Annotated in this window: 53 protein-coding genes and 1 pseudogene (1 of these 54 only partly in view); 29 read left to right on the top strand and 25 right to left on the bottom strand. The window is 73.4% G+C overall.

Annotated elements, in window-relative coordinates; all coding sequences use genetic code 11:
- Positions 1-3 precede the first annotated feature (3 nt).
- From AB0M79_RS27335 to AB0M79_RS27325, 3 genes are all read left to right on the top strand, one after another.
- Positions 4-1,782 carry an ABC transporter ATP-binding protein gene (locus AB0M79_RS27335; protein ID WP_364218702.1) on the top strand — a complete coding sequence of 593 codons (1,779 nt, stop codon included), beginning with the start codon at positions 4-6 and terminating at the stop codon, positions 1,780-1,782.
- Between the two features lie 64 nt (positions 1,783-1,846).
- Positions 1,847-4,141, top strand: coding sequence for an accessory Sec system translocase SecA2 (gene secA2, locus AB0M79_RS27330; protein ID WP_364218700.1), 2,295 nt, complete (start codon positions 1,847-1,849; stop codon positions 4,139-4,141).
- Positions 4,142-4,325: 184 nt separating this feature from the next.
- Positions 4,326-4,832, top strand: coding sequence for a DUF2231 domain-containing protein (locus tag AB0M79_RS27325; RefSeq protein WP_357543895.1), 507 nt, complete (start codon positions 4,326-4,328; stop codon positions 4,830-4,832).
- Positions 4,833-4,897: 65 nt separating this feature from the next.
- Here the strand turns inward: AB0M79_RS27325 and AB0M79_RS27320 are convergent, their stop codons facing one another.
- The 3 genes from AB0M79_RS27320 to AB0M79_RS27310 form a co-directional block, all read right to left on the bottom strand.
- Positions 4,898-5,575, bottom strand: coding sequence for a nucleotidyl transferase AbiEii/AbiGii toxin family protein (locus tag AB0M79_RS27320; RefSeq protein WP_364218698.1), 678 nt, complete (start codon positions 5,573-5,575; stop codon positions 4,898-4,900).
- Positions 5,572-5,910, bottom strand: a complete 339-nt coding sequence (locus AB0M79_RS27315; RefSeq protein ID WP_357543923.1) for a hypothetical protein — start codon at positions 5,908-5,910, stop codon at positions 5,572-5,574. Before AB0M79_RS27315 ends, AB0M79_RS27320 begins: the two co-directional genes overlap by 4 nt.
- A gap of 282 nt (positions 5,911-6,192) precedes the next feature.
- The gene (locus AB0M79_RS27310) at positions 6,193-6,888 is read right to left on the bottom strand and encodes a DUF305 domain-containing protein (protein ID WP_364218696.1); all 696 of its coding nucleotides are present in this window, start codon (positions 6,886-6,888) and stop codon (positions 6,193-6,195) included.
- A 145-nt stretch (positions 6,889-7,033) separates the two neighbouring features.
- On the opposite strand from AB0M79_RS27310, the gene AB0M79_RS27305 reads away from it, so the two are divergent.
- Positions 7,034-8,548, top strand: a complete 1,515-nt coding sequence (locus AB0M79_RS27305) for a hypothetical protein (protein WP_364218694.1) — start codon at positions 7,034-7,036, stop codon at positions 8,546-8,548.
- A gap of 177 nt (positions 8,549-8,725) precedes the next feature.
- Here AB0M79_RS27305 and AB0M79_RS27300 read toward each other — a convergent pair whose 3' ends face one another.
- Positions 8,726-9,874, bottom strand: coding sequence for a cellulose binding domain-containing protein (locus AB0M79_RS27300; RefSeq protein WP_364218692.1), 1,149 nt, complete (start codon positions 9,872-9,874; stop codon positions 8,726-8,728).
- A gap of 204 nt (positions 9,875-10,078) precedes the next feature.
- Between AB0M79_RS27300 and AB0M79_RS27295 the strand changes: the two genes are divergently transcribed.
- From AB0M79_RS27295 to AB0M79_RS27280, 4 genes are all read left to right on the top strand, one after another.
- Complete coding sequence (locus tag AB0M79_RS27295) at positions 10,079-10,783, top strand: MBL fold metallo-hydrolase (RefSeq protein WP_364218690.1); 705 nt, start codon at positions 10,079-10,081, stop codon at positions 10,781-10,783.
- A gap of 120 nt (positions 10,784-10,903) precedes the next feature.
- Positions 10,904-12,448 carry a ricin-type beta-trefoil lectin domain protein gene (locus AB0M79_RS27290; protein ID WP_364218688.1) on the top strand — a complete coding sequence of 515 codons (1,545 nt, stop codon included), beginning with the start codon at positions 10,904-10,906 and terminating at the stop codon, positions 12,446-12,448.
- Between the two features lie 68 nt (positions 12,449-12,516).
- Entirely contained in the window at positions 12,517-13,203 is a 687-nt protein-coding gene (locus AB0M79_RS27285; RefSeq protein WP_364218686.1) for a TetR/AcrR family transcriptional regulator, read from the top strand.
- Positions 13,196-13,870: a hypothetical protein gene (locus AB0M79_RS27280; protein ID WP_364218684.1), complete on the top strand. Its 675-nt coding sequence runs from the start codon at positions 13,196-13,198 to the stop codon at positions 13,868-13,870. Before AB0M79_RS27285 ends, AB0M79_RS27280 begins: the two co-directional genes overlap by 8 nt.
- Here the strand turns inward: AB0M79_RS27280 and AB0M79_RS27275 are convergent.
- Positions 13,807-14,484 carry an isochorismatase family cysteine hydrolase gene (locus AB0M79_RS27275; protein ID WP_364218682.1) on the bottom strand — a complete coding sequence of 226 codons (678 nt, stop codon included), beginning with the start codon at positions 14,482-14,484 and terminating at the stop codon, positions 13,807-13,809. The genes AB0M79_RS27280 and AB0M79_RS27275 overlap by 64 nt on opposite strands.
- Before the next feature lie 11 nt (positions 14,485-14,495).
- Entirely contained in the window at positions 14,496-15,869 is a 1,374-nt protein-coding gene (locus AB0M79_RS27270) for an aminotransferase class I/II-fold pyridoxal phosphate-dependent enzyme (RefSeq protein ID WP_364218680.1), read from the bottom strand.
- Positions 15,870-16,025: 156 nt separating this feature from the next.
- Here AB0M79_RS27270 and AB0M79_RS27265 point away from each other — a divergent pair, with 156 nt between their 5' ends.
- The 10 genes from AB0M79_RS27265 to AB0M79_RS27220 all read left to right on the top strand — a co-directional run bounded on the left by AB0M79_RS27265 (position 16,026) and on the right by AB0M79_RS27220 (position 25,074).
- On the top strand, positions 16,026-16,865 hold the full coding sequence (locus AB0M79_RS27265; protein WP_357543906.1) for a nitrilase-related carbon-nitrogen hydrolase: 840 nt from the start codon (positions 16,026-16,028) through the stop codon (positions 16,863-16,865).
- Positions 16,866-16,879: 14 nt separating this feature from the next.
- Positions 16,880-18,280 (top strand): dihydropyrimidinase, encoded by a 1,401-nt coding sequence (hydA, locus tag AB0M79_RS27260; protein ID WP_364218677.1) that lies wholly within the window; start codon positions 16,880-16,882, stop codon positions 18,278-18,280.
- Positions 18,281-18,300: 20 nt separating this feature from the next.
- The gene (locus tag AB0M79_RS27255) at positions 18,301-19,329 is read left to right on the top strand and encodes a TIGR03842 family LLM class F420-dependent oxidoreductase (RefSeq protein ID WP_364218675.1); all 1,029 of its coding nucleotides are present in this window, start codon (positions 18,301-18,303) and stop codon (positions 19,327-19,329) included.
- 70 nt (positions 19,330-19,399) lie between these two features.
- Positions 19,400-20,278: an ABC transporter permease subunit gene (locus AB0M79_RS27250; protein WP_364218672.1), complete on the top strand. Its 879-nt coding sequence runs from the start codon at positions 19,400-19,402 to the stop codon at positions 20,276-20,278.
- A gap of 70 nt (positions 20,279-20,348) precedes the next feature.
- Entirely contained in the window at positions 20,349-21,173 is an 825-nt protein-coding gene (locus AB0M79_RS27245; protein ID WP_364218670.1) for an ABC transporter ATP-binding protein, read from the top strand.
- Positions 21,170-22,012: an ABC transporter permease gene (locus tag AB0M79_RS27240; protein ID WP_364218668.1), complete on the top strand. Its 843-nt coding sequence runs from the start codon at positions 21,170-21,172 to the stop codon at positions 22,010-22,012. The genes AB0M79_RS27245 and AB0M79_RS27240 overlap by 4 nt, the downstream gene beginning before the upstream one ends.
- Before the next feature lie 79 nt (positions 22,013-22,091).
- Entirely contained in the window at positions 22,092-23,228 is a 1,137-nt protein-coding gene (locus AB0M79_RS27235) for an ABC transporter substrate-binding protein (RefSeq protein WP_364218666.1), read from the top strand.
- Positions 23,229-23,380: 152 nt separating this feature from the next.
- Positions 23,381-23,842 carry a cysteine dioxygenase family protein gene (locus AB0M79_RS27230; protein ID WP_364218664.1) on the top strand — a complete coding sequence of 154 codons (462 nt, stop codon included), beginning with the start codon at positions 23,381-23,383 and terminating at the stop codon, positions 23,840-23,842.
- 28 nt (positions 23,843-23,870) lie between these two features.
- Positions 23,871-24,368 (top strand): rhodanese-like domain-containing protein, encoded by a 498-nt coding sequence (locus AB0M79_RS27225; protein WP_364218662.1) that lies wholly within the window; start codon positions 23,871-23,873, stop codon positions 24,366-24,368.
- Between the two features lie 46 nt (positions 24,369-24,414).
- Positions 24,415-25,074, top strand: coding sequence for a winged helix-turn-helix domain-containing protein (locus AB0M79_RS27220; protein WP_364218660.1), 660 nt, complete (start codon positions 24,415-24,417; stop codon positions 25,072-25,074).
- Positions 25,075-25,096: 22 nt separating this feature from the next.
- Here the strand turns inward: AB0M79_RS27220 and AB0M79_RS27215 are convergent, their stop codons facing one another.
- The gene (locus AB0M79_RS27215) at positions 25,097-26,020 is read right to left on the bottom strand and encodes an AEC family transporter (protein WP_364218658.1); all 924 of its coding nucleotides are present in this window, start codon (positions 26,018-26,020) and stop codon (positions 25,097-25,099) included.
- Between the two features lie 199 nt (positions 26,021-26,219).
- Here AB0M79_RS27215 and AB0M79_RS27210 point away from each other — a divergent pair, with 199 nt between their 5' ends.
- From AB0M79_RS27210 to AB0M79_RS27185, 6 genes are all read left to right on the top strand, one after another.
- Positions 26,220-26,891, top strand: coding sequence for a winged helix-turn-helix domain-containing protein (locus tag AB0M79_RS27210; protein ID WP_364218656.1), 672 nt, complete (start codon positions 26,220-26,222; stop codon positions 26,889-26,891).
- Between the two features lie 5 nt (positions 26,892-26,896).
- Complete coding sequence (locus tag AB0M79_RS27205; RefSeq protein WP_364218728.1) at positions 26,897-27,526, top strand: uridine kinase; 630 nt, start codon at positions 26,897-26,899, stop codon at positions 27,524-27,526.
- A gap of 126 nt (positions 27,527-27,652) precedes the next feature.
- A complete protein-coding gene (locus AB0M79_RS27200; RefSeq protein ID WP_364218654.1) occupies positions 27,653-28,045 on the top strand; it encodes a TraR/DksA C4-type zinc finger protein in 393 nt (130 codons plus the stop codon).
- A 15-nt stretch (positions 28,046-28,060) separates the two neighbouring features.
- Entirely contained in the window at positions 28,061-28,930 is an 870-nt protein-coding gene (locus tag AB0M79_RS27195; protein ID WP_364218652.1) for a DUF72 domain-containing protein, read from the top strand.
- Positions 28,931-29,043: 113 nt separating this feature from the next.
- Entirely contained in the window at positions 29,044-29,472 is a 429-nt protein-coding gene (locus AB0M79_RS27190) for a DUF2267 domain-containing protein (RefSeq protein WP_357543920.1), read from the top strand.
- Between the two features lie 302 nt (positions 29,473-29,774).
- Positions 29,775-30,656, top strand: coding sequence for a tetrahydrofolate dehydrogenase/cyclohydrolase catalytic domain-containing protein (locus tag AB0M79_RS27185; RefSeq protein WP_364218649.1), 882 nt, complete (start codon positions 29,775-29,777; stop codon positions 30,654-30,656).
- Between the two features lie 609 nt (positions 30,657-31,265).
- Here AB0M79_RS27185 and AB0M79_RS27180 read toward each other — a convergent pair.
- The gene (locus AB0M79_RS27180; protein ID WP_364218647.1) at positions 31,266-31,460 is read right to left on the bottom strand and encodes a hypothetical protein; all 195 of its coding nucleotides are present in this window, start codon (positions 31,458-31,460) and stop codon (positions 31,266-31,268) included.
- 162 nt (positions 31,461-31,622) lie between these two features.
- Entirely contained in the window at positions 31,623-31,811 is a 189-nt protein-coding gene (locus AB0M79_RS27175) for a DUF2795 domain-containing protein (RefSeq protein ID WP_364218645.1), read from the bottom strand.
- A gap of 339 nt (positions 31,812-32,150) precedes the next feature.
- Between AB0M79_RS27175 and AB0M79_RS27170 the strand changes: the two genes are divergently transcribed.
- A complete protein-coding gene (locus tag AB0M79_RS27170; RefSeq protein WP_364218643.1) occupies positions 32,151-33,011 on the top strand; it encodes a class III extradiol ring-cleavage dioxygenase in 861 nt (286 codons plus the stop codon).
- Positions 33,012-33,063: 52 nt separating this feature from the next.
- Positions 33,064-33,846 carry a hypothetical protein gene (locus AB0M79_RS27165; protein WP_364218641.1) on the top strand — a complete coding sequence of 261 codons (783 nt, stop codon included), beginning with the start codon at positions 33,064-33,066 and terminating at the stop codon, positions 33,844-33,846.
- A 226-nt stretch (positions 33,847-34,072) separates the two neighbouring features.
- On the opposite strand, the gene AB0M79_RS27160 is transcribed toward AB0M79_RS27165, so the two are convergent.
- The 11 genes from AB0M79_RS27160 to nhaA form a co-directional block, all read right to left on the bottom strand.
- The gene (locus AB0M79_RS27160) at positions 34,073-34,768 is read right to left on the bottom strand and encodes a hypothetical protein (protein WP_364218639.1); all 696 of its coding nucleotides are present in this window, start codon (positions 34,766-34,768) and stop codon (positions 34,073-34,075) included.
- Positions 34,765-35,733 (bottom strand): NAD-dependent epimerase/dehydratase family protein, encoded by a 969-nt coding sequence (locus AB0M79_RS27155; RefSeq protein WP_364218637.1) that lies wholly within the window; start codon positions 35,731-35,733, stop codon positions 34,765-34,767. The genes AB0M79_RS27160 and AB0M79_RS27155 overlap by 4 nt, the downstream gene beginning before the upstream one ends.
- Positions 35,730-37,031 (bottom strand): nucleotide sugar dehydrogenase, encoded by a 1,302-nt coding sequence (locus AB0M79_RS27150; RefSeq protein ID WP_364218635.1) that lies wholly within the window; start codon positions 37,029-37,031, stop codon positions 35,730-35,732. The genes AB0M79_RS27155 and AB0M79_RS27150 overlap by 4 nt, the downstream gene beginning before the upstream one ends.
- 40 nt (positions 37,032-37,071) lie before the next feature.
- Positions 37,072-37,992, bottom strand: a complete 921-nt coding sequence (locus tag AB0M79_RS27145; RefSeq protein ID WP_364218633.1) for an endo alpha-1,4 polygalactosaminidase — start codon at positions 37,990-37,992, stop codon at positions 37,072-37,074.
- Positions 37,989-38,888 (bottom strand): NAD-dependent epimerase/dehydratase family protein, encoded by a 900-nt coding sequence (locus tag AB0M79_RS27140; protein ID WP_364218631.1) that lies wholly within the window; start codon positions 38,886-38,888, stop codon positions 37,989-37,991. The genes AB0M79_RS27145 and AB0M79_RS27140 overlap by 4 nt, the downstream gene beginning before the upstream one ends.
- A complete protein-coding gene (locus AB0M79_RS27135; protein WP_364218629.1) occupies positions 38,885-39,613 on the bottom strand; it encodes a nucleotidyltransferase family protein in 729 nt (242 codons plus the stop codon). The genes AB0M79_RS27140 and AB0M79_RS27135 overlap by 4 nt, the downstream gene beginning before the upstream one ends.
- A 21-nt stretch (positions 39,614-39,634) precedes the next feature.
- Positions 39,635-41,041 carry a hypothetical protein gene (locus AB0M79_RS27130; protein WP_364218627.1) on the bottom strand — a complete coding sequence of 469 codons (1,407 nt, stop codon included), beginning with the start codon at positions 41,039-41,041 and terminating at the stop codon, positions 39,635-39,637.
- Positions 41,038-42,474: a GT4 family glycosyltransferase PelF gene (gene pelF, locus AB0M79_RS27125; protein WP_364218625.1), complete on the bottom strand. Its 1,437-nt coding sequence runs from the start codon at positions 42,472-42,474 to the stop codon at positions 41,038-41,040. Before pelF ends, AB0M79_RS27130 begins: the two co-directional genes overlap by 4 nt.
- Positions 42,471-44,663 (bottom strand): hypothetical protein, encoded by a 2,193-nt coding sequence (locus AB0M79_RS27120; protein WP_364218620.1) that lies wholly within the window; start codon positions 44,661-44,663, stop codon positions 42,471-42,473. Before AB0M79_RS27120 ends, pelF begins: the two co-directional genes overlap by 4 nt.
- A gap of 238 nt (positions 44,664-44,901) precedes the next feature.
- Entirely contained in the window at positions 44,902-45,849 is a 948-nt protein-coding gene (locus AB0M79_RS27115) for a spherulation-specific family 4 protein (RefSeq protein WP_364218618.1), read from the bottom strand.
- A gap of 142 nt (positions 45,850-45,991) precedes the next feature.
- The gene (gene nhaA / locus AB0M79_RS27110; protein WP_364218616.1) at positions 45,992-47,305 is read right to left on the bottom strand and encodes a Na+/H+ antiporter NhaA; all 1,314 of its coding nucleotides are present in this window, start codon (positions 47,303-47,305) and stop codon (positions 45,992-45,994) included.
- Positions 47,306-47,520: 215 nt separating this feature from the next.
- Here nhaA and AB0M79_RS27105 point away from each other — a divergent pair, with 215 nt between their 5' ends.
- Together AB0M79_RS27105 and AB0M79_RS27100 are read left to right on the top strand one after the other, a co-directional pair.
- Positions 47,521-47,766 carry a hypothetical protein gene (locus AB0M79_RS27105; protein WP_357543585.1) on the top strand — a complete coding sequence of 82 codons (246 nt, stop codon included), beginning with the start codon at positions 47,521-47,523 and terminating at the stop codon, positions 47,764-47,766.
- Entirely contained in the window at positions 47,763-49,097 is a 1,335-nt protein-coding gene (locus AB0M79_RS27100) for a cupin domain-containing protein (protein WP_364218726.1), read from the top strand. Before AB0M79_RS27105 ends, AB0M79_RS27100 begins: the two co-directional genes overlap by 4 nt.
- Here the strand turns inward: AB0M79_RS27100 and AB0M79_RS27095 are convergent.
- From AB0M79_RS27095 to AB0M79_RS27075, 5 genes and pseudogenes are all read right to left on the bottom strand, one after another.
- Positions 49,063-49,716 carry a hypothetical protein gene (locus tag AB0M79_RS27095; RefSeq protein WP_364218724.1) on the bottom strand — a complete coding sequence of 218 codons (654 nt, stop codon included), beginning with the start codon at positions 49,714-49,716 and terminating at the stop codon, positions 49,063-49,065. The two genes, AB0M79_RS27100 and AB0M79_RS27095, sit on opposite strands and share 35 nt — an antisense overlap.
- 171 nt (positions 49,717-49,887) lie before the next feature.
- Positions 49,888-52,587, bottom strand: a complete 2,700-nt coding sequence (locus AB0M79_RS27090) for an FtsK/SpoIIIE domain-containing protein (RefSeq protein WP_364218614.1) — start codon at positions 52,585-52,587, stop codon at positions 49,888-49,890.
- A complete protein-coding gene (locus AB0M79_RS27085; protein ID WP_364218612.1) occupies positions 52,580-53,617 on the bottom strand; it encodes a hypothetical protein in 1,038 nt (345 codons plus the stop codon). Before AB0M79_RS27085 ends, AB0M79_RS27090 begins: the two co-directional genes overlap by 8 nt.
- Positions 53,618-53,623: 6 nt before the next feature.
- Positions 53,624-53,884 (bottom strand): hypothetical protein, encoded by a 261-nt coding sequence (locus AB0M79_RS27080; RefSeq protein WP_364218610.1) that lies wholly within the window; start codon positions 53,882-53,884, stop codon positions 53,624-53,626.
- A gap of 223 nt (positions 53,885-54,107) precedes the next feature.
- A pseudogene (locus AB0M79_RS27075) lies at positions 54,108-54,470 on the bottom strand (hypothetical protein); the annotation flags it as partial.
- 150 nt (positions 54,471-54,620) lie between these two features.
- On the opposite strand from AB0M79_RS27075, the gene AB0M79_RS27070 reads away from it, so the two are divergent.
- On the top strand, positions 54,621-57,164 hold the 5' portion of the coding sequence (locus tag AB0M79_RS27070; RefSeq protein ID WP_364218608.1) for an ATP-dependent Clp protease ATP-binding subunit. It continues 6 nt past the right edge of the window; 2,544 of the gene's 2,550 nt are visible here — the first part of the coding sequence; the start codon lies at positions 54,621-54,623; its stop codon lies off the right edge, out of view.

Genomic DNA, 57,164 nt, shown 5'->3' with positions numbered 1-57,164 from the left:
AGGGTGCGTCGGACGGCCGGCGGGCGCGGTGCCGGCGGGGGCCGGCGGGTCGGGCTGTCGGCCCTGTTGCCGTACCTGCGTGACCACCGCGGCACCCTCGCGGTCGTCGCCGTGCTCTCCCTGGTCGGCGCCGGGGCGTCGTTGGCCCAGCCGCTGCTGACCCGGGCCGTGCTCGACGGCATCGGTGCCGCCCGGCCGGTCGCCGGCGTCGTCGCCCTGCTCGTCGTCCTGCTGGTGGTCGGCGCCGCCCTGTCCGGGCTGCGCGACTACCTGCTGCAACGCACCGCCGAAGGGGTCGTCCTGCACACCCGGCGGCGGCTCGCCGGCCACCTGCTCCGGCTGCCGATCACCGAGTACGACCAGCGCCGCACCGGCGACCTGCTCTCCCGGGTCGGCGCCGACACCACCCTGCTGCGCGCGGTCGTGACCTCGGGCATGTTCGAGCTGGTCACCGGCTCGATCATGGTGGTCGGCGCGACCGTCGCGATGCTGCTGCTCGACCCGCTGCTCTTCGGGGTCACCGCGGTCGGGGTGGCCGCCGGGCTGACCATCGGCCTCGTCTTCGCCCGCCGGATCCGTGGCCTGTCCCGCGAGGCACAGGCCCGGATCGGCGAGATGACCTCCACGATCGAGCGCGCGATCACCGCCGCCCGCACCATCCGCGCCTCCCGCGCCGAGGACCGGGAGACGGCCGGGGTCACCGGCAGCGCCACCGAGGCGTACGACGCGGGCCTGCGGGTGGCCCGGTTGCAGGCCCTGATCGGCCCGGCCAGCACCACCGCCATCCAGGGCTCGTTCCTGCTCGTGCTCGGCGTCGGCGGCGCCCGGGTCGCCAACGGCGCGATCAGCGTCGGCGACCTGGTCGCGTTCATCATGTTCCTGTTCTTCCTGGTCCTGCCGCTCGGGCAGGCCCTGCGCGCCTACACGCAGTTGCAGAGCGGCCTCGGCGCGCTGGAGCGCATCGAGGAGATGTTCGAGCTGCCGGTCGAGGGCGCGACCGACCGGCCCGGCGCCGTCCCGACCGGCACCGCTGCCGCCGCCGCGCCGGCCGGGGCCGCCCTCGAGTTCGACCGGGTCGGATTCGGGTACGCCGGCGGGCCGCCGATCCTGCACGACGTCAGCTTCGCCGTGGCCCCCGGCACCCGTACCGCGCTCGTCGGCCCCTCTGGCGCCGGCAAGTCGACGCTGCTCAGCCTCGTCGAGCGGTTCTACGAGGTGGACAGCGGGACGGTACGGCTGGCCGGCCGCGACATCCGGGACCTGCCCCGCGCCGCGCTGCGCGCCCAACTCGGCTACGTCGAGCAGGAGGCGCCGGTGCTCGCCGGCACGCTGCGCGAGAACCTGCGGCTGACCGCGCCCGAGGCGACCGACGCCCAGATGTACGCCGTACTCGACGAGGTCAACCTGCGCGGTATCGCCGACCGCGCCCCGGAAGGGCTCGACGTCCAGGTCGGCGAGGGCGGCGTGCTGCTGTCCGGCGGCGAGCGGCAACGGCTGGCCATCGCCCGTACCCTGCTCGCCGGCCCGCCGATCCTGCTGCTCGACGAGCCGACCAGCAACCTCGACGCGCGCAACGAGGCGGCGCTGCGCCGGGCGATCGACGCGGTGGCCGTACGCCGGACGCTCCTGATCGTCGCCCACCGGCTGTCGACCGTGGTCGACGCCGACCAGATCGTGGTGCTCGACCACGGCCGGGTCGTCGCCACCGGCACCCACCGCGAACTGACCGAATCCAGCGACCTCTACCGCGAACTGGCCACCCACCAACTCCTCGTTCCCTGATCCACGCCGATCCGGCGGAGGTGGGGACTGGAAGCCGGCGAAGTTTCGCGTACCGTTTCCGCTCATGGGTGTGTCGCAACGGTTGAAGAACAGGGTCCGGCGTTTCCTCCAGCGCCCGGGGACCACGGTCGATCTGGCCCCGCTGGAGAAGCTCCTGCCGGCGATCGAGAAGCGCGAGGACGAGCTGGCCGCGCTCGACGACGCCGAGCTGACCGAGGCGGCCGGCAAGGCCGAGAGCTTCACCGACATCTGCGCGGTCGGGCGTGAGGCCGCCAAACGCGGCCTCGACCAGCGGCCGTACGACGTCCAGCTCCTCGGCGCGATGTCGCTGCTCGCCGGCAAGGTCGCCGAGATGGCCACCGGTGAGGGCAAGACGCTGACCGCCACCATCGCCGCGTACGGCCACGTCCGGCGCGGCAACGGCCCGGTGCACGTGCTGACCGTCAACGACTACCTGGCCCGCCGCGACGCGCAGTGGATGGAGCCGGTCTACACCCTGCTCGGCCTGTCCGTCGGCTGGGTCACCGAGGCGTCCACGCCGGAGGAGCGCAAGGAGGCGTACGCCAGGGACGTCACCTACGTGGCGGTCAGCGAGGCCGGCTTCGACTTCCTGCGCGACCAGCTCGTCACCGACATCGAGGACAAGGTCCGGCCGCCGCTGGCGACCGCCATCGTCGACGAGGCCGACTCGATCCTGATCGACGAGGCCCGGGTGCCGATGGTGCTCGCCGGCTCGGTCCCCGGCGAGCAGGACCCGGTGCACTCGGCCGCCGAACTGGTCAAGGGCCTGCGCCCCGGCAAGCACTTCGAGGTGGCCGAGGACGGCCGCAGCGTGGCCTTCACCAGTGACGGCCTGGCGACCGTCGAGGCCAAGCTCGGCGACATCAACCTCTACGCCGACGAGAACGTCGCCCAGTTGTCGGCGGTCAACGTCGCCCTGCACGCCCACGCGCTGCTGCACCGCGACGTCGACTACATCGTCCGCAACGGCGGCGTCGAACTCGTCGACGAGATGCGCGGCCGGGTCGCCCAGCGGCGCCGCTGGCCGGACGGCCTCCAGGCCGCCGTCGAGGCCAAGGAGGGCTTGAACGCCACCGCCGAGGGCGAGGTGCTCGGCACCATCACCGTCCAGGGCTACATCGCGCTCTACCCGACGGTCTGCGGCATGACCGCGACCGCCGTCCTCGTCGGCGACCAGCTCCGCGAGTTCTTCAAGCTCGAGGTCGCGGTCATCCCGCCGAACACCCCGTGCATCCGCGTCGACGAGCCGGACCGCATCTACGCCACGCGGGCGGAGAAGGACGAGGCGCTGATCGACGAGATCGCCCGCTGCCACCAGGAGGGCCGGCCGGTGCTGGTCGGCACCCTCGACGTCAAGGAGTCCGAGGCGCTGGCGAAGGGCCTGGAAGCCGCCGGTGTGCAGTGCGTCGTCCTCAACGCCAAGAACGACGACGAGGAGGCGGCGATCATCGCCGAGGCCGGCGCGTACGGCGCGGTCACCGTCTCCACCCAGATGGCCGGCCGCGGCGTCGACATCCGGCTCGGTGGCAGCGACCAGTCCGACCGGGAGCGGGTCGCCGAACTCGGCGGCCTCTACGTGATGGGCAGCGGGCGGCACGACAGCCGCCGCGTCGACGACCAGTTGCGTGGCCGGGCCGGCCGGCAGGGCGACCCGGGCGCCTCGGTCTTCTTCGTCAGCCTCGAGGACGACCTCGTCGTACGGCACGCCCCGGACGCCGTACCGGCCTCGCCGCGGATGAACGCGGACGGCCTGGTCACCGACGACCAGGTCGACTTCGCCGTCGAGCACGCCCAGCGCATCGCCGAGGGCGTCAACCACGAGATCCACCGCAACACCTGGCGCTACAGCGTCGTGATCGAGCAGCAGCGCAAGGCCCTCGCGGAGCGGCGCGAGCGGCTGCTCACCAGCGAGGTCGCCGCGCTGATGCTGCTCGACCGCTGCCCGGAGAAGGCCGGTGACCTCGACGAGGACATCCTGTCCCGGGCCGCCCGGTCGATCGCGCTCTACCACCTCGACCGGCTGTGGGCCGAGCACCTCGCCGAGTTGTCCGAGGTGCGCGAGGGCGTACACCTGCGGGCGCTCGGCCGCCTCGACCCGCTCGACGAGTTCCACCGGGCCGCGGTGCCCGCGTTCAACGCGCTGATGCCGGCGATCGAGGAACGCACCGTGGAGACGTTCGAGGAGACCGAGTTCGGCGACGACTGGGAGCCCGACGAGTCCGAGCTGACCCGCCCGAGCGCCACCTGGACCTACCTGGTCCACGACAACCCGTTCGGGTCCGAACTCGACCGGCTCATCGCCGCGGTCGGCCGCCGGCTCACCTCCGGCGGTCGCTGACCGTACGACGTACGCCGGGCCGCTTCCGTCATCTCGGGAGGGGCCCGGCGCCGGCCGTCCTCCGGTCGGGTGATGCCCGAATACACGCTCCAGGCATGTCTGTCCCGTGCGGGGTGGTTTCTGCCACCCTGGCAGGGGTACCGATGGCAACGGCACTGTTGACGGACCTGGGGGAGTGGTCACGGTGAATAGTCGTCTGAAGGTGTCGGGCCATCCGATCCAGCCGATGCTGGTGACGTTCCCGCTCGGCCTGTTCGTGTGCGCGACCCTGTTCGACATCGCCGACGTCGGTGGCGGGCCGGCGTTCCTGGGCGAGGTCAGCTACTGGATCACCGTGGCCGGGCTGGTCGCCGCGGCGCTGACCGCCGTCGCCGGCATGATCGACCTGTGGGACGTGCCGGCCGGCCCGACCCGCCGTACGGTCGTCACGTTCAACCTCGTCAACGCCGGCATGGCCGCGCTGTTCGTGCTGGTGTGCCTGATGCGGGCCGGCACCGCCGACCGGGGCGCCAACGGCGGGCTCGTCGCCGTCGAACTGCTCGCCCTCGCCGTCGGCGCGTTCGGCGTACGGCTGGGTGCCATCCTGGTGCGCCGGTTCGACGAGGCGGCCGACGACGCCACCACCTTCGACGCGCTGCGGCCGACCGCTGAGATCGGCCGGGGCACGATCTACCGCGCCACCGCCCGCTGACCGGCCCGGGCCGGGATCGCGGCCGCGCCGCCCGGGTTCGGCCGGCGGCGTGGTCCGGCCCGGTGTCAGGCGGCGTCTGCGGGACGGGGCCAGCCGGCCAGCTTGGCCCGCAGCTCGGCGATCGCGGGCGGGGTGAGCCCGTAGCGGCCGAAGAGCCGGTCGTCCATCGCGTCCAGGTGGGCGCCGACCCGGACGACGTCCTCGGGATCCAGCGCCGGATCGGCGCGGTGCCCCAACGCCAGCAGTTCGCCCAGGTCGTAGCGTTGCAGCGCCGCGGCCGCGTCGATGTAGTCGCGCACCTCGCGCCGGTTGACCAGTGCCGCGATCTTGCCGGCCACCAGGTCGTCGATGTGCATGACCGGCCCGAGGTCCATCACCACCGGCGCCCGGTGCCGGTCGAGGCGGCCCAGCGTCAGCCGCAGTTCCCGACCCTCCCGCCCGACGACCAGGTCGGCGAGGTCGTGGTCGAAGCCGTGGAACAGATCGCCCAGCTCGCTGTCCGGCTCCTCGGCCCGTACGTCGAAACCGGCCGCCTCGAGCGCCGCCCGCACCTCGTCACGCGCCGCGCCGACCGGTGCGTCGACATCGCTGAACAGGTCGATGTCCTCGGTCGGACGGTGCACGACGCCGTGCAGCACCAGCGCGAGACCGCCACCGAGGGCGAAGCCGTGCCGGCGGGCGACCCCCAGGGCGATACGGGCGACGTCGGCGAAGATCGGGTCCAGGGATGGTGCGGTGGTCACGTCGCGCGGCGCAACTGGGCGTGCCGGCCCTCCCAGGCCCGGCGGACTCCGCGGGGCAGGTTGAGGGTCGGCCACAGCCGCACGAGGGTGTTGCCGTCGAGCCAGCGGCGCAGTTCGTCACCGCGGATCGCCTCGCGCAGCACGTTCTCGTACATCCAGCGCAGCTCGACGGGATCGTCGAGGTCGAAGGTGCGGTCCGGCGCCCAGAACAGCCGGACGGGCAGCTCCACGGTGCCGCGGACCGGACCGCGCAACTCGGCGAGGTCGCCGATGACGCGCGCGGCGCGACCGGGCCGGGCCGGATGGAGCACGGCCCCCGGCGGCTGACCCGTCACGGCACCCATGCGTCACAGCGTAGGTCCTGCTCGACCGCCCGCACCACCTCGTCGCGCCGATCAAGGTGAACTTGCGCGACAAACCACCTCAAATCCGGCCCATCATCTCCATGATCGCGCATCGGGGAGACGGGGTCGCCTCAAGATCCGCTTGATCCGGGGGCTCGTGAAGATCCGCGTGATCAGGGGCCCTGTACTCCGACGCGCCGACGACACGCCCGACCTGGTCCCTGATCACGCGGATCATGGAGGCGGGCGGGCGGGCGGGGCGGGGAGTGGGGGTCAGGTTGGTAGGAGGGCGCGCATTCGGGTGATCTCGGCGGCCTGCTCGGCGGCTACGTCGTTGGCGAGCTTCTCCACCTCGACGTCGATGCCGGCCCGCAGGACGTCGGTGGCCATCCGGATCGCGCCCTCGTGGTGGCTGATCATCATCGCCACGAACTTCCGGTCGAAGTCCGCGCCCCGGGCGGCGGCGAGGTCCCGCATCGCCTCGGGGGTCTGCATGCCGGCCATGCCCTCGCTCTGGTGACCGTGCCCCGCCGCGTCGGCGTCGATGCCGCGCGCCTCCAGCCAGGCCCGCATCACCAGGATCTCCGGGGCCTGGCTGGACCGGATGCGGTCGGCGATGGCGACCAGGCCCGGGTTCTCGGCCCGGTCGGCGGCGAGCGTCGCCATCTGGAGTGCCTGGGTGTGGTGCGGGATCATCATCCGCAGGAACCAGGTGTCCATGGTGTTGTAGGTCTGGCCCGGGTTGGTCGGGATCTGGTCGGGGGCGAGGACCGAGGCGGACTCGCCCGGGCGGCCGGGCACCACGACCGGGGCCGCCGGTTCGGCCGGCGTCGGCGACGCGGCCGCGGTGGGCCGGGCGGCGCCGGTGTCGTCGCCGTCACCGCGCAGGAAACCGGCCATGACGATGCCGACGACCAGTACGGCCGCGCCCGCGATGGCGGCGATGGTGCGCCGGTGCGTCGACGTCACGGGCACCTCCGGTGCGGGTGGGGATTGTCGGGAGTGTATTGGTTCCCGAAAGGTCATCAATGTGACTCGCATCACATCGATGGCTGCTGGTCGTCGGTAAGGTGTCCAGCATCATCAATCCCTTATCCCTGTGAGGGGTGCCGCTATGAACAAACCTTCCCTACCTGGGGCGCGGCAGTTCAAGTTCTTGGCGGTGGGGGCGGCAGCCCTCCTTTTCGTCAACCTCGTGGCCGCCGTACCCGGCAACGCGCAGGCACCGGTCGACCAGTGCGCCCCACTCGTCGGATCGGGTGACGACTTCGCCGAGCTGTGCCTGACCGAGCAGGAACTCACGGCGATGGACACGACCGGCGCCGATCTCGGTGTCGACGAGATCGCCAGCAGCCGCAACATGCGGCAGATCGCCAACGTCCCGAAGCAGGCGCCGTTCAACACGCAGGCCGCCCTGGGGACGGACATCGCGTTCCAGGGGCGCTACGCCTTCGTCGGCAACTACGACGGGTTCGTCATCTACGACATCAAGAACCCGCGCTCGCCGAAGATCACGTCGCAGGTGCTCTGCCCCGGCGCGCAGAACGACGTCTCGATCTACGGCGACCTGCTCTTCCTGTCGACCGACTCGTCGCGCAGCGACGACTCCTGCTCCAGCGTCTCCCAGACGGCGAGCAACGCCGCGTCCTGGGAGGGCATCAAGATCTTCGACGTCAAGGACAAGCGCAACCCGCGCTACATCAAGTCCGTCGAGACCAACTGCGGTTCGCACACCCACACGCTGGTGCCGGGCAAGGACCACCGCAACGTCTACCTCTACGTCTCGTCGTACGGCCCCAACGCGTCGTTCCCCGACTGCCAGCCGCCGCACGACCTGATCTCGATCGTCAAGGTGCCGGTGCGGGCCCCGACCGACGCCCACGTGCTGTCGGCCCCGGTGCTCTTCCCGGACGGCGGCAACCCGGGCGGCAACGGCAGCTCGACGACGAGCGGCTGCCACGACATCACGGTCTTCCCGAAGAAGGACCTCGCCGCGGGCGCCTGTATGGGCGACGGCGTGCTCTTCGACATCGCCAACCGTGAGGCGCCGCGGGTGATCCACACCGTCCGCGACACCACCAACTTCGCGTTCTGGCACTCGGCGACGTTCACCAACGACGGCAGCAAGATCGTCTTCACCGACGAGCTCGGTGGCGGTGGCGCGCCGACCTGCAACCCGACCATCGGCCCGACCCGCGGCGCCAACGCGATCTACCACCTGGAGGGGCGGGGCGACAACCGCAAGCTGGTCTTCAAGAACTACTGGAAGATCCCGCGGACCAACGGCCCGACCGAGAACTGCGTGGCGCACAACGGATCGCTGATCCCCGTCCTCGGTCGCGACATCATGGTCCAGGCCTGGTACCAGGGCGGCATCTCGGTGTGGGACTTCACCGACTCCGCCCGGCCGTTCGAGATCGGCTACTGGGAGCGCGGCCCGGTCGACGCGAACCGCATCGTGACCGGCGGCGCCTGGTCGACCTACTACTACAACGGCTACATCTACTCCAGCGACATCCAGAAGGGACTGGACGTACTGGAGATCAACGACTGGCGTACCTGGACCGCCAAGCTCCAGTGGTTCCCGGAGCTCAACGTCCAGACCCAGCCCGGTTACTGGGACTTCTGATCCGCCACCGGCGGACCGACCACCGGCCCGGCTCCCCGATTCGGGGAGCCGGGCCGGTCCCGTTTTCCCGCCCCTCACGGGCCGCAGCCCGGGGATCAGGGAGTAGTCCTGAACCGGACGGATCCGGCACGACTACTCCCTGATCGCGGGAGAACACCCGCCGGACGGGGGCGGGCGTCAGGGGCTGGTGCAGGTCGCCGCCGGGGTCGCGGCGGGGGTGCCGGTGCCGAGGTAGCCGAACGTCACCGACGTACCCGGGTTGAGCGAACCGTTCCAGCCGACGTTGCCGGCGGTCACCGCCCGGCCGGTCTGGGTGACGGTCGCGTTCCACGCCTGGGTGACCTGCTCGGCACCGGCGTAGCTGAACCGCACCGTCCAGCCGCCGATCGACGCCGTCCCCGCGCGTACGGTCACCTCGCCCTGGAAGCCGCCCTGCCACTGGTTGACGATCCGGTGGGTGGCGGTGCACCCGCCGACCGGCGGCGGGGTGGTGGGCGGTGGAGTGGTCGGCGGCGGCGTCGTCGGTGGCGGGGTGGTCGGTGGCGGGGTGGTCGGGGTGACCCCGCCGAGGGCGGCGGTCAGGGCCGGCAGCCACCGGTCGGCGATCCGCCGGTCGCCGGCGGCGTTGGGGTGCACCCCGTCGTAGGTGTCGGTGGCGGTGCTGAATCCGGTCCACTGGTCGACGACCACGACCGGCGATCCCGCCCTGCTCTTGGCGGCGGCCCAGGCCGGGATCGCCGCGTTGAGCGCGACCACCCGCTGCCCGCACTCGCCACAGGTGGGCGGCGCCATCGGGATGAGCTGCGCGACGAGGACCGTCATCGCCGGGTTGCTGGCCCGCATCTGGTCGACGAGCTTGTCGTACGCCGCGATGATGGTCGCCGTCGGCACGTTGCTCCAGGCGTCGTTGGTGCCGAAGTGCATCAGGACGATGTCGGGGCGGGTCGCCGACAGCCAGCTGGGCAGCTGGTTCTGGTTGGCGACCGTGGTGACCAGTGCGCCGCCGTGGCCCTCGTTGTCGCCGTCGTACGGCACTCCGCAGCCCTGCGGGCCGAGCGTGCCGACGAAGTCGATGTCGGTGTGACCGGCGGCGGTCAGCGAGTTCCACAGCATGGCGCGCCAGCAGCCGGGCGAGCCGGTGATGGAGTCGCCGAGCGGCATGACGCGGGTGGGGGCGGCGGCCGCGAGGGCGGCGGGGCCGGATGCGGGTCGTGGGTCGGGCGTGCCCGCGACGGCGGGCAGGGCGGCCACCGCGGTGGCGGCGAGCAGGCCGAGCACGGTGGCGACCGCGGCCGGGAGTGCCCGGCGGGTGGGCCTTCGGAGCATGGGGAACCGTCTCCTGTCACGGTGATGGAGAAAGTGAGGTCTGACGGCCCGGTGCTCCCGCCGTATTCAATCAGCTCCCGTCGATGACAGCAATGCCGGCCGTGGTGCGGGATGGCAGCAATGCCGGCCGCGGTGCGGCATGACAGCAATGCCCGCCGGCGGGGCGGAATGGCGGCGCGGGCCGGGGCGGGCGAGGATGGGGCGGTGACCCCGCATGCAACCGTGTCCAGGCTGGACCTGGGATATTTCGTCCGACCGGCCGACGAGGTCGGCGGTCCGCTGCCGAGGGTGGAGCCGGTGCTGGCCTACCTGGTGCGCCGGCCGGAGGGGCTGCTGCTGTTCGACACCGGCATCGGGGCCGCCGACCCGGAGACCGAGGCGCACTACCGCCCGGTGCGGCGCCCGCTGGCCGGGGCGCTGGCGGCGGTCGGGGTGGCCGTCGACGACGTGTCGGTGGTGGTCAACTGCCACCTGCACTTCGACCACTGCGGCGGCAACCCGCTCTTCGCCGGCCGGCCCATCCTGGTCCAGGCGACCGAGTTGGCCACCGCCCGCGCCGGTGACTACACGTTCCCGGAACTGGTGGACTTCGCCGGGGTCAGCTACCGGGAGGTCGACGGCGAGGCCGAGATCTGGCCGGGGGTCCGGGTGGTTCCGACGCCCGGGCACACCGCCGGGCACCAGTCGCTGGTGGTCCGGGAGCCGGACGGCACGGTGGTGCTCGCCGGGCAGGCGCACGACTTCGCGTCGCAGTTCGGGTCGGACGAGCTGGCCCGGCGGGCCGGGCGCGACGGTGTGGCCGCGCCGCTGCCGGACTACCGGCCGTGGGTCGACCGGCTGCTGGAGTTCGATCCCCGGCGGGTCGTCTTCGCCCACGACGGGGCGGTCTGGGAGCCCTCCGGGAGCTGACGACCTGCTTCTATCGGCGGGTTTGCATGTATTGACAGGTCGTGTCGAAACAGTGAAGACTCTTTAGAGAGAGCGCTCTCACGTCCTCGTCAGTACGCCGTACCCCCGAAGGGAGTCCGCATGAGACGGACCCTGAGTGCGTTCGCGTCCGCGGCCACCGTCGCCGCGACGCTGGTGGCGATCCCGGCCGCCCCCGCCCTCGCCGCGCCCGCCGAAGCCCCGGACGCCGCCCCCGTCGTCGTCGCCCCCGTCGACGTGCCCGCCCCGATGCTCGCCGCCATGCAACGCGACCTCAAGCTCACCGCCGAGCAGGCCAGAGCCCGGCTGGCGACCGAGGCCGCCGCGCCGGCCCTGGAACGCCGGCTGCGCGCCAGCCTGGGTACGTCCTTCGGCGGCGCCTGGCTCGAGGGCGACGGCAGCCGCCTGGTGGTCGGCGTGACGTCGGCCGCCGACGCCGCCGCCGTACGCGCCGCCGGTGCGCAGCCGCGCCTGGTGACCCGTACCGAGAAGCAGCTCGACTCGACCCGGGCGACGCTGGACGCCAACGCCCGCAAGGCCGGTTCCGCCGTCCACGCCTGGTACGTCGACCCGGCCAGCAACAGTGTCGTGGTGGTCGCCGAGGGTACGGGCGCCGCCGACTCGTTCGTCCGCGGCGCGGGCGCCGACGCCCGCGGGGTGCGGGTCGTCGCCTCGACCGAGGCCCCCCGCACGATGTACGACATCCGGGGCGGCGACCAGTACCTGATCAACGGCAACACGCTGTGCTCGGTCGGGTTCTCGGTGGTCGGCGGGTTCGTGACCGCCGGGCACTGCGGCGGTGTCGGCAGCGGCACCGCCGGCTACAACAACGTCGCGCAGGGCACCGTGCGCGGCTCGTCGTTCCCCGGCAACGACTACGGCTGGGTGCAGACCAACGCCAACTGGACCCCGCGGCCGTGGGTCAACAACTACGCCGGTGGCAACGTGACCGTGGCGGGCTCGCAGGAGGCGGCGATCAACGCCTCGGTGTGCCGTTCGGGCCGGACGACCGGCTGGCGCTGCGGCGTGATCCAGGCCAAGAACGTCACGGTCAACTACGCCCAGGGCGCGGTGTACGGGATGACCCGCAGCAACGCCTGCGCCCAGGGTGGCGACTCCGGCGGGGCGTGGGTCTCCGGCAACCAGGCGCAGGGCGTAACCTCCGGCGGTTCGGGCAACTGCACGACCGGCGGCACGATGTACTTCCAGCCGGTCAACGAGATCCTCGGCGCGTACGGCCTCACCCTGGTCACCACCGGTGGCGGCAGCACCAGCCGGATCATCGGATACGCGAACAAGTGCATCGACGTGCCGAGCTCCAACGGGGTCGACGGCCAGTACCTGCACCTGTGGACGTGCAACGGCACCAACGCGCAGAACTGGACGTTCCCCGGCGACGGCACGATCCGCGCCTTCGGGCTGTGCATGGACGTCGCCTGGGGTTCCACCGCCAACGGCGCGGTGATCCAGTTGGCGCGCTGCAGCGGCAACCCGGCCCAGCAGTTCGTCCTCAGCGGCGCGGGTGACCTGGTCAACCCGCAGGCCAACAAGTGTGTCGACGTGAGCGGCTGGAACTCCAACGACGGGGCCCGGCTGGTCCTGTGGGAGTGCCTCGGCGGCGCCAACCAGAAGTGGCGGCGCGGCTGATCCGGTAGCGGAGCCCCTTCCGCGGTCAGGCGCGGGAGGGGCTCTTTGCCGCGTGCTAATTTGGTCGAGTGACTAAGTTAGTCGACCGACCAAATGGTGCGAATGGCACAGGTGGTGAGAACGGCCCAGGTGACGGGAGCGGCCCAGGGGGTGGCGACCCGGCGGGCGGTGGCCCGGGGGCCGACGGTCCGGGGCGCGGTGACCGGCGGCGGACCGACCTCGTCGAGGCCGGCCTCGACCTGCTCGCCGAATCCGGCTGGCCGGCGGTGACCAGCCGGCTCGTCGCCGCCCGCGCCGGCGCCAACGTCGGGCTCGTCCACTACCACTTCGGCGGCATGCCCCGGCTCCGCGTCGAGATCGCCCGCCGTGCCACCGACCTGCTCGTCCGGCCCGTCGTCGACGAACTGGTCGGCTGCCCCGACCCCCGGGCCGCCGGCGAACTGGTCCGGGCCGCGGCCGGACTGCCCGGCGACGACCGGGCGGCCCGGCTCACCGTCGAGATCACCGCCGCGGCCATCCGCGAACCCGAGGTCGGCCAGGTGCTGCGCGAGGCGTTCGCCGACGCCCGGCGGCGGATCGCCGACTGGCTCGGTCAGCTACATCCACACTGGACGACCGCCCGGCGGGCCGACACCGCGACGCTGCTCACCGCCGCCCTCGACGGCCTGCTCCTGCACCGGATGCTCGATCGCGACCTGGCGGCCGACGGCGCCGTCGCCATCCTCGCCACCCTGCTGGAGGCCGACGATGACTGACCACCCGCTGCCCGCCGCCGTGCCGCCGAGCCGGAGCGGGGCGGCCGGCCGGCCCGGAGCCGGCGGCTGGCTCTTCGGTCCCGGCGCGACCCGGGCCGAGCAGGTGTTCGCCTGGTTGGCCGCCGCGGCCGGCCTGGCCGCCGTCGGCGTCGCCGCCCTCGATCTGGACTGGTCGTGGTGGCAGGTGCTGGTGGCGGCCGTGCTCGTCGTCGACCTGGCCGGCGGCGTGGTCGCCAACGGGCTCGACTCCGCCAAGCGCTTCTACCACGGTCCGCCCCCGGCCCACCTGCGGGCGACCGGCCGGTTCCTGCACCACCCGGTCGGCTTCGCGGCCGTGCACGTCCAGCCGATCGCCATCGGGCTGCTCTTCGCCGGTGGCGTGTGGTGGTGGGGAACCCTCTGGTGGGCCGTCGCGCTGGCCGGCACCGTACTGGTGAACCGGCTGCCCGCCCACCTGGCCCGCCCGGCCGCCCTACTGGTGGTGACCGGGACGGTCTTCGCCGCACCGGCGGTGCCGGGACCGGACGGCTTCTGGTGGCTGCCGGCCGTACTGACGCTGAAACTGGTGCTCGCCCACGCCGTCCCCGAAGGGCCGCGCCGGACTCAGGACGCCTCGATCATCGCGACGACGTCGACGGTGGGCCGCACGTCACCGAACGTGCGGTAGATCGTGTGGAGCGCGGCGTTGTGATCCCGGTCCCGTAGTGCCGCGTTGGCGTCGGCGACCATGATGACCCGATAGCCCAGGGTACTGGCGTCCCGCGCGGACGATTCGCAGCAGACGTTGGTGACCGTGCCGGTGATCAGGACCGTGTCGACACCCCGTGCGGCGAGCAGGTCGGGCAGCGGGGACCGGCCCGGGAAGAAGGCGCTCGCCGCGGTCTTCTCGACCAGCAGGTCGCCGTCGTGGATCTCGAACTCGTGCCACAGCCGGTCCCGAAGCGGGCCGGTGCCACCCGAGCGTCGGTACATCTCGGCGACCCGCGGCCCGTAGAACTCGACGGCCACCGCCGGCTGCCCGTCCGCCCCGGGCAGCACCCAGGCGACCGTCCCGCCGGCCCGGCGCAGGGTGTCGGCGATCCGGCCGATGTTGGGCACCACGCCCCGGCAGTATTCGTTCTGCGTCACGAAGAACGGCACCATGTCGACGACCACGAGTGCCGTCCGGTGTGGATCGAGGTGGCCGAACGCGTGCCGCCGGCCGCGCCGCGCCTCCTGCCGGGCGTACTCCCGATCCTCGATCAGCCATGCGTGGACCCTGCGCTGCCCGTCGGCCGCCATGGCGGTCGACCCTACCGGCCGCCGCGGTACAGCGCCCGGGTGCGGCGGCCGCTGGCCCTCCGGGGTGCGCCGGCGGCGGCCGCGAGCACGGTGGCCAGCTCGTCGAAGCCGCCGCGGACGAGGCCGGCGGTGACCCGTACGTGGTCGCCGCCGAGCGGTCCGACCTCGAACGGCGTACCGGGGGCGACCGCGATCCCGTGGCCGGCCAGCGCCAGCATCGCCACCTGCTGGTCGTGCACGGGTAGCCACAGGTTGATGCCGTCGGCGGCCGACGCCCGCACGCCGTGCCCGGCCAGGGCGGTGAGCAGCCGCACGCGGCGGCGGGCGTACTCGGCGCGCGCTGTGGCGACGGCCCGGAGCGCGTCCGGGTCGGTGAGCAGGTCGAGCAGTACGCCCTGGAGCACCCGGCTGGACCAGCCGGGCCCGAGCAGCCGGCGGTCGGCGACCGCGGTCACCACCTGCGCCGGGCCGCCGATCGCGGCGAGCCGCAGGTCGGGCCCGTGCGACTTGGAGAAGCTGCGGACGTGTACGACCCGGTCGGGCAGCCATTCGCCGAGCGACAGCGCCGGTGCCGAGGCGATGTCGCCGGCGTGGTCGTCCTCGATGACGGTGAGCCCCGGGTGGGGGCGCAGGACGGTGGCGAGCGCGGCGGCCCGCGCCGCCGACATCGAGATCCCGGTCGGGTTCTGCGCCCGTGGTTGCAGGACCAGCGCGGCCGGCTCGTCCGACAGGGCGGCGGCCAGTGCGGTCGGGTCCAGGCCCTCGTCGTCCATCGGCACCGGTACGGGCACCGCGCCGACCGACTCGAGCAGGTCGAGCATCGGCGGGAAGGTCGGGTTCTCGACCAGGACGCGGTCGCCGAAGTGGACGGTGCGGGCCAGGATCCGGTCCAGCGCGTCGAGCGCGCCGTCGACGACGGTGAGCCGTTGCGGCGGGTACGGCCACCGTTCGCGCAGCGCCTCCTCGAGCCGGGGCAGCACCGGCTCCTCGAGGTAGCTGGGGGTGAGCCGGGTGTCGCCGATGCGGCGCAGCGCCGGGGCGAGGTCGGGCAGCAGGTCGTGGTCGGGTACCCCGGTGGACAGGTCGTGCGGCAGGGTCGCGGGGCTGGCGGTGAGCCGGGCGTACCGCATCCGGTGCCGGGGCCGGATCGGGGCGAGGACGTAGGTGCCGGAGCGCCCCCGGGTCTGGATCGCGCCGGCACCGGCCAGCGAGCGCCACGCCTCGCTGACCGTGGTGGGGCTGATCCCGAGTTCGCGGGCGACGACGCGGACCGTCGGCAGGCGGGTGCCGGCGGGCAGCGTGCCGTCGCGCACCAGACGGCTCACCGCCGCGGCGATCCCACGGGCGGTACGGTCGTTGACCGCTTCGGCGATGAGCTGCAGCATGTTACTTCTCCGCAATCCGCCGTAACGAATTGGTTATTGTCCACCCGGACTTGTGTCACTAAAGTCCTACGCCATCCGTCCGGAAATCCACAAGGTCCGAAAAAAGCTCCACGCCGACGAGCGCCGCGACGACGCGGCGACGAGGAGGGATTGGTCATGGCGGACATCGTCCGTGCCGCGATCGTGCAGACGAACTGGACCGGTGACAAGGAGTCGATGATCAAGGCCCATGAGGAGTACGCCCGCCAGGCGGCCGCCCAGGGTGCCAGGGTCATCTGCTTCCAGGAACTGTTCTACGGCCCGTACTTCTGCCAGGTGCAGGACAAGGAGTTCTACTCGTACGCCGAGTCGGTGCCCGGCCCGACCACCGAGCGGTTCCAGGCCCTCGCCGCCGAGTTGGGCATGGTCATGGTGCTGCCGATGTACGAGCAGGAACAGCCCGGCGTCCTCTACAACACCGCGGCCGTGGTCGACGCCGACGGCAGCTACCTCGGTAAATACCGGAAGACCCACATTCCGCAGGTCAAAGGCTTCTGGGAGAAGTTCTACTTCCGCCCCGGCAACCTCGGATACCCCACCTTCGACACCGCGGTCGGCCGCATCGGCGTCTACATCTGCTACGACCGGCATTTCCCGGAGGGCTGGCGCGCGCTCGGCCTGGCCGGCGCCAAGATCGTCTTCAATCCGTCGGCGACCAGTCGCGGCCTGTCGGCCTACCTGTGGAAGCTGGAGCAGCCGGCCAGCGCGGTCGCCAACGAGTACTTCATCGGCGCGATCAACCGCACCGGCGTCGAGGAACTCGGCGACAACGACTTCTACGGCACGTCGTACTTCGTCGACCCCGAGGGCAAGTTCGTCGGCGAGGTCGGCGACGACCACAACCCGGAACTGATCGTGCGCGACCTCGACATGGGCCTGCTCGACGAGGTACGCGACCGGTGGGCGTTCTACCGCGACCGCCGCCCGGACGCCTACGACAGCCTCGTCAAGCCGTAAGGGAGCCGACCACCATGTCCCTGCTGATCACCGGCGGCACCGTCGTCGGCCCGAGCGGCTCGTACCCCGCCGACGTGCTCGTCGAGGGCGAGAAGATCGCCGCGCTGTTCGTTCCGGGCGGCGGCCCCGACGGCGTCGAGACCGTCGACGCCACCGGCAAGTACGTCATCCCGGGCGGGATCGACGCGCACACCCACATGGAGCTGCCGTTCGGCGGCACCAACGCCTCGGACACCTTCGACACCGGCACCCGGGCGGCGGCCTTCGGCGGCACCACCACCATCATCGACTTCGCCGTGCAGCGCACCGGCGAGGTGGTGCAGGACGGGCTCGCCGCCTGGCACGCCAAGGCCGAGGGCAACTGCCACGTCGACTACGCCTTCCACATGATCCTCGGCGGCGTCGACGACGACTCGCTCAAGGCGATGGACCAGCTCGTCACCGACGAGGGCATCTCCAGCTTCAAGCTGTTCATGGCGTACCCGGGGGTGTTCTACTCCGACGACGGCCAGATCCTGCGGGCGATGCAGAAGGCCCGCGACAACGGCGCGATGATCATGATGCACGCCGAGAACGGCATCGCGATCGACGTGCTCGTCCAGCAGGCCCTGTCCCGCGGCGAGACCGACCCGGTCCACCACGGGCTGACCCGACCCGAGGCGATGGAGGCCGAGGCGACCCACCGGGCCATCCGGCTCGCCGAGGTGGCCCAGGACTGCCCGCTCTACATCGTGCACCTGTCGGCCAGCCAGGCCCTGGAACAGGTCGCCGCGGCCCGCGACGCCGGCCGCAACGTCTTCGCCGAGACCTGCCCGCAGTACCTCTACCTGACGCTGGAGGACCAGCTCGGCGCGCCCGGCTTCGAGGGCGCCAAGTGGGTCTGCTCCACCCCGCTGCGCAGCGGCAAGGAACACCACCACCGCGACCTGTGGAAGGGCCTGCGCAGCAACGACCTGGCGATCGTCTCCACCGACCACTGCCCGTTCTGCTTCAAGGACCAGAAGGAGCTCGGCCTCGGCGACTTCTCCAAGATCCCCAACGGGATCGGCGGTGTCGAGCACCGGGTCGACCTGGTCTACCAGGGCGTCGTCGACGGCAAGCTGTCGCTGGAACGCTGGGTCGAGACGATCTCCACCACGCCGGCCCGGATGTTCGGCCTCTACCCGCGCAAGGGCGTCATCGCCCCCGGCTCCGACGCCGACATCGTGCTCTACGACCCGGCCGGCCGGACCCGGATCAGCGTCGAGACCCACCACATGAACATGGACCACTCGGCGTACGAGGGGTACGAGATCGCCGGCAAGGTCGACACCGTGATCTCCCGGGGCACCGTCGTCGTCGCCGGCGGCGCCTACCACGGCCGCAGGGGCCACGGCCGCTACCTGCCCCGCGGCCTGTCGTCGTACCTCGTCTGAGCCCGGGGGAGTTGAACATCATGGACATCGGTGTCGTGTTCCAGTGCGACCCGCCCGCCCGCGAGGTCGTCCGGCTGGCCCGGCAGGCCGAGGCGGCCGGCTTCAGCCACGTGTGGACGTTCGACTCGCACCTGCTGTGGCAGGAGCCGTTCGTCATCTACTCGCAGATCCTGGCCGAGACCTCCCGGGTCATGGTCGGGCCGATGGTCACCAACCCCGGCACCCGGGACGTGACGGTGACCGCGTCGCTGTTCGCCACCCTCAACGAGATGTACGGCAACCGCACCGTCTGCGGCATCGGCCGGGGCGACTCGGCGCTGCGGACGCTGGGCTACCAGCCGACGACCATCGCCGAACTGCGGGACAGCGTCAACGTCATCCGCGACCTCGCCAACGGGCGGGCCGCCACCTACCGGGGGGCGCAGGTGCACTTCCCGTGGGCGGCCGGCGGCGAACTGGAGGTGTGGGTCGCCGCGTACGGGCCGCGGGCGCTGGCCCTGACCGGTGAGGTCGGCGACGGTTACATCCTGCAACTCGCCGACCCCGATCTCGCCGCCTGGATGATCTCCACGGTGCGTTCCGCGGCGGAGCGGGCCGGCCGCGACCCGGCCGCGATCAAGTTCTGCGTGGCCGCGCCCGCCTACGTCGGCGACGACCTGGCCCACCAGCGCGACCAGACCCGCTGGTTCGGCGGCATGGTCGGCAACCACGTCGCCGACATCGTCGCCCGGTACGGCGCCAGCGGCGCGGTACCGCCGGCGCTCACCGACTACATCCGGGGCCGGCAGGGCTACGACTACGCCGAGCACGGCCGGGCCGGCAACAGCCACACCGACTTCGTGCCGGACGAGATCGTCGACCGGTTCTGCGTCCTCGGCCCGGTCGAGGCGCACCTGGAGAAGTTGCGGGTGCTGCGCGAACTCGGCGTCGACCAGTTCGCCGTCTACCTCCAGCACGACGACAAGGAGCACACCCTCGCCGCGTACGGCGAGCACGTCATCCCGGCCCTGCGCGGCGAGACGCCGAAGCCCACCCCGGCGGCAGCGTGAGCGAGCGTGGCGGGCGAACCATCGGGCTCGGTGGTTGGCACGCGGCGGCCGAGCGTAGCGAGGTCGCCGCGTGAGTCTCGGACAGACCTGGCGGCGCCGGGCGCGGGTGGCCCTGGGCGTCGTCGGGGCGCTGGTCGTCGGGGTGCTGCTGTGGGAGGGCTACAAGGCGGTCGGTGACCCGGACGGGACGGTGGTGCTCGGGGTACGGCTGCTGCCCCGGGCCGACGACGCGGCGATGCCGCACGTCGCCGACATCGTCGGCCGGTTCGCCGACCCGGAACTCGCCGGCGGCGACCCGATCGGCCTGGTCGTGCTGTCGGCGTGCCTGTTCACGCTGCGGTCGGTGGCGGTCGGGTTCGGACTCGGGGCACTGGTGGGGCTGCTGCTCGCGGTGCTGATGCAGCGGCTGCGGGTGGTCGAGCGGGGGCTGCTGCCGTACGTGGTGCTGTCGCAGACGGTGCCGCTGATCGCGCTCGCCCCGGTCATCGCCGGCTGGGGCGGCGGGCTGTCGCTGGGGGCGTACCCGTGGCAGCCGTGGATGTCGGTCGCCACGATCGCCTCGTACCTGGCGTTCTTCCCGGTCGCGGTCGGGATGCTGCGCGGGTTGCAGTCGCCGGCGCCGATCGCCGAGGAACTGATGCACAGCTACGCGGCCGGCTGGTGGCGGACCCTGGTCAAGCTCCGGTTGCCGGCGTCGCTGCCGTACCTGTTCCCGGCGCTGCGGCTGGCCGGCGCCGCTGCGGTCGTCGGCGCCGTGGTCGGCGAGATCTCGACCGGTACCCGGGGCGGCATCGGCCGGCTGGTGATCGAGTACTCGCGGGAGGCGACCGCCGACCCGGCGAAGGTCTATACCGCGATGATCGGCGCGGCGCTGCTCGGGCTGGTGGTCGCGGCCGTCGTCGGCGCGCTGGAGTTCCTGTTGTCCCGACAGCGGAAGGTTTTCCCGTGACCGAGCGGAGCGAGGGAACCGGTTGGCTCAGTGGATGGCACGGCGGTGCCGAGCGGAGCGAGGTGACGCCGTGACCGAGACCGCTGTCGCGCTGACCGGCGTGACCAAGGTGTTCAACCCGGGCCGCCCCGACGAGGTGACCGCCCTGACCGGCGTCGATCTCACCGTCGGCCGGGGTGGCTTCGTCTCGCTGATCGGCCCGTCCGGCTGCGGCAAGTCGACCCTGCTGCGGCTGGTCGCCGACCTGGTCGCGCCGACGACCGGTACGGTGACCGTCGCCGGTAAGCCGGCCCGGACGGCCCGCCTCGACCAGGAGTACGGCATCGCCTTCCAGCAGGCCGGGCTCTTCGAGTGGCGGACCGTGGCGCGCAACGTGGAACTGCCGCTGGAACTGCGTGGCACCGGCCGCCGCGAGCGCCGGGAACGGGCCCGGGAGATGCTCGACCTGGTCGGTCTCGCCGACTTCGCCGACCACTATCCGGCCCAGTTGTCCGGCGGCATGCAGCAGCGGGTGGCGATCGCGCGGGCCCTCGCCGTGCATCCGCCGCTGCTGCTGATGGACGAGCCGTTCGGCGCGCTCGACGAGATGACCCGGGAACGGTTGCAGGACGAGCTGTTGCGGATCTGTGCCAGCACCGGCACCACCACGATCTTCGTCACGCACTCGATCCCGGAGGCGGTCTACCTGTCCGACCGGGTGGTGGTGATGTCGGCCCGGCCGGGGCGGATCACCGAGGTGGTCGAGGTCGATCTCGGCCCGCGTGGGGAGGCGACCCGGCAGTCCGAGGAGTTCTTCGCCGGTATCACCCGGGTCCGGCGGGCGCTGCGCGGTGGCCCGGCGGACGGTGCCGTACCCGCCGCGGCCGGTCCGGCGACGCCGGTGGGGGAGCGGTGACCAGCACCGTCGACCCGGTGGTGGCCGCCGATCCGGCCGCGCCGGTCGCCGCGTCCCGGCGCCGCCGGTCCGGCCGCGGCCCGCTGGGTACGGTCCTGCCGCCGCTGATCTTCGGCGTCGGCGGGCTCCTGCTGTGGGAGGCGACCGTCGTGCTCGGCCGGGTGGCGCCGTTCATCCTGCCGGCGCCGTCGGCGATCGGGAGGGAGTTCGGCGGCAACCTCGCCGTCATCTGGCAGGCCGGTCTGGCCAGTGGCGCCAACGCCCTGGTCGGCCTGCTCGCCGGGGCCGTGGTCGGCATCCTCGCCGCGATGCTGGCCGGCCGGTTCCGTTTCCTGGGCGAGGTGTCGGTGCCGGTGGCGGCCGCGCTCAACGCGCTGCCGATCATCGCGCTCGCCCCGATCCTCAACAACATGTTCGAGTCCACCAGCAGCATCCCCCGGCGGCTGGTGGTCGCGATCGTGGTGTTCTTCCCCGTGTTCGTCAACACGTCGCGCGGGCTGCGCCTGGTCGACCCGACGCACCGGGAACTGATGGACAGCTACGCGGTGCGGGGCTGGACCTTCACCCGGCTGGTCCGGCTGCCCGGCGCGCTGCCGTTCGTCTTCACCGGACTGCGCCAGGCCTCCTCCCTGGCGGTCATCGCGGCGGTGGTCGCGGAATACTTCGGCGGTCTCCAGGACGGCCTCGGTTCCCGGATCACCTCGGCGGCGGCGCTCACCGCGTACCCGCGGGCCTGGGCCTTCGTGGTCGGCGCGTGCGTACTCGGGCTCGTCTTCTATCTCGTCGCACTCGGCCTGGAACGTCTCGCGACGCCGTGGCGCGCGCGGCGGCCCGGTTGAGCGGACCCGCTCCGCACCTGCCCGCCCGGTCCGCCACCCCCGGCGGCCGGCGGTCGAACCCCCAACAGTCGGAGGACCGATGAGTTCCAACACCCGGCGGCTGGTCGCCGGTCTACTGATGTGCGCCGTACTCGCCGGCTGCGGTACGGCCGACAACGGCCCCGCGGCACCCACCACGAGCGGCGGCCTGACCAAGGTCAAGTTGCAGTTGCAGTGGTTCGTGCAGGCCCAGTTCGCCGGCTACATCGCCGCCGTCGACCGGGGCTTCTACAAGGAGGAGGGTCTCGACGTCGAGATCCTCGAGGGCGGCGTCGACATCGTGCCGCAGACCGTCCTCGCCCAGGGCAACGCCGACTTCGCGGTGGCCTGGGTACCCAAGGCGCTGGCCTCGCGCGAGCAGGGTGCCGGCATCACCAACATCGGCCAGATCTTCCAGCGGTCCGGCACCTACCAGGTGAGTTTCGCCGACAAGAACATCCGTACGCCGGCCGACCTGAAGGGCAAGAAGGTCGGCAACTGGGGCTTCGGCAACGAGTTCGAGCTGTTCGCCGGCATGACGAAGGCCGGCCTCGACCCGGGCCGGGACGTCACCCTGGTGCAGCAGCAGTTCGACATGCAGGCGCTGCTGCGCGGCGACATCGACGCCGCACAGGCGATGAGCTACAACGAGTACGCCCAGTTGCTGGAGGCGAAGGACCCGGCGACCGGGCAGCTCTACCAGCCGTCGGCGTTCACGGTGCTGGACTGGAACGTGGTCGGCACGGCGATGCTCCAGGACGCGCTGTGGGCCAACACGGCCCGGCTCGACGACGCGGCCTACCAGGATGTCGCGGTCCGGTTCCTCAGCGGCACGATCAAGGGCTGGGCGTACTGCCGGGACAATCCCGAGCAGTGCCGGGACATGGTCGTGGCCAAGGGCGCCAAGCTGGGGGCGAGCCACCAGCTGTGGCAGACGAACGAGGCGAACAAGCTGGTGTGGCCGGCGCCGAACGGCATCGGCGTCATCGACGAGGCGGCGTGGAACGCGACCGTCGACCTGTCGCTGACCACGCGCAACCAGGACGGTCAGACGGTGCTGACGAAGCAGCCCGAGGGGCTGGCGTACACCAACGACTACGTGCGCCGGGCGCTGGACGCGGTCCGGGCGGACGGGATCGACGTGACCGGCGCCGGCTTCCAGCCGTTGACGGTGACGCTGGCGGAGGGCGGCGTCTGACCGGCCCGGCGTAGCGCTCGACAGTGGGGGTGGCCACCGCCGGTGGCCACCCCCACGGCGTCCCACCCCTTGGAATTACCTATCAAACCTATAGGTTTTCTGGGCTAGTCTGGAGCGCGGTTGCACCGCACGAGAACCGCGAGGACTGGTTCATGACTCTCACCTCCCCGGCCCCGACCGACCTGCACGCGGTCGCCCGGCGCCACGCGGCCGACCCGGCGTCCTGGCCGGTACGACCCCACTTCGACCCGGTCGACCGCTGGTACCACCGGCTCGCCGTCGCCGACGACCACGAGGTCTGGCTGCTGACCTGGCTGCCCGGCCAGCACACCGACCTGCACGACCACGGCGGCTCTTCGGGCGCCTTCGTCGTGGTGTCGGGCACCCTGACCGAGGAGGTCGTCGCCGGCGGCCGGCTGCGGCCCGCCCGGCTGCCGGCCGGCGCCGGGCGCCGGTTCGGCGCGCACCACGTGCACCGGGTCGCCAACCGCGACGACGAGCCGGCCGTCAGCCTGCACGTCTACGGTCCGGCCCTGCGCACCATGACCCGCTACCGTCTCGCCGGCGGCCGGCTGCGGGTGGCCGAGGTGGAGATGGCCGGCGTCTCCTGGTGACGACAGCCCGCGAGAAAGGCGCAGACAAGTGAGCGTCCGGCAGAAGACCCCCGACCTGAACTGTCCGGCCCGGCCACCGGCCGGTGCCCGCGGCATCGACCAGATCCTCGAACAGGCCCGGACCCGGCTGCACCGGATGGACCCGGAGACCGCCCACCTCGCCCACCGGGGCGGCGCGGTCCTCGTCGACATCCGGCCGGCCGCCCAGCGGGCCGCCCACGGCACGATCCCGGGTGCGCTCGTCGTCGAGCGCAACGTCCTGGAGTGGCGCTTCGACCCGCGCAGCGGCGCCCGGCTGCCGGTCGCCGACCGGTACGACCTGCCGGTGGTGGTCTTCTGCCAGGAGGGCTACACCTCGTCCCTGGCCGCCGCCTCGCTCCAGGACCTGGGGCTGCACCTGGCCACCGACATCGCCGGCGGGTTCGCCGCCTGGCGGATCGCCGGGCTGCCGGCGTTCGGGCCGACCGACATCTACGCGCACCTGACCGTTGCACCCGCGGCGACCGCCGCAGGGGTGAACACCTGATCTCCCGCGCCATCCCGCGAGGGGTCACCACCACCGAGGAGGACCCATGACGGTCACCGCGATCTCCCCACGCGCGACCCAGTCGCCCGGCCACCCCCGCCCGGCGCTGTCCCGGCGCCGCCCGGCCACGCCGCCGGAGGCGCCACCGCAGCGGGAGCGGGACACCCTGGCGGCCCTGACCGTGACCGTCGACATCAGCCTCGGCGCCGGCGGCACCTCGCCGGAGGCCACCCAGCTCCTGGAGATGGTCCGTGACCTGGTCGAGCGCGGTGGCGGCACGGTGACCGTGGCGCCGCACCCGCAGGACCGGCCGGCCGGCGCGCTCCCGCCCCGTCCGGTGACCGGCGCCGACGACGCCGACCCGACGGTCGGGGCCGGGCCGGAGCCCGCCGACGACGACCCGGAGGTGCTGCGCGTCTTCGCCTCGTCGCGGGTGGTGACCCGGGCCGGCGCCGAGGTGCCGCTTACCCGGCTCGAGTTCGACCTGCTGCTGTTCCTCGCCGAGCACCCACGCCGGGTCTTCACCCGCCTCCAGTTGCTCAACAGCGTGTGGGGCTACGACCACGCCGTGGCCCGCACCGTCGACGTGCACGTCCGCCGGCTGCGCGCCAAGATCGGCGAGCGGGTGCCACTGGTGACCACCGTGTACGGGGTGGGCTACCGTCTCGCCGACGAGGCCCGGGTGCACATCCGGCACGGGGCGTGAACCGACCCCGCCATGCTCACAGTCAGGCCAGCCAGGCGGCCGCCAGGGCCAGCGTGACCGCGCCGGCGAGCGTCGACAGCACCACGGTGTCGCGGGCCAGGCCCGCCGACCGCCGGTAGCGGGTCGCGAACACGAACACGTTCTGCGCGGTCGGCAGGGCGGAGGTGACGACCGCGGCCAGCAACGCCGGCCCGGAAAGGCCGAGGGCGTACCGGGCGACGACGTACGCCACCAGCGGCTGCACCAGCACCTTCAGCGCGACGGCCAGGTAGCGGTCGCGGGTGTCGTCGGCCGGCGCGAACGGCTTGCTGCCCGGCAGCGACACGCCCAGCGCGATCAGGGCCAGCGGTACGGCCGCCGAGCCGACCACCTCGACCGGGGCCAGCAGGGCTTCGGGCGGCCGCCACCCGACCGCCGACACGAGCAGCCCGAGCGCGGAGGCGAGCATCACCGGGTTGCGGACCGGCATCAGCAGGAGCCGCCGGGGCGACGGGCGCCGGCCGGTCGTGGTCACGTCGAGCACGGCGAGCGCCAACGGGGCGGCCAGCAGCACCTGGAAGAGCAGCACCGGTGCGATGAACGACACGTCGCGAAGGACGTACGCGGCGATCGGGATGCCGAGGTTGCCGGCGTTGACGTACGACGCGGCCAGGGTGCCGATCGTCACCTGCCCGGCGTCGCGGCGCCACCACAGCCGGGCGACCAGCGCATACGCCGCGGCGACGGCGAGCGTGCTGGCGACGAACGCGGCGAGCGCGGGCGTGAGCACGTCGCCCGGTGACGCTCCGGCCAGCGTGACGAACAGCAGGGCCGGCGTCGCCACGTAGAAGGCGAGCCGGGCCAGCACCTCGGCGCCGTGCGGACCGAGCAGGTCGCGCCGCCCGACGAGATATCCGAGGGCGGTGACCGCCCAGATGGTCGCGAATCCGGTTAGTACCCCAGGCATCGGACCATCCTCCCGGCCCGCTACTATTTTCCCGTCCTCGGTACGCAGAGCGAGCAATCGATTCCCGTGTGTCGGTTGTTTGTCACATTCCCGCAACGCCGAAGACCCTTGACCGCTGCTTCGGTGGCCGGAAGCATCGGTTCGTGCCTTGGGGGAGGTCCCTGCGGCGCACCCGACGTTCGGACCCGCAAGGAGGACCATGTCGGTCAGCCCCGCACCATCGCGTGCCGGATGGCACATGCCGCAACCGGCAGGTCCGGGCCGCCCACCGGCGGCCTCCCGCCGGCCCGCCAGCTCGGCGAGCGCCGGCAGCCCACCGGCCGGCGGCCCCGCCGGTCCAGCCGCTTCCACCGGTACGGCCGGTCCCGCGCTGACGGTGACCCTGTCGATCCCGCTCGCCAACGAGGAGGCGCTGACGCCGCCGGCCCGGCGGCTGCTCGACGCCGCCCGGGAGTTGCTGGCCAGCGGCGACGGCGCGGTCAACGTCGTGGTCGCCGGCGAGCCGCGGGTCGACGTGGTCGCCCCGCGCCGGCCCGTACGCGCGGCCCCGCCCAGCCCGGCACCCGGCCCCGGCCTGCACCTGATGCTCGCCTCGCGGACCGTCATGCTCGACGGTGAGCCGCTGCCGCTGACCAAGCTGGAGTTCGACCTCCTGCACCACCTCGTCGCGCACCCCCGGCGGGTCTTCACCCGCCAGCAACTGCTCGACGCGGTGTGGGGATACGCGCAGACCGGCGAACGGACCGTCGACGTCCACATCCGACGGCTGCGGGTGAAGATCGGCGAGCGGGTGCCGCTCGTGACGACCGTCTACGGTGTCGGCTACCGCCTCGCCGACGACGCCCCGATCACCATCGACCACAACGGCTGACCATCCTGAACGTACGTCCCATCGCGCCGGTGCGGCTCGTCGACGAACTCGTCGACCGGCTCGCCGACGAGCACCCCGGCCACCGGCTGCGGGTCGCCGTCGACGGCGCGCCCGCCGCCGCACCCGACCGGCTCGCCGACGCGCTGGTCGACCCGCTGCGGGCCCGGGGCCGGCCGACGCTGCGGGTGGCCGCCGGCGACTTCCTGCGCCCCGCCTCCCTGCGCTACGAGCAGGGCCGCACCAACCCGGACTCGTTCTACTGGGGCTGGCTCGACGAGGCCGGGCTGCGCCGCGAGGTGCTCGACCCCGCCGGCCCGGACGGCACCGGCCGGATCCTGCCGTCGCTGTGGAACGCCGAGACCGACCGGGCCAGCCGCGCCGACTACGCGACCCTGCCACCCGGCGGGATCGTCGTCGTCAGCGGCGCCCTCCTGCTCGGCGGCGGCCTGCCGTTCGACTTCTCCGTCCACCTGGTCCTGTCGGCGGCCGCCCTCGCCCGGCGCACCGCCGCCGACGAGGCGTGGACGCTGCCCGCCTACGCCCGGTACGCCGACGAGGTGGCACCGCAGTCGTTCGCCGACGTCGTCGTACGGATGGACGACCCGCGCCACCCGGCCCTGGTCGAGCCCACCTGACCGGGTGGATCTTCCGCCGGAGTGGTTTGGCGGAGCTCGGGCCGGGGTATCCCGCCGGCTCAAGGTGGTCAACGGTGCACGCACCCGACCGGTCACCGTCACTTCTCCTGAAAGGCCAGGCAGCGCATGCTCGTCAACGAAGCGGTCGGCACGCGCCAGGTCGACGTCGACCAGATCCGACTCTCGCTGCAGGCTCGTCACGACGAGCTGACCAACGAATACGAGGAGGCGGTCGCGCAGAGCCAGGTGCTCCGACTGGTCGAGGTCGGCGACACGGCCGGCGACGACCAGGCCGACAGCGGTACCAAGACCGCGGAGCGGGACACCGCACAGTCCCTGCTGCGGACCATCCTGGACCGCCGGGCCCAGTACGAGCACGCCCTGAGCCGCCTGGCCGAGGGCACGTACGGCCGGTGCGAGGGCTGCACCGAGCCCATCCCGGTCGAACGGCTGGAGATCTACCCGTCGGCGACCACCTGCGTGAAGTGCAAGCAGACCCGCGAACGGCGGGCCGCCTGAGCCCCGTCACCCGTCGTGGGTGACATCCTGGTCGGTACCGCCTCCTGGACCGACCGCACCCTGCTCGACTCGGGCTGGTACCCGGCCTCGGCCGACACACCCGAGAAGCGGCTGGCGTACTACGCCGGCAGGTTCCCGATCGTCGAGGTGGACGCGACGTACTATTCGCCGCCGGCGGAGCGGACAGCGCAGTTGTGGGCTGCCCGCACGCCGGCGGCGTTCACGTTCAACATCAAGGCGTTCAGCCTGCTCACCGGCCACCCGACGAAGGTGTCGGCGATCTACAAGGACCTGCGGCCGCAGACCGACAAGCGCAACGTCTATCCGGACGACCTGCCCCCGCAGACGTACGAGGAGATCTGGACCCGGTTCCTGTCCGCGCTCGATCCGCTGGCCGACGCCGGCAAGCTCGGCGCCGTCCTCTTCCAGTTCCCACCCTGGTACGCCATCTCCCGCGCCCACAAGGAATACCTGGTCGAGGTACGCGACCGCTGCCGCCCGCTCCGGGCGGTCTTCGAGTTCCGGCACGAATCCTGGTTCAAGGGCGCCAACCGCGACGAGACGCTGGACTTCCTGCGCGGGCACCGGCTGCCGTACGTGGCCGTCGACATGCCGCAGGGCCACCGGTCGTCGGTGCCGCCGGTGCTCGCCGCCACCGCCGACCTCGCCGTCGTCCGGTTCCACGGCCACAGCGACAAGTGGACCAGCCGCGACATCCACGAGAAGTTCGGCTACGACTACTCCGACCGGGAGTTGCGCGACTGGGCGCCGAAACTGCGCGAACTCGCCGACTCGGCCGACCGGACCCACGTGCTGATGAACAACTGCTACCGCGACTTCGCCCAGCGCAACGCGCGTACCCTCACCGAACTGCTCGCCGGCTGATCCCGGCCCGGTTCGTCCGGGCCGGGTGAGGCGGGCTCACCCGGCGCCGGGGGAGGCTGGCGACGGCCGGTGGCACCCGGGTCGCCGTCGCCGGAGAGAGGAGTGGTGCCGCGATGAGCAAGACGCCGCAAGCCGCCATCGACACCTCGATGGACAAGCTCAACCTCATCCTGAAGGAGATCGAAGAGGCGTACGGGTGGCCGAAGGAACGCCGCGCCCAGTCGTACGCCGCACTCCGGTCGGTCCTGCACGTGCTGCGTGACCGCCTGCCGGTGCAGGAGAGCGCGGAGTTCGCCGCGCAGCTGCCGCTGATCGTCCGGGGCCTGTACTACGAGGGCTGGGACCCGGCCGCGGTGCCGATGAAGATGGGCCGCGAGGAGTTCCTCGACCGGGTCCGCCAGGACTTCCGCCGCGACCTGCCGGGCGGCGCCGAACTGCTGGTGCAGACCACGCTGCAGGCGCTGCACCGGCACGTCACCGAGGGCGAGTGGCAGGACGTGAAGAGCGACATGCCCACCGAACTCGCGGCCATCATCCCCTGACCGGGGCGGGGCTCACCGGCACCCGGGTGGGGCTGCCGGGGTGCGTGCAGGCGCGTTCCGGTGATCGTCTGCGGTTCGGGCGGCGCTGGAACGGCGTGTCGAGTGCCGTGACCGCAGACGATCACCTGTCGCCCCGCCGGGGCCGCCCGGGCGGGGACTAAGGTGGACGGGCGGACCGTGACTGGCGACGGCGCCCGACCGGGGGCCGGGGTGGATCACCACGGGGGAGCGGCCGCGCCGAACCACTCCGCGCGCCGTACGCCTGGGCACCGGGACCGACCATCGTCGAGAGGTCCCCGCCCGTGTCCGAACAGGTCACCACCACCACCGCCCGTCCGCTGCCCGGCGCACCCGTCGCCGAAGCCGTCTACGCCGAGGTCACCGACCGGGTCGCCGCCCTGCGGGCCGCCGGTACGGTGCCCGCGCTGGCCACCGTCCTGGTCGGCGACGACCCGGCGAGCGCCGGCTACATCCGGATGAAGCAGCAACGAGCCGCCGACCTCGGCTTCGCGTCACCGCACCTGCACCTGCCCGCCGACGCCTCCACGGCCGACCTGGCCGCCGCGATCGACTCGCTCAACGCCGACCCGGCCGTACACGCGATCCTGGTCCAGCACCCGATCCCGGCCCACCTCGACTACGCGCGGGCGCTGCTGCGCATCGACCCCGCCAAGGACGTCGACGGCCTGCACCCGACCAGCCTCGGCCGGCTCGCCGCCGGACTTCCCGGCCCGGTGCCGTGCACGCCCGCCGGCATCGAGGCGCTGCTCGCCTTCCACGGCGTGCCGGTCGCCGGCCGCGACGTCGTCGTGCTCGGCCGGGGCACCACACTCGGCCGGCCGCTGGCGATGCTGCTGGCCCAGAAGCGGGCCACCGCCGACGCGGCGGTCACCGTCGTGCACAGCGGGGTACCGGACTGGGCGCGGCACACCCGCCGGGCCGACATCGTCATCGCCGCGGTCGGCGTACCCGGCATCCTGCGCCCGGAGCACATCCGGCCCGGTGCGGTCGTCGTCGGAGGCGGGGTCCGCTACGAGGGCCGTCGCCTGCTGCCCGACGTCGACGAGGCGTGCGAGGCGGTGGCCGGAGCGATCACGCCCCGGGTCGGCGGCGTCGGCCCGACCACGGTCGCGATGCTCTTCCGCAACGCCGTCGAACTGGCCGAGCAGGCAACCCACCCCTGATCCCGCCACCCCACCCCGCCACCCGGCCACCCGGCCACCCGCCCCGAGGCCGGCCCCCCGGCGCCCCCCCGGCGCCCTCGCCCACGCCCGCGCCCTTGCCCCGCCGCCGCCCCCCGCGCACTCGCCCGCGCCCTCGCGCCCGCCGCCCGCCCCCGGGTTCTGCCCGCCCTCCCGGACATGCGCGGAGCGCACCGCGCCCGCTGTCCGCACTCCCCGCGCCCGCCGCCTTGCCCCTCAGCGTTGATCAAGGAGTAGTTGAGCCACAAACGGCCCGAAACGGGCACGGTTGCTCCTCGATCGCGCGTCGAGTGCGGCGGGTGCGGCGGGTGCGGCGGGTGCGGCGGGCGTGGCCGGCGCGACGAGTGGGACTTTGCGTCGAGAGCGGCGAGAGCGACGAGCGCGTCCAGTGTGTCGGGGTGGCTGCTCGCGGGGCGGCTGCACAGTGCCAAGCTGTACGGCTGCGCGGTGGGACGCCTGTGGGTGGGACGACTGCGCGGGTACGCGGTGGGACGCGGCTCGGCCCGGTCCTCCGTGCCGTCGGGCATCCCGCCGACCGCTTACTCCGGTCGATGTAGAACGTTTGTTGTCGTCCCCGGGACAACAAACGTTCTAGATCCGCCGCTCGCATGCGGTCACCGCTCGAGCATGTGCGAGGCCATTCGCGTCGGACTGCCCGGCCCGGCCGAGGCAGAACGTGGCGACGAGGCCGTTCAATTGACGGTCCTGCAGCCAGCCGTTGCTGTTGATCTGGGCGGGAGAGACCTTACCCGGGGTGGATAAGGTCTCTCCCGCCCAGATCAACATCTCCTTGTCGGGCGGGCGACCCGCGAAGACGCACCCTTCGCTGCGCGGGCTCGATCGTTTGCGGTTCAGGTGCTCGCCACGCCGTACCAGGAGTGTCTGAACCGCAAATGATCATGGCGGCGGACCGCTGGCGACCACTGGGCGGGCGAGCGCCGCAGCGGGTCACGGGTGGTCGGGCAGATCGGTGAACTCGCTGGAGGTCTTGTAGTCCGTGTCCGGCAGCGTGCGCAGCAGGTCGAGGACCGGGTGGTCGGCTCCGTTGCGCTGGGCGTAACGGATCATCTCCTGGCGGCTGGCCGGAAACTCCAGCCCCTTCAGGTACGGGCGCGCGGCGGACAGATCGGCGGTCATGGGGTATCGACTACCCCTCGGGCGCGCGCATACACGGCGTCCGCGGCGGGACCCGGGAACACGTCGGCCGGCGTCCACGGGACCCGGGAACACGTCGGCCGCGTCCACGGTTCCCACCCGTCAACATGCCGGGCCGCGTTCACGGGTGGGACCCGAGAGCAATGGCGGGTCGCGTCCGCGGCGGGACCCGCGGCGGGCCACCGCACCCGGCGCCGTACAAGATCCCGGTGATCAGGGAGTCCGCGGCCCGACGCGCCGACGACACGCGCGACCCAATCCCTGATCACGGGGATCAAGGTGGAGGTTGAGGGTTCAATTAGATGGGGCTATCGTGGGCGGGTGGTCACCTACCCGCTCGACCGGCACCTGGCCGCCGCGGTCCCGGCCAGCCGTGCCCAGCACACCTGGATCCCGGCCGACGGCCCGTTGCCCACGCTCTACCTCAGCCACGGCGCCCCGCCGCTGTTCGAGGACACCGAATGGATGGCGCAGCTCTTCGGCTGGGCGCACCGGCTGCCGAAGCCGAAGGCGATCCTCATCGTCAGCGCACACTGGGAGTCGGCCCCGCTGAGCCTGTCCAGTTCCGCCGCCGGCACCCCGCTCGTCTACGACTTCGGCGGCTTCGCCCGTCGCTACTACGAGATGACGTACGCCACGCCGGACGCGACCGCGTTGGCCAGGCGGGTGGCCGCCGCGATGCCCGACACCGAGCCGGTGCACGAGCATCGCGGGCGAGGGCTCGACCACGGGGCGTGGGTGCCGCTGAAGGTGATGTACCCCGACGGCGACGTGCCCGTACTCCAGTTGAGCCTGCCCACCCACGACCCGCACCGGCTGCTCGAACTCGGCCGGCGGCTGCGGCCGCTGCGCGACGAGGGGGTGCTCGTCGTCGGCTCGGGATTCATGACGCACGGGTTGCCGTTCCTGCGCCGCGCCGACGTCGAGGGCACCGCGGGGCCGCCGGGCTGGTCGCGGGACTTCGACGCGTGGGCCGCCGACGCGCTGGCCCGCGGCGACGTCGAGACGCTGGCCGACTACGCGCACAAGGCGCCCGGAATGCCGTACGCGCACCCGACGGTCGAGCACTACACGCCGCTGTTCGTCACCCTCGGCGCGGCCGAACAACCCGACAAACCGGTTACCACCACCATCGACGGCTATTTCATGGGACTGTCGAAGCGGTCGTTCCAGACCGCCTGACGCCGGATCCCGGCGGCCGGCACCGACCTGAGCAGCCGATCGGGGGAGAGCCGTGCGAGCCAGCGTTGCCAGCGAGTCCGGCCGGCCCGACGGGCGTAATGAGGACTGGGCAGCGGCCTCGCCGGCCGGTGTCGCGGTGGTGCTCGACGGGCTGTCCGAGGCCGGCGGGACCGGCTGCCGGCACGGCACCCCCTGGTACGTGCACCAGCTCGGCGCCCGGCTGCTCGGCAACGCCGGTGTCGCCGACCGGCCGCTGGCCGACGCGCTCGCCGGTGCGATCGCCGACGTCGCCGCCCTGCACGACGGCTGCGACCTGACCCATCCGGGCACTCCGGGCGCGACCGTCGCGGTGCTGCGGGCCACCGCCACGGCCTGGGACTACCTGGTGCTCTCCGACGCCGTGCTCGTCGTCGACGGCGGGGCCGAACCGGCCGTGGTCACCGATCGGCGCGCCGACCACCATCTCGCCGAACTGTCCGCCGTCGCGGCCGCCGAAGACGGGTCGATCACCGATCTGGTCCGCGCCCAGCAGCTCATCCGCAACCGGCCCGGCGGCTACTGGGTGGCCCAGGTCGACCCGGCCGCAGCCGGGCACGCGGTCACCGGCACGATGCCGCCCGGCCGGGGTGCGCTGCTGCTCAGCGACGGTGCCGCGCTGGCGGTGACCGACTTCGGCGCGATGGGCTGGCGGGAACTGCTCGACGTCGGGTACGCGGGCGGGCCCGAGGCGGTCATCGCCGCGACCCGTGAGCTGGAGTACCGCGACCCGGACCGTACGGTGTGGCCGCGCTACAAGCGGCACGACGACGCGACCGCGGTCCTCTGCCGGCCCTGACGGCCACGCGGCCGGCGCGCCGCGCCGCACCACCCACCGCCCCGGCCGTCCCCGGCCCGCCCCACCGGCCCAGACCGGCCCCGACGGGCCGCACCGGCCCCGACGGGCCGCACCGGCCCCGACGGGCCGCACCGGCCCCGACGGGCCGCACCGGCCCCGACGGGCCGCACCGGCCCCGGCCGGCCCCACCGGCCCCGATCAGGGCCACCCCAGGGCGGTGGGTGGATCACAGCCGCGTCAGGGCCCGGTCGCTGACGAAACTGTGCAGCCCGAACCGCCGGGCCCGCCGGCGGGCGAACTCGGCCAGCCCCTTGTCGTCGCAGTAGTCCAGGGCGTACAGGTCCAGGTCGAAGCCGAGCAGCCGCTCGGCGATCCGGGCGTGTGCCTCCAGGGTCGCCGGCGGCCACGGCGCGTACCCGGACGCGACCCAGGCCACCGAGAACGACTCGAACAGCACCCCGTCGACCAGGTCGGCGAGCCGGGACAGCAGGGCGAAGCCCCGGTTCGCCAGCAGGTAGTCCGGCCGGGCCTCCTCGCGCACCGCCGCGATCAGCGTCAGCATGTGGGGCAGGTCCTCGGGAAACGTCAGCTCGACGTTGAGCGAGTTGAGGAACAGCCCGCCGAAGCCGCCGGCCATCATCGCCCGCGCCTGGTCGACGACGTGCTGCATCCAGCCGGGGTGGCCGACGTGGACGTACCGGCCGCCCCACTCCGGGTTCCGGTCGTGCCGGTGCCAGGGCGCCGGCGGCCCGTGGTCCTCCGACAGCGACAGGTGCCCGAGCGGCTGCGTGCCGTACCGCCGCAGCCGCCCGAGTTCCTCGGCGGGGTAGGAGCCGGGCTGGAGCACCACCCGGTCGTAGCGGGCCAGCCGCTCCCACCCCGCCGTCGCGCCGTAGTAGACCGCGAGCGGCCCGCCGGTCATCGCGGCCAGAACTCCCGGTACCAGTCGAAGGTCCGCCGCACCCCCTCCTCCAGGGTCACGGCCGGCTCGTAGCCGGTCAGCGCCCGCAGCCGGGACAGGTCGGGGCAGCGGCGGGCGACCGCGCCCGCCGGCGCCGGCGCCGGGTCGAGGCGCGGGTCCACCCCGGCGGTACGCAGCACCAGCTTCGCCAGGTCGCCGATGTTGGTCTCCTCGGCGTCGTTGCCGATGTGGACGATCTCCGTCTCGCCGGTCGGAGGTACGGCCATCAGCCGCACCATCGCCTCCACGGCGTCGTCGACGTGGCAGAAGGCCCGGTGCTGGTCGGCGCCGTACACCCGGAACGGGTCCTCGCCGCGCAGCGCCCGCAGCGACAGCTCCGGGATGACGTGGTCGGCGCCCATCCGGGGGCCGTACACGTTGTGGAACCGGCCGACGACCGCCGGGAAGCCCTTGGCGCGGGCGGTGTGCACCACGGCGGCCTCGCCGAGCAGTTTGCTGATGGCGTAGCTGAACCGGGGTGCCCGCGGGTCGGCGACCACGACCGGTACGTCCTCGGCCGTCGGCACCGGCACGATGCCGAGGTCGACGCCGCCGGCGTACACCTCGCTGGTCGAGGCGAAGAACAGCCGGTTGCCGGCGTCGATCCAGTCGAGCAGGTGCAGGGCGGCGAGGCTGTTGACGCGCACCACCCGGGCCGGGTCCGACTCGACGTTGCGGACCCCGACGACGGCGGCGAGCAGGTAGGTCTGGTCGACGTCGCGCGGCAGCGCCGCCCAGGTGGCCGGGTGGGTGAGGTCGCCGGAGACGATCTCGACGCCGGGCCGGTCGCGCAGCCCGGCGAGTTCGCGGTCGTCGCGGCCCCGGGAGAAGTCGTCGACGATCGTCACCCGGTGGCCGTCGTGGACCAGCCGGCGGGCCAGGTGCAGGCCGATGAACCCGGCACCGCCGAGCAGCAGCGCCCTCACCGTGCCACCGCCGACCGGTAGCCGAGCCCGGCGTAGCCGACCCCGGCGGCGGTGATCGCCGCCTCGTCGAGGATGCGCCACGAGTCGTAGATCAGCTTGGGTCGGGCGGCGCCGAGCACCGAGTCGACCTGGATGGCCCGGTAGTCGGGGTGGTCGTTGACCACGAGTACGGCGTCGGAGTCGCTGAACGCCTTGTCGAGGCTGACCGGCTCGCCGCCGTACCGGCGGATCACCTCCGGGGCGACCAGCGGGTCGTGGCCGAGGACGGTGAGGCCGGCCGCCGCGAAGACCGGCATCATCGTCGCGATCGGGGTGCCGCGCATGTCGTCGGTGGCCGGCCAGCCCTTGTACGCCCAGCCGAGCACCGCCAGCCGGGCGCCCTCGGTCGTGCCGGTCCGTTCGCGGATCAGCCCGACGACCCGCTCGGCGACGTGGACCGGCAGGTGCTCGTTGAGTTCGCGGGCCCGTCCGACCAGGTACGGCGCCCGGTTACCGGCACTGTCGATCATGATGTACGGGTCCTTGGAGAGGCAGCCGCCGCCGACGTAGCCGGGCCGGGCCAGATCCGGCCGGGGGTAGTCGATGTTCGCCGCCCGGATCACCTCCAGCGGGTCGAGCCCGTGCCGCTCGGCGACCAGCGCGATCTCGTTGCCGTACGCGTAGATCAGGTCGGTGTGGCAGTTGTTCGACAGCTTCACCAGTTCGGCCGCCTCCAGGCTGGACACCGGGACCAGTTGGGCCGCCAGCCCGCCGAAGAAGTCCAGTCCGGCGCGCAGGCTGTCGTCGTCGAGCCCGCCGACGATCTGCGGCAGTTCGACCAGTTCGCGCAGCGCCTGGCCCTGGATGGTGCGTTCCGGCGCCATCACCAGCCGGGCCCGACCCCACGCCCGCAGCAGCACCGGCAGCACGATCGCCCGGCTGGTGCCGACCGGCACCGTGCTGCGGACCACGACCAGGGTGTCCGGGCCGCACGAGCGGGCCACCTGCTCCGCCGCGGCGGCCAGGTTGGTCAGGTCGGGCCGGTGGGTCCGCTCGTCGACCGGGGTCGACACGCAGATCACCGCGACGTCGACGGTGCCGGCGGGAAGCTCGGTGTCGACCAGGACGGTGCGGCCGACGGTCTGCGCGAGCACGTCCTGCACGCCCGGCTCGAAGATGTGCGGCCGCCCGTTGGACAGCGACTCGACCACCGCCGGCGCGGTGTCGGCGCCGTGGACGGTGAAGCCCTTGCGGGCCAGCGCGGCGGTCAGGGTGAGGCCGACGTATCCCATGCCGACGACTCCGATGGTGCTTGGCACTCGTGATCTCCTTCTGGTGGACGGTTTCGTTCGTGGCCGGTCAGGCGCAGGGTGCGCTGATCCGGTCGAGGGCGCGGGTGGTGACATAGCCCGCGAACCCGGTCTCCCGGTACCGCGCACAGGCGGCCCGGACGTTGTCGGCGTGGCTGGCGTAGTCGACCGCGAGCACGGTCTTGCCGGCCGCGCGCAGCGCCGCGGCGTGGTCGAGGTTGGTGGCGCAGAAGCCGGCGTCGCAGGGCTCGTCCGGGGCGCGGAAGAACAGTTCCTCCATGCCGACGCCGTCGACCGCGTCGAGGTAGCCGTCGTACTCGCGCAGTTCCGGGGAGTTCTGCGGGAAGACCAGCATCCCCGGCCGGCTGGCCCGGGCGTGCCCGCTGATCCGCCCGATCAGGTCGACCATCGCGCGGGCCAGGTCGTCGCGGCTGTGGCCGGGCACCAGCGCCAGGTCCAGTTCCTCGTACGCCAGCGGCGTGTCCAGGTAGATCCCGTCGAACCCGGCGGCGGCCGCCTTGTCGATCCGGGGCCGGACCACCCGGTCCCACCAGCGGGCGTCCCAGTAGCGGACGAAGAACTCCTCCGGCCAGTCCGGCCACCGGTTGAGGATCAGGTCACCGGCGTCGGCGCGCAGGCCCGGGTACTCCGGGCGGTAGGTCTCGATGGCGCCGATCTCGAAGTACGCCAGCACCACCTTGCCCGAGGCGCGCAGCGCCGCCACCTCGTCGGCGGTGAAGTAGTCGTCCCGGCCGTCGCGGGCCAGGTCGATGACGGCGAGCTTGTGCGGAGCGCGGGCCAGTTCGGTCAGCTGGCCGCCCGGGTAGCCCTGCAACTGGTAGACCCAGCTCTCGACCGGGCCGGGCGGGGACACCGGTCCGGGGGTGCGGTCCGGTCCGGTGCACCCGCCCGCGGCCAGGGCGGCGACGGCCAGCCCGGCCGCCGCCCGCCGCCACCACGTACGGCTCAACGCTCGTCCACCCCGGCCCAGACGGCCTTGACCGAGTCGGGCAGCTCGTACGCCGGCGTCCAGCCGAGCAGCCGGGCCGCCCGCGAGCCGTCGCCCCGCATCCAGTCGACGGCCGCCGACCGGCCCGGTGCCGCCGCCCGCTCCTGGATCCCGCCGGTGAAGCCGGCCTCCGCGGCCAGCAGCCGGACCAGTTCGCGGGACCGGACCGCCCGGCCGCTGGCCAGGTTGAACACCCGGGCGCCGGGGTCGGGGGCGAGCAGCGCGGCGACGACCCCGGAGGCGACGTCGCGTACGTCGACGAAGTCCCGGTGGGCCGACAGCGGCCCGAGGCAGATAGAGCCGGCGCCGGACCGCCGCGCGTCGTGGATCAGGCGGGCCGCCCGGCCGAGCATGTTCTCCTCGTGCAGGCCGGGCCCGATCGGGTTGAACACCCGCACGGTGATCCCGTCGACCTGGCCGGCGGCGCTGGCCAGGTCGAGCAGCCGGGTCGCCGCGAGGTGGCTGACGCCGTACTCGCTGACCGGGTCGGTCGGGTCGTCCTCGGTGACCGACGTGTCCGGCGGCACCCGGCCGTACTCGCCGGCGGAGCCGAGCCGGACGAACCGGAGGCCGGGGGTCGCCAGCGTGATCGCCTCGACGAGTTTCGCCGTCACCGCGGTGTTGGCCCGGACCAGGTCGTGGCCGCTGCCGGACAGCGCGCCGGTGCAGTTGACGACCGCGTCGGGCCGGGTCTCGCGCAGCAGTTCGGCCAGCGCGTCGACGGTGCCGTCGAGCAGGTCGAGGCGGTCGCGGCCGGGCCGGACGACGACGTCGACCCGCGGGTCGGCGGCCAGTACCCGGCACACCTGCCGCCCGATGAACCCGGATCCGCCGAAGACGACGATGCGCCCGCTCATACCTTCTCCTCCTGCCGGTGCCGCAGCAGGATCGGCCGCAGCTCGTCGAAGTTGCGGTTGGCCTCGTCGTAGTCCTCGGGCTGTCCGATGTCGACCCAGTAGCCGGTGAAGTCGTAGCTGGTCGGCTGCTCGTCGCGGGCGAGCAGGTCGAGGACGAGCTGGTCGAAACCGAGGGCCAGCCCGGCCGGGTACGGCGCCAGCGTGCGCCGCGACATGCCGTAGACGCCCATGCTCACCCGGTAGCGGAAGGTGGGCTTCTCGGTGAACCCGACGATCCGGCCGTCGTGCAGGTCGAGCACGCCGAACTCGATCCCGACGCTGCGCGCCGCCGTCGCCACGGTCAGCGCGCCGCCGGACAGCGTGTGGGTGTGCAGCAGGTCGGCGAAGTCGAGGTCGGTCAGGACGTCGCCGTTCATCACCACGAAGTGCTCGGGCAGCCGGTCGCGCAGGGCGAACAGCGGCCCGACGGTCGACAGCGGGACGCGTTCCTCGGTGTAGTCGACGTGCAGCCCCCAGCGGGACCCGTCGCCGACGAACGCCCTGATCAGCGGACCCAGGTGGTTGATCGCCAGGGTCACGGAGGTGAACCCGCAGGCGGAGAGCTGGTGCAGGACGATCTCCAGCACCGCGTGGTCATCGCCGATCGGGACCAGTGGCTTGGGCAGGGCGGTCGTGTACGGTCGCAGCCGTACGCCCTTGCCACCGGCCAGGATTACTGCGTGCATGTGTTGCCTCCGCCATCGTGATCATCGGTACCGCCAGGCCTGGGCGAGGATTCCGCCCAGCGCGGCGATGAGTGACACCTGCAGCAGCACCGCGCTGCCGAGGAAGAACACGGCGTCCTGGAGCGGGTCGGCGGTACCCGCCCCGATCTGCCGTGTCGTGAAGTGCGCGGCGAGGGCCACCGCGAGCGCCGCGCAGACCCGCGCGTAGCGGGCGTGGTTGGCGACGACGAAGACGAGGAAGTACGCGGCGCCGACGGCGACGTGGGCGGTGGCCAGCACCGCCCCGGCGTCGGTGAGCCGGCCGGTCGCGGACAGCAGCGCGAGCAGGACCATCGCCAGGCCGGACAGCAGCCCGGTGACGATGACGACCTCGGCGATCAGCCGGCGCCAGATCGCGGCGCCGAACTGGCGGGGGTAGCCGGTGCGGTGCAGCAGCCCGCGGGCGTGAACGCCGAAGGTGTGGGCCCGCCACTCGACCAGGCCCATGCCGGCGACCAGCGGCGCGGCCGCGACCGCCAGGTCGGCGGCCCCGGACAGGTACGGCGCGTTGGCGTGCAGCAGGAACGCGGCGGACAGTCCGGCGTACGCCAGCACGACCGGCAGCCGGGACAGTTCGGGGCGTACGGCGCGCGGGAACGACGGCTCGGGCCGGGCCGGGGCCGGCGGCCGGCCCGGGGCGGGCCGGGTGGTCCACCACACCGCGAACGCCAGCGCCGCGACGACGGACGTGCCGCCGACCGTCACCGCCGGCCCGGTGGGTACGACACCGGCGACGTACCCGAGTCCGGCCAGCACACCGGGTGCCATCACCGCGAGCAGCGCGCCCTCGCGGCGGTGGAAGAGCGCCACGGTGGCCGCCATCTGGTAGGCGAGGATCGCGACGGCCAGCAGCACGAGCGGCCAGCCGCCGGCCGGGGAGGCGACGAGCCCGGTGCCGGCGGCGACCGGCGGGCCGACCAGCGCCGCGCCGCGCAGCAGCCGGCCGGAGGTGCGGTCCAGCCCGCGCCCGAGCAGCCGGTAGGCCAGCCACGCCGAGCAGGACGCCCAGACCCAGCCGAGCCCGCCGACGGCGAGCAGCGCGACCACCATGGTCCGGCCGCCGACGAGCGCGAGCGCCACCGGGAAGAGCGCGCTGGGCGAAAGGTAGAGCAGGCCGTGCGAGATGTCGCGCAGCGCCCGGCCCTCGCCGTGGCGGGCCGTACGCGCCGACCGCTGGGCCGGGACCGGGCCGAGCCGGCGCCACACCTCCTCGGCGAGCATGAACACGTCCGCCTGGCCGTAGTCGGTCTGCGCCGACCGGTCGGTGATCCCGTCGGACTCCAGCGCCACGGCCACCTGCATCGCGTCGACCGGGCGCCCGAGCCGGGGCCGCATCCGCTCGACCAGCAGGTCCACCGGGTCGTAGTAGAGCTGTGCGGTGTCGGTCATCGGCCGGCCGCCAGCAGCGTGTCGCGGTAGATGCGCCGGTAGGCGTCGAGCGACTGGTCGACCGTGAAGTGCTCCAGCACCCGGGCGCGGGCGTCGGCACCGAGCCGGGCCCGCAGCTGGTGGTCGCGCAGCAGGTGTACGCAGGCGCGGGCGACCGCGGCCGGGTCGCGCGGCGGCACCACCATCCCGGTCCGGTCGACCGCCTCGGAGACCCCGCCGACGTTGGTGGCGACCACCGGCCGGCCGCAGGCCATCGCCTCGACCACGGTGTACGGGAAACCCTCGGAGATGCTGGTCAGGGCGACGATGCTGCCGTCGTGGTACGCCTGCGCGGGGTCGCCGGCGCGGCCCTCGAGGGTCGCCGCGCCGGTCAGGCCGAGTTCGGCGATCAGCTTCCGGCAGCTGTCGAGGTATTCGAGGCCGTCGGCCGGTGCCTCGCCGAACATCCGCAGCCGGGCGTCGGGGATCTTCGCGCGGACGATGGAGAACGCCCGGATGAGGGTGTGCAGGTCCTTCAGCGGGTCGATCCGGCCGAGGAAGACGATGGTCGGGGCCGCCGGCTCGGTCGCGGCGGGCCGGAAGCGGTCGGCGTCGATCCCGTTGTAGACGGTCGACATCCGGTCCGGGTCGGCGCCGTTGCGCAACTGCCACCGGCGGTTGTAGACGGAGTGCGGCGCGAGCGTGTCGACCATCAGGTAGCCGGCCCCGGTCAGTTCCCGGAAGAAGCTCAGCACCAGCACCTTCACCGCGTGGGGGGCGTCCTCGTCGAGGAAACCGAGGTAGCGCTCGCGCAGGTACATGCCGTGCTCGGACATCACCGACGGGGTGCCGTACCGCCACCGGGCGGTCATCGCGACCAGCACGCTCAGCCCGTTCATGGCGGCGTGGACCAGGTCGGCGCGCACCGGCGGCGCCGACAGCGGCCGCAGCATGTGCTCGAGCAGCCACAGGGCCCCGACGGCGTCGCCGAGGGTGATGCGCTCGTCGGAGTCGATGTGCAGCGCGTGCCAGGCGTCCAGCGTCATGGTCAGCGCGGTGTTCGAGGTCAGGGCGCCGGTCAGATCGCCGCCGGTGGCGGCGTACTCGTGCATCTGGCGCAGGGCCAGCAGGAACCGGTTGCGTCTGGCCTCGGCCTGGACCGGCCGCGGTTCGAGCGGGCTCAGCACGGCGCTGAGGAACGCCGCGTACGCCGCCCGGAAGTCCGCCCCGGGCGCGCCCGGCCGTGTGGCCGGGCGCGCCCCCCATAGCGGGAGCGGGGTGAGTCGGTCGAGGTTGGGCGGTGCCGGCCACAGGGGTCGTTCCGACCCGTCGACCGACAGCGCCACCATCTCCCAGCGGTGTTCGGGCAGACCACGGATGAGCTGGTCGCACCAGACGCTGACCCCGCCCGTCACGTACGGGTAGGTGCCCTCGGACACCAGTGCGATCCTCACGGGCGCAGGCTCGGGGTGAAGGTGACCGTTCCACCCGCCGTCAGCGTGACGGGCGCCGACACGTCCGTGCCGTACGTGCTGAACCCGGTCGTGCGGGCACCGCTGACGGTGACCGTGCCGGCCGCCGGGGAGGTGACCGTGACCTGGTTCGTCGCCCGGTCCCACACCGCGTTCGCGCCGGCGGTGAGCTGGGCGAAGTGCCCGGTACGGGCGGCGGAGAGCGCGCCGAGCGTGCCCCACGCCGGGTTGAGCACCGGGACCTTGTAGTAGTTGCTGTACTTGCCCAGCAGGCTGTCCAGCCAGTCGTCGAGCAGGGTCTTGCCGCTGCCGTAGTTGCGCAGGTTGGCGATGTGGAACGTGTGCGTGTAGAGCGAGCCGCTGGTCATGTGGCTCAGCGCCACGTCCGTCTCGTACGACAGCATCTGCGCGTACGTCAGGTCGGTCGGCCAGAACGGGAACTTGCCGTTGGGGCCGTAGAAGGAGTTGTAGAAGTGGGTCTGCTCGGCCGGCGTCGTCGTGTGGTACGCGATGTTCGTCGGCCAGTCGGGCACCACCCACAGCGCCGGCTCCAGCGGGTGCGCGATCGCGCAGTTGAAGCAGGACGGCTGGTGGCTGGGGAACGACATGTTGCCGTGCAGGTACTTGACGCCGGCGTTGCGGGAGGCCAGCAGGAACGCCGGGTTCGACGCCTCCAGGCCGTAGTCGGTCGGCGGGTCGACGTCGTTGTCCGGGTCCGGGTGGTAGACGCCGAGCCCGGAGTACTCACCGGTCTTCAGCACGGTCCGGTCGACGCTCAGCCCCAGCGTGCCGGCGACGGTGATGTTGTTGTTCACCTCGGCGTAGCTGGTGGCGTAGTTGGTGTGGTTCATCTCCGGGTGGGTGAGCGTGTGGTTGAGCCACCGGAACCGCGGCGACAGGCACCGGGAGGTGGCGGTGAGCTGGGCGACGGTGCCGTTGGGGTAGCACGTGCTGGGTGCGGTCAGGTCGGCGTCGCCGCCGTTGTAGGCCATGTTGATGGTGAAGTTGTTCGCCAGCGGGTAGCGCGACCGCAGCGCGGTCTGCCGGGTGTAGGTGTTGTAGGCGTCGTGCGCCGACATCGAGAAGCCGTCGGGGACGACGGTGCCGTTCGACTGGTAGTGGTCGGCCGAGTTGAACCAGTCGTCGACGTCGACGTTCAGGTAGTGCCGCTGCTCACCGAGGAACAGGCCCCGGCTGGCCCACCGGAACAGGCCGTAGACCAGCAGGTCGGCCTGGAGCAGGTATTCGTTGGAGGTGAACGAGAGCGCCAGGCGCTGGCGACCGTCGGTCGACGGGCTGAGCACGCCGAGCGTGTTGCCGCCACCGGTGAGCACCGGTGTCGCCGTGCAGCCGGCGCGCACGCTGTTGCGGTAGACGTACGAGTCGGTGATCGGGATCTGGCCGTTGGTCTTCAGGTAGTCGAAGATCTGCGAGCCGGCGGTGGTGAGCTGGCTGACCAGCGGGGTTGCGCCGACCCCGCCCTCGCTGACGCTCTGCAGGCAGTAGTCCTCCGGGTAGGTGCCGTAGCTGGCGTAGAGGACCGCCTGGCGCACCGCGTAGTCCCGCTCGTACGCCCACAGGGTGTTCCACTCGGTGCCGTCGAACGCGCTGGTCCAGTTGATGTTGTCGGGGGTGTAGAGCAGGCTGGCGCTGCTCAGCAGGATCGCCGAGTAGCGGCCGGTGCCGTCCGGGTTGATCAGGTTGGCCGCGGTCAGCGGCGTGCTGCGGGCCAGCAACACGTCGTAGGCGGCGCCGACCCGGTCGAGCGTCTTCTTCCAGGTGGCCAGCCCGAAGTCGGCGCTGTCGAGCGCGATGACCAGGGCGCGTACGCCGACCTTGTCGGTGACGGCGTTGGTGCCGGCCCGGCCGTCCGGCGACGCCCGCCGGGGGTCGGGCCCGGGCGCGACGCGCAGGCCCTTGTCGATCGGCACCGACCCGCTGACCTTGGGCAGCGGTGCCGGCGGGGTCGGGGTGGGTCGGGCCACCTCGGGCCGCTCGCCGACGCCGACCGGGGGCCGGTTGGGCTTCGGCTTCGTGGCCCCGACGGACGGGTCGCCGCCGGGTCGTACGGGGTTGTGCGCCTGTGCCGGTGTCGCGGAGAGTAGCGCCGTGCTGGTGAGGAGGGCGACGCAGCCCACCGCCAGCCGTCTGGCGCGACGGGTAGGAACCATGGGGGAACCTCCGACCGTGAGACGGGAGTGTTGGGTTTCGCCGGAGGGGACGGCGATCCGGGGCCGGCCGGTCGTGTGCACCGGCACCGGACGTGGGGAAGCTACCAACGGTCCCAGCATGATCACTTAAAGTAATGTAAAGAAAGTGGTTTGCGGACCGGTCGGCGGACCCGCCTCCACCGAACCGCCGATGTCCGGCTCGCCGGATCATCGCCGGACGCCTCGCCGGGTGGCCCCGTCAGCGCGGCTGGGCCGCCGTGACCGGCACGGCCGGCGACCCGACCATGCGGCCGTACGCCGCCGCCAGCTGGGCCCGCCAGTAGTCGTCGTCGGGCAGCCGGTCCCACGGATGCCGCCGGCCGTCCGGGGTCAGGATCTCGCTGGTGACGTAGACGAAGCCCGCGTTGCGTCGCTTGCTGAGAGTGACCGCGCGGTGCATGCTCGCCAGGTCCGGCGCGTCGTAGACCAGGTGCCAGATCCGGTCGGCCGGCACCCACCGCTCCCACGCCGCCGGCCGGTGCGCCAGGTACTCCAGATAGGACCCCTCGAAGGTGACCAGCGTGTCGGCGATCCCCGCGTAGCACCGCTCGGTCGACCGTCCCGGGTTCATCACCACGTACGCCCCGGGATGACGGGACCGGATGCGGTCGACGACCGCCCGGTGCAGTTCGACGTACGCGTTGTCCGGTCCGCACAGCGCGGCGGTCTGGTCGAGGAAGATGCCGCCGAGCCCGTCGCCCCCGTACAGGGCGTACCAGTCGTCGACGTCCCGGTCGATCTGGGCCCGCCACGCGGCGAGGTCCGACCCGCCGCCGCCCGCGCCGTCCGGCCGGGTCGAGTGCGACCCCGGCCCGAAGTCGATCCCGAAGTAGCCGGTGTCGACGTAGCCCAGCGGCAGCGTGCCGCCGGCGCGCAGCGTGTGCACCGTCTGCGACCAGGCCGTATGGTGTGGCACCTCGGGGGCGCTGCGCGAGCCGTTCACCACCACGATCCCGGTGGCCGGGGCGGTGGCGGCGAGCCCGTCGAACATCGCCCGGCCGGCGGGCACCGCCGGGGTCCAGTAGGCCGGCACCGCGATCCGCTGTGGACGGCCGGTGGGTTCGGGGCGGTAGAGGCGGGCCACGACCGCCGACACGAGCCCGATCGCGGTGACGCCGGCGACGGTGACCGCCAGTACGCTCCTCATGGTTGCCCCAGTGTTCCCGTCGCGCGGCCGGCGCGTGGCCCGAACGGGCGTACCGCTGCCGTCGATTTCACGATTGGCACGCCTGCATGGCTCCGGTCTACGGCGAATGTCGGTATATGTGCATTCCCGCTTCGCCGTCCGGTCAGGGGCGCTGGAAGACGTCCGGGACGCCGTCGTGGTCCGCGTCGAGCGTCTCCCGCTCGCGCAGCCGGCGGTAGACGCGGTTGCGCCAGCGCAGCACCACGGTCGCCAGCAGGGCGGCGCACACCGAGGCGGTCAGCACCGCGGTCTTGGCGTGGTCGGCGGTGGCGCCGCCCGGCGCGAACGCCAGATCGGCGATCAGCAGCGAGACGGTGAACCCGATGCCGGCGAGCAGCGACAGGCCGAACACGTCCCACCAGGACAGGCTCTCGTCGAGGGTGGCCCGGGTGAAGCGGGCGAGCAGGAAGGTCGCCCCGAGGATGCCGACGACCTTGCCGACCACCAGCCCGAGCGCGATGCCCAGGCCGGCCGGATCGGACAGCGCGGCCGCCGGCCCGCCGGCACCGAGGGTGACGCCCGCGGCGGTCAGCGCGAACACCGGTACGGCCACCCCCGCCGACACCGGTCGCCACCGGTGCTCGAACCGGGCCGACAGGCTCTCCCGGCGCCCGCCACGGGCGACCGCCGGAACCGCGAAGCCGAGCAGCACCCCGGCGATGGTCGCGTGCACCCCGGAGGCGTGCATCAGCGCCCAGGCGGTCACCCCCAACGGGACCAGCAGCCACCAGCGGGTGACGCCGCGCCCGGTCAGCAGTGCGAAGACGGCGACGACCGCGAGCGCGCCGAGCAGCGGCAGCGGGTGGAGTTCGGAGGTGAAGAACACCGCGATGACGGTGACCGCGAGCAGGTCGTCGACGACGGCGAGGGTGAGCAGGAACGACCGCAGCGCCGCCGGCAGGTGGGTGCCGATGACCGCCAGTACGGCGACGGCGAACGCGATGTCGGTCGCGGTCGGCACCGCCCAGCCCTGCGGCGAGCCGCCGGCCCGGCTCAGGTTGACCGCGGTGTAGATCAGGGCCGGGGCGACCATCCCACCGACCGCCGCGACGATCGGCAGCGCCGCCCGGCGCGGCGAGCGCAGTTCGCCCTCGACGAACTCGCGTTTCAGTTCCAGGCCGACCACGAAGAAGAAGATCGCGAGCAGTCCGTCGGCCGCCCAGTCGGCGACCGACAGGTGCAGGTGCAGCGCGTGCGGGCCGAACTCGGCGCCGGTCAGCCGGTCGTACCCGGCCCGCCACGGCGAGTTCGCCCAGAGCATCGCGACCACGGCACCGGCGATCAGCAGCAGGCCGCCGACCGTCTCGCTGCGCAGGGCCCGGCCCACGGCCTGCGCCCGGGACCAGGTGGGCAGGCTGAACAGGCGGTTGCGTGGCGGCACGGCGGGCGGTGGAGGCGCGGCGGGCGGTGGCGGCATCTGGCGGGCTCCTGGTGGCGGGGCGGGGCACGAAGGTCCTGGGACCTTGCCGACCAGACTTCCCGGCACACCGGCGGCAATCATAGACCGCCGGTCGCCGGTCACGGCGCCGGGCGGCCGGGCAGCGGGGAGGATATGCCCGGTTTGCCAGAGTTGATCGGGGGTAGACGGAGTCGGCGCGACGACAGGGCGCACGACTTCCCGAGGGGGCACCGATGAGTCTCGAAGACGACGACATCCGTACGAGCGGCACCGGCACCCCGGAGGGACCGGCCGACGGCGGTGCCACGCCCGGCCGGCAGGACGGCGGCGCCGACGGAACCGCCGAGGGACCCGCCGACGGTGGCGCCACCGTCGGGCAGCACGACGGCGGCGCGGACGGCAGCGCCGAGGGACCGGCCGACGGCGGCGCCACCCCGGGCCAGCAGGACGGCGGTGCCGACGGCGGAGCCCGACGCTGAGCGGTCCGGCGCCGGACGGCGCCGACCGTCCGGCGCTCGCCCGGTGCGTCGCCGTACCGCCCGACCGGTTCGCGGCCGTCCACTGGGGACGGACACCGCTGCTGTCCCGGGCCGCCGCCCTCGCCGGCCCGGACGGCTTCACCGACCTGCTCGCCCCCGCCGACGCCGACGAACTGCTCAGCCGGCGCGGGCTGCGTACCCCGTTCCTGCGGGTGGCCGGCGACGGCCGGGTGCTGCCGGCCGGCAGCTACACCGGCGGCGGCGGGGCCGGCGCCGAGATCACCGACCAGGTCCTCGACGAACGGGTCCTCGACCTGTACGCCGGCGGCGCCACCCTCGTCCTGCAGGGCCTGCACCGCAACTGGCCGCCACTGATCGACTTCACCCGCCAACTCGGCCTCGACCTCGGGCAGCCGCTCCAGGTCAACGCCTACCTGACCCCGCCCGGCAGCCAGGGCTTCGCCACCCACTACGACACCCACGACGTCTTCGTCCTGCAGGTCGACGGCCGCAAACACTGGCGCGTCCACGAACCGGTGCTGCCCGAGCCGCTGGAACGCCAGCCGTGGGGCGGCCACGCCGACGAGGTCGGCGCCGTCGCGCGGGGCGCGCCCGTCCTCGACGTCGTACTCGAACCCGGCGACGCCCTCTACCTGCCCCGCGGCTACCTGCACAGCGCCCGCGCCCAGCGGGACAGCTCACTGCACCTCACCGTCGGCGTACGCGCCCTCACCCGCTACGCCCTCGTCGAGGAACTCCTCGGCCTCGCCGCCACCGACCGGCGGCTGCGGGCCACCCTGCCGTTCGGCGTCGACGTCGCCGAACCCGGGCAACTCGCCCCCGTGCTCACCGAAACCGTCGAGGCGCTGCGCGACTGGCTGCGCACCGCCGACCCGGCCCAGGTCGCCGCCCGGCTACGCGACCGGGCCTGGCCGGCCAGCCGCCCCGCACCGATCCGGCCACTGGCCCAGGCCGCCGCGATCGACACTCTTCACCCCGACAGCCGCGTCGCACCCCGGCCCGCACTGCGCTGGCGCCTCGAACCCGACGGCACCGACCGCGTCGCGCTGCGCCTGCCCGACCGGACCATCAGCCTGCCCCGGTGGTGCGAGCCGGCCGTGCGGGCCGTACTGGCCAGCGGCGGATGCCGGGTCGGCGACCTGCCCGGCCTCGACGACGACGCCGACCGCCTCGTCCTGGCCCGCCGCCTGCTGCGCGAGGCGGTCGCCGTACCCGCGCCGCCGCCGGACACCACGGCGGCCCAGCCGGCGTGGACCACCGACCGCGAACCGGAACTCAGCGCAACGCCACCAGCAGCATCAGCGTGGTGACCGCACCGGCGACCACCACCACCAGCCCGGCCCGCACATCCAGCGACGCCTGCCGCCGGTCGGCGACCACCCGCGCGGGCGCCAGCCCGACCAGCGGCCCGAGCAGCATCAGCACCAGCGCCAGGAACGGCATCCCGACCGCCACGTCACCGCCGTAACCGGCGCCGGCCGCCCGCGCCGCCAGCCCCAGTGCGTACGCGGCCGCCGCACCCAACACCCCCAGGACCGCCAGCAGCGGGTAAGTCGACCGGGGCAGCTCCCGGTGCTGCCGGGCCGCGTCCAGCAGATCCCGGACCCGGCGCAACTGCGTCTGCGGATCCTCGTCGCCCGAGCGGGCCGGCGCCGGTGCCCCCGCCGCCAGCCGGGCCGCCGCCGGGCCGAGCCGCTCCCGCAGCTCCTGCCACAGCACCATCGCCCGGGCCTCGGTCTCCTGCGCCTCCTGCCGCGCCACCTCGACCTCGGCCCGGGCCCGCTCCACCTCGTCCTGCGCGGTCCGCACCGCCCGGTCGGCGGCCGCGCACTGCCGGTCGTACCACTGCCGCGCCTCGGTCCGCTGCGCGTCGACCCGCGCGGTCACCTCGGCCAGCCGCCGCAGCAACTGCGGATACGAATCCGGCACGGCGCCCCTCCCACCGCGCTCCGGAATGCCCTCCTTCAACCAGAGCTGCCCGGTGCCCTCGCCGCGCTCGGTCACGGTGCCCCCTCGCTCCGCTCGCGGGCACCGTGCTCCAACCTGAGCCAGATGGTGCCCTCGCTGCGCTCGGTCACGGTGCCCCCTCGCTGCGCCCGGTCACGTGAGCCCGTAGGGGATCAGGACCTGGGCGGTGCGGTGCACGGCCCGGTCGAAGAACAGCCCCCGCCACGGCCGCGGATACCAGTCCGGGCCGCCGGAGCCGCCCGGGTAGAGGGCCGACGTCAGCTCGGCGCCCTGCACGTCGAGCGCCACCCACGCCCCGATCTGGTCGGTACGCGACGCCGGCCCGCCCAGGTCGTCCCGCATCCGGGCCACGCCACGCCACCAGGCCAGCACGTGGGTACGCCGCTCCGGCCCGTGGTGCAGCACGTGCCGCAGGTGGGCCAGCCCGGTCGCGCCGTCCACCTGCGCCGACAACTGCCCGGTGGCCGCGTCGACGGCGTACAGCAGCAGGTAGTGCGGCTCGGCGGACCCGGACCCCAGCCCGGCCGCCGTCTCGGCCATCAGTTCGGCCACGCTCTCCTCGTCGTACCAGTTGGCGTCCGGCGACAGCGCCTCGAAAAGGCTCCGGGCGGCCAGGTCGGCCTCCGGGTCCAGGCAGGCGATCGAGAAGCGGGCCGTGCCGGGCCGGTGCTGGCGGGCCAGCGACCGGCCGGCGGCGTCGAGCACCGCGCACGCCTCGTCGACCCGGGTGCCGAGGACGGCCAGGTTGCGGCCCGGCGCGCGGGGCAGCCGCATCCCGGCCGACCGCGCCTGTACGTCGATGATCTCGCCGAGCAGCGCGACCGGTCCGCGTCCGGGGGCCGGCGCACCGCCGTCGGCCGGCGGGGCCAGGGCGGCGAAGTCCGGCGCGTCGGCCAGCCTCGGCACCGCGTCGCCGTCGAAGAGACGGGCCGGCGCGGCGTGCGGCGGGCGCATCTTCCACAGCTTGTTCTGCAGCTCGCTCCACGTGCCCCAGTCGCTGGCGCCGGGGATCTTGGCCACCTCGTTGCCCTCGACCAGTCCCGACTCGGCGTTGATCACGGCGTGGTGGCGGGGCAGCGACTGGGCCGCGTCGTTGCGTTCGGCGAGGATCCGCAACGCCTTCGGCAGCGCGATCCGCAGCGTGAACTGCGCGACCAGCGCCGGCCGGCCCCACAGCGCCTCGATGCCGCGTACGTCCTGCGACGCCAGCACCAGGTGGATGCCCTGGGACCGGCCCCGCCGGGCCAGGTCCTCCAGCAGGTCGGCGGCCTCGCGGGCGACCGCGTCCCGGCCGGCGAGCAGCATCTGGAACTCGTCGACGACCGCGACGATCCGCGGCCAGCGGCCGTCCGGGTCGACCGCGCGCAGCTCACCGAGCTTGGTCACCTCGTGCCGCTTGGCCGCGTCGGCTCGCCGGCGCAGTTCCTCGGCGAGGAACCGCAGCAGCGCCAGCCCGAACTCCCGGTCGGTGTTGACGTTGATGCCGACCAGTCGCATGTGCGGCAGCCAGCTCGGGTCCCGCTTGCCCTGCGCGAAGCGGGCGAACGACACCCCCTCCTTGAAGTCGAGCAGGTAGAACTCCAGCTCGTCGGGGGAGTAGCGGGCGGCGAGCGACCCGATCCAGGCGTAGATCAGGTTGGTCTTGCCGGTGCCGGACGGCCCGCCGATCAGCGCGTGCGGCGGATAGTCGCCGAGCGTCAGCAGCACCGGCCGGCCGAGCGGGCCGTCGCCGATCGGGGCGGTCAGGCCCGCCGACGACTCCTCGCGCCACATCTCGTCGTCGGGCGGCAGCAGGGCGGTGAACGGTGCCGGTGGCGGCCCGGCCGCCACGTGCGCGGCCACCTGCCGGCAGGTCTCGGTGACCAGGACCTGTGGCGGGGCCGGGTCGAGGCGGATCGGCAGGCCGCCGGACCCGTCGCGGGCGGTGCCGAGCCGGGCGCCGTCGCCGTCGACGGCGATCCGGGTGACCGACGGGTCGTCGGGCAGCGCGATCCCGCGGACGACCAGGTGCACGCCGCACGCCGGACCGGTGCGGACCACCCGCTCCAGTTGGGCGCGTTCGTGCCGGGACAGCTCGTCGCCGCCGAGCAGGACCGCGACCCGCCACGGCTCCGGTCGCCGCCCGGTCGCCGCCGCCAGCCGGCGCAGCGAGGCGTGCTCGCCGGCCAGCACCTTCTCGTTGATCCGCCGGATCTGGTCGACGAGGTCGTCGAGCAGCCCGGTCAGCCCGCCCGGCCCGACGAACGTCAGCAGCGCGGCCGGCGCCAGCGGGGCGAACCCGGCCAGCCCGCCGCCGAGATGCTCCGGGTCGTAGCCGGCGAGCCGCACCGCCCCCGGTACGGCGCCGCCGACCGCCCGCAGCAGCAGGGCGGCGACCACGGCGTCCGCGCCGCCCCGGTCGGCGCCGGTCAGGTGTACGTGCCCCCGGTCGAGCAGCGGCACCAGCGCCGGTACGGGCGCGACGCCCGGCAGCCGTACCGCGCCGATCCGCAGCGCGCCCGGCGGTTCGTCGTACGGGGCGGGGGTGGCCCGCCACGCCTCCCACGGCGCGCCCGCCGCCCCGGGCGCCTCCCGCGCGGCGGCGCCGGCGGCCCGGTCGGCCAGTACGCCGATCCGCTCGCCGTGCCGGTCGTCGATCTCGGCCAGCCGCTGGTCGCGTTCGGCACCGACCCGGGGCCGGACCCGGGCCGCCGCCGCCCGGGTGCGCGCCAGCCGGTCCTCGGCCTCGTCGAGATCGGCCATGGCGTCCTCGACCCGGTCCCGGGCCGAACCGAGCGCGTCGGCGAGCAGCTCACGGACCCGGGTGGCGAGCTGGGTGCGTACGTCAGCCACCCGAGCCTCCGCCCGTGCGGTCGCCACCGCGCGGCCACACCCCGGGAGCGTCCGCCTTCGGCGGGGGCGGCTTGCGGGCCGGACCGGGCCGGGCCGGTTTCGCCAGGCCGGGCGGGGGCGGTTTCGCCGGCCCGGGTTGCGTCGGGGTGGCCTGGCCCGGTGGCGGGGCGCCGTCCTTCGGCAGCACCGACTCCGGGTCGCGGCCGAGGCGTTGCAGCAGCAGCCCGGTCAGCACGCCCGCCGCCACCGCCGGGTCGGCGGGGTTCGTCGGCGGCGCGTCCGGGTCGGTGCGGGGCGGCGGCATCCGGCAGACCCGGGTCAGCACCGTCTCCAGGACCGGCTTGGGCAGGTTCGGCAGCAGGGCCCGCAGCGGGCCGTCGAACGCGTTGCGCAGGCGGTCCAGGTCCTGCGCCCGCGGCGGATGCCCGAGCAGGTCGGTGGCCAGGTCACGCAGCACCGGCGGAGCGGACGCGGCCAGCCCCAGCCCGATCGAGGCGTCCACGCCACGCAGCTCGCGGTGCAGCCGGTCCTTGTCGCCGGACCGTACCCCGGCGGCCACCCGGCGCAGCAGGTCACCGGCGTCGGTGGCGCCCTTCTCGGTGCCGGGATCGGACTCGTCGGCGCGGCCGGTCAGCTCGCCGACGCGTTCGGACCACCACCGGTGCACCGCCGCCGGCCCCGCCGGGGCGCTCTTCTGCGGTCCGCCGGGTTCCGGCTCGGGCTCCGGTCGCCGCCGCTCGCCGGACGGTACGGGGGCCGGTGGCCGCCCGCCGTCCTGGCCCAGGCCGATGGCGGCCAGGTATTCGGCGAGCTGCTCCTGGGCCAGCCGCAGCGCGTAGCCGGCGCTCTCGGCGTGTTCGGTGGCCGCCGACAGTTCGGGTACGCCCATCGGGTTCGCCGACTCCTGCCGCACCCAGCGCAGCCGGTCGCCGGCCTTCTGGAGATGGTCCAGGGCCCGGGCGACCTGGTCGGCGGGCAGGTCGTCAGCGGCGGCGCGGACCAGCGCCCCGATGTCCTCGATGATCGACATGATGGATCACAGCGTCGCTACGTATAGCTGGGCCTGCTCGACGGCGGCGAGGGTGGCCGACAGGCAGTCCTCCAGCTCCTGGCTCGCCTGCGACAGCGACGCCTGCGCGGCGGTGACCGTCTCGTGGCCGCTGCCCTCCAGCGCCCCGGCCAGCGTCATCTGCGCCTCGTTGAGCCGCTCGCTGGCGCCCTGCACCGCCGCCTGGGCGTCACTGATCTGCTGGAGGGCCGCCTCGATCGCGGATTTCAGCTCAGCAACGCTCGCCACGGAACCTCCTGGGGGCGGGGAGGACTGTCCCCACAACCCTATCCGTTTCCTGCCGGGGCGTCCGGATCAACGGCGCACGCGTCGCGTACCGGCAGGTCCGGCCGGCGTGTCAGCGGCCGCCACGGTTTCCCGACCGTCCATCGTGTTCGGACGCGTCGGCCGCCGGCGGCCCGACCGCCGCCGCCGGTCCGGCCGGCGGCCGCGCCCCGGCCGCCGGCCGGTCCAGGGTGCGCGGGCCGCGCACGGTGGCGCCCAGCGCCGTCACCCGCTCCCGCAGCCCCCGGTCGGCCGTCACCACCACGCACGGCCGGCCCGCGGTACGCACCAGGTCGACGATCGCGTCGTCGCCCGAGCCCGGCGCGGACACCACCGCCACCCCGTCGACCGGCGGCACGCCCCGGGCCGCGCCCTCCACCACCAGCACCACCTCCACCGGCGGCGGCAGGTCCGCCAACCCGCGCGCGGCGAGCCCGGCCAACCGGTCCCGCAGCCGCGCCGTGGCGCCCGGCCGGTCCCGCCACCAGCCGTCCGGCCGGGACCCGACCACGTTGGCGGCGTCGACGACGAGCAGCACCTGCGTCTCCATACGGCCAGCCTCCCGTACCCCGGCCCCGCCGGCACGGCGCCGCACCGCCGCGCCCGGACGCGACGTTTGCGGTCGGCCGAGTCGGGTAGCCCGGCGCAACACCGGCGGCGTGGTCACGGCGGGGCCGCGCCCGTGACGAGGGAACGGCAGATGAGCAGTGGACCGTTGGGACCCGGCGAGCCCGGTAGCGACCCCTGGGACGAGTTCCTGTCCCGATACTTCGGCCGCGGTGAACCCCGCCGTCCGAGCAACCGGGTCGACATCACCCGGTTGATGAGCGCCGACGCCCGCGAACTGCTGACCGACGCCGCCCGGCGGGCCGCCCAGTCCGGCAGCGCCGACCTCGACACCGACCACCTGCTGTGGGCGGCCCTGCAGCGGCAGCCGCTGCGGGACCTGGTCCGCCGCGCCGGCGCCGACCCCGACCCCCTGCTCGCCTCGCTCAACGGCCCCGGCGAGGCGCCCCGTGGCGACATCCCGTCGAACATGTCGCTCACCCCGGCCGCCAAGCGGGCCCTGCTCGACGCCCACCAGCTCTCCCGGGCGATCGGGGTCACCTACATCGGACCCGAACACATCCTGATGGCGCTGCCGCTGAACCCCGAGTCACCGGCCGGCCGGATGCTGGCCGCCGGCCGGGTGCAGCCGGAGTCGTTGCAGGCCGCCGGCGCCGAACGCGCCGGCACCCGCAACGGGCACGGCACCCCGACCCTCGACCAGTACGCCCAGGACCTCACCGAACTGGCCCGCGAGGGACAGATCGACCCGGTCATCGGGCGCGCCGACGAGATCGAACAGGCCGTGGAGATCCTGTCCCGGCGTACGAAGAACAACCCGGTCCTCATCGGTGAGGCCGGGGTCGGCAAGACCGCCATCGTCGAGGGGCTGGCCCAGCGCATCACCGACGGCGAGGTGCCACAGACCCTGGTCGGCATGCGGGTCGTGCAGCTCGACCTCGCCGGCCTGGTCGCCGGCACCCGCTACCGCGGCGACTTCGAGGAACGGCTCAAGAAGGTCATCGACGAGATCCGCGAGCACGGCGAGGAGTTGATCGTCTTCCTCGACGAGCTGCACACCCTGGTCGGCGCGGGCGGCAGCGGCGCCGAGGGCGGGATGGACGCCAGCAACATGCTCAAGCCGGCGCTCGCCCGCGGCCAGCTGCGGGTGGTCGGGGCGACCACGCTCGACGAGTACCGCCGGCACATCGAGAAGGACGCGGCGCTGGCCCGCCGCTTCCAGGCGGTCGTGGTCCCGGAGCCGAGCGTCGAGGACACCGTCGCGATCCTGCGTGGCCTGCGCGACCGCTACGAGGCCCACCACCAGGTGCGGTTCACCGACGAGGCGCTGGTCGCCGCCGCCGAGCTGTCCGACCGGTACGTCACCGACCGTTTCCTGCCGGACAAGGCCATCGACCTCATCGACCAGGCCGGAGCGCGGGTACGGCTGCAGACCCGCACGCCCGCCGCCGACGTACGCGACCTCGAACGGCAGGTGGAGCAGCTCAAGCGCGACAAGGACCAGGCGGTCGCCGACGAGCAGTACGAGCGCGCGTCGTCGCTGCGCGACCGGCTGCGCGAGGCCCGCGAGCGGTTCGAGACCGCCCGCGGCGGCGGCGACGGCCGGGTGCCGCAGGTACGTACCCAGGAGATCGCCGAGGTCGTGTCCCGGGCCACCGGCATCCCGGTCAACCAGCTCACCGAGGAGGAACGCGACCGGCTGCTGCGGCTGGAGACCCACCTGCACGAGCGGGTCGTCGGGCAGGAGGACGCGGTCACCGCGGTCGCCGAGGCGGTCCGCCGGTCGCGTACCGGCCTGGCCGACCCGGACCGGCCGATGGGCAGCTTCCTGTTCCTCGGCCCGACCGGCGTCGGCAAGACCGAACTGGCGCGGGCGCTGGCCGAGGCGCTGTTCGGCGAGTCGGAGCGGATGGTGCGCTTCGACATGAGCGAGTTCCAGGAGAAGCACACCGTCAGCCGGCTGGTCGGCGCGCCGCCGGGCTACGTCGGCTACGAGGAGGCCGGGCAGCTCACCGAGGCGGTGCGCCGCCGCCCGTACGCGGTCGTGCTCTTCGACGAGATCGAGAAGGCACACCCGGACATCTTCAACGTCCTGCTCCAGGTGCTCGACGAGGGACGGCTGACCGACAGCCAGGGGCGGACGGTGAACTTCCGCAACACGGTCATGATCATGACCAGCAACCTCGGCTCGGACCTGATCACCGGCAGCCGGCGCAGTGTCGGCTTCGGCACCGACGGCGAGGGTGGGGGAGAGGACCGCGACCTGCGGGAGCGGCTGATGCGCCTGCTCCAGGAGTCGTTCCGGCCGGAGTTCCTCAACCGGATCGACGAGGTGATCATCTTCCGCCGGCTGGAGGCGCAGCAGTTGCGCCAGATCACCGAACTGATGCTCGACGAGACCCGGCGGCGGCTGCACGCCCAGAACATCAACGTCGACCTCACCCCGGCCGCGATCGACTGGATCGCCGAGCACGGTCACGAACCCCGCTTCGGGGCGCGACCCATGCGCCGGACGATCCAGCGCGAGGTCGACAACCGGCTGTCCCGGATGCTGCTCGACGGGACGCTGTCGGCCGGCCAGCGGGTACGCGTCGACGCCCGCGACGGCGAGCTGGTCTTCGACGTCTCGGGCACCGAGGCGGCCGGCCGCCACCCCGAACCCGCCTCGATCTCCGGC

It is taken from the genome of Polymorphospora sp. NPDC051019 (genome assembly GCF_040683055.1).
Lineage (GTDB): Bacteria > Actinomycetota > Actinomycetes > Mycobacteriales > Micromonosporaceae > Polymorphospora > Polymorphospora lycopeni.
Note: the sequence above shows the minus strand (reverse complement) of the source record. Positions and strands in the feature narration are given on the sequence as shown.

Excerpts from the sequence above, each read along its gene's own strand:
- AB0M79_RS27120 (WP_364218620.1), bottom strand. The coding sequence starts at position 44,663 with ATGGTTCCTACCCGTCGCGCCAGACGGCTGGCGGTGGGCTGCGTCGCC.
- AB0M79_RS27175 (WP_364218645.1), bottom strand. The coding sequence starts at position 31,811 with ATGACCGCCGATCTGTCCGCCGCGCGCCCGTACCTGAAGGGGCTGGAG.
- AB0M79_RS27140 (WP_364218631.1), bottom strand. The coding sequence starts at position 38,888 with ATGAGCGGGCGCATCGTCGTCTTCGGCGGATCCGGGTTCATCGGGCGG.
- AB0M79_RS27275 (WP_364218682.1), bottom strand. The coding sequence starts at position 14,484 with ATGGCGGCCGACGGGCAGCGCAGGGTCCACGCATGGCTGATCGAGGAT.
- AB0M79_RS27255 (WP_364218675.1), top strand. The coding sequence starts at position 18,301 with ATGGACATCGGTGTCGTGTTCCAGTGCGACCCGCCCGCCCGCGAGGTC.
- AB0M79_RS27130 (WP_364218627.1), bottom strand. The coding sequence starts at position 41,041 with ATGACCGACACCGCACAGCTCTACTACGACCCGGTGGACCTGCTGGTC.
- hydA (WP_364218677.1), top strand. The coding sequence starts at position 16,880 with ATGTCCCTGCTGATCACCGGCGGCACCGTCGTCGGCCCGAGCGGCTCG.
- AB0M79_RS27180 (WP_364218647.1), bottom strand. The coding sequence starts at position 31,460 with ATGTTGATCTGGGCGGGAGAGACCTTATCCACCCCGGGTAAGGTCTCT.
- AB0M79_RS27215 (WP_364218658.1), bottom strand. The coding sequence starts at position 26,020 with ATGCCTGGGGTACTAACCGGATTCGCGACCATCTGGGCGGTCACCGCC.
- AB0M79_RS27305 (WP_364218694.1), top strand. The coding sequence starts at position 7,034 with ATGAACAAACCTTCCCTACCTGGGGCGCGGCAGTTCAAGTTCTTGGCG.
- AB0M79_RS27085 (WP_364218612.1), bottom strand. The coding sequence starts at position 53,617 with ATGTCGATCATCGAGGACATCGGGGCGCTGGTCCGCGCCGCCGCTGAC.
- AB0M79_RS27160 (WP_364218639.1), bottom strand. The coding sequence starts at position 34,768 with ATGACCGGCGGGCCGCTCGCGGTCTACTACGGCGCGACGGCGGGGTGG.
- AB0M79_RS27300 (WP_364218692.1), bottom strand. The coding sequence starts at position 9,874 with ATGCTCCGAAGGCCCACCCGCCGGGCACTCCCGGCCGCGGTCGCCACC.
- AB0M79_RS27220 (WP_364218660.1), top strand. The coding sequence starts at position 24,415 with ATGACGGTCACCGCGATCTCCCCACGCGCGACCCAGTCGCCCGGCCAC.
- nhaA (WP_364218616.1), bottom strand. The coding sequence starts at position 47,305 with ATGCCGCCACCGCCCGCCGCGCCTCCACCGCCCGCCGTGCCGCCACGC.
- AB0M79_RS27105 (WP_357543585.1), top strand. The coding sequence starts at position 47,521 with ATGAGTCTCGAAGACGACGACATCCGTACGAGCGGCACCGGCACCCCG.
- AB0M79_RS27190 (WP_357543920.1), top strand. The coding sequence starts at position 29,044 with ATGAGCAAGACGCCGCAAGCCGCCATCGACACCTCGATGGACAAGCTC.
- AB0M79_RS27290 (WP_364218688.1), top strand. The coding sequence starts at position 10,904 with ATGAGACGGACCCTGAGTGCGTTCGCGTCCGCGGCCACCGTCGCCGCG.
- AB0M79_RS27135 (WP_364218629.1), bottom strand. The coding sequence starts at position 39,613 with ATGCACGCAGTAATCCTGGCCGGTGGCAAGGGCGTACGGCTGCGACCG.
- AB0M79_RS27115 (WP_364218618.1), bottom strand. The coding sequence starts at position 45,849 with ATGAGGAGCGTACTGGCGGTCACCGTCGCCGGCGTCACCGCGATCGGG.
- AB0M79_RS27265 (WP_357543906.1), top strand. The coding sequence starts at position 16,026 with ATGGCGGACATCGTCCGTGCCGCGATCGTGCAGACGAACTGGACCGGT.
- AB0M79_RS27230 (WP_364218664.1), top strand. The coding sequence starts at position 23,381 with ATGACTCTCACCTCCCCGGCCCCGACCGACCTGCACGCGGTCGCCCGG.
- AB0M79_RS27210 (WP_364218656.1), top strand. The coding sequence starts at position 26,220 with ATGTCGGTCAGCCCCGCACCATCGCGTGCCGGATGGCACATGCCGCAA.
- AB0M79_RS27200 (WP_364218654.1), top strand. The coding sequence starts at position 27,653 with ATGCTCGTCAACGAAGCGGTCGGCACGCGCCAGGTCGACGTCGACCAG.
- AB0M79_RS27235 (WP_364218666.1), top strand. The coding sequence starts at position 22,092 with ATGAGTTCCAACACCCGGCGGCTGGTCGCCGGTCTACTGATGTGCGCC.
- AB0M79_RS27280 (WP_364218684.1), top strand. The coding sequence starts at position 13,196 with ATGACTGACCACCCGCTGCCCGCCGCCGTGCCGCCGAGCCGGAGCGGG.
- secA2 (WP_364218700.1), top strand. The coding sequence starts at position 1,847 with ATGGGTGTGTCGCAACGGTTGAAGAACAGGGTCCGGCGTTTCCTCCAG.
- AB0M79_RS27270 (WP_364218680.1), bottom strand. The coding sequence starts at position 15,869 with ATGCTGCAGCTCATCGCCGAAGCGGTCAACGACCGTACCGCCCGTGGG.